Origin of the sequence: Sodalis sp. RH15 (assembly GCF_047324255.1) — a bacterium.
Lineage (GTDB): Bacteria > Pseudomonadota > Gammaproteobacteria > Enterobacterales > Enterobacteriaceae > Acerihabitans > Acerihabitans ligni.
The window spans coordinates 4604275-4661945 of the sequence record NZ_CP178738.1; the positions used below are offsets into that span (position 1 = coordinate 4604275).

Annotated in this window: 52 protein-coding genes (1 of these 52 running past the window's edge); 25 read left to right on the forward strand and 27 right to left on the reverse strand. The window is 57.0% G+C overall.

What is annotated here, in order from left to right; translation table 11 throughout:
• Positions 1-509: the 5' portion of an NAD(P)H-dependent oxidoreductase gene (locus ACL2XO_RS20910; RefSeq protein ID WP_413725292.1), read on the reverse strand. Its footprint begins 274 nt before the window's first position; the window shows 509 of its 783 coding nt (coding positions 1-509); its start codon is at positions 507-509; its stop codon lies off the left edge, out of view.
• Positions 510-614: 105 nt separating this feature from the next.
• Here ACL2XO_RS20910 and ACL2XO_RS20915 point away from each other — a divergent pair, with 105 nt between their 5' ends.
• From ACL2XO_RS20915 to ACL2XO_RS20950, 8 genes are all read left to right on the forward strand, one after another.
• A complete protein-coding gene (locus tag ACL2XO_RS20915) occupies positions 615-1529 on the forward strand; it encodes a LysR family transcriptional regulator (RefSeq protein WP_413741428.1) in 915 nt (304 codons plus the stop codon).
• Between the two features lie 225 nt (positions 1530-1754).
• Positions 1755-3494 (forward strand): acetolactate synthase catalytic subunit, encoded by a 1740-nt coding sequence (locus tag ACL2XO_RS20920; RefSeq protein ID WP_413741429.1) that lies wholly within the window; start codon positions 1755-1757, stop codon positions 3492-3494.
• 17 nt (positions 3495-3511) lie between these two features.
• Positions 3512-4513 (forward strand): dihydroxyacetone kinase subunit DhaK, encoded by a 1002-nt coding sequence (locus ACL2XO_RS20925; RefSeq protein WP_413741430.1) that lies wholly within the window; start codon positions 3512-3514, stop codon positions 4511-4513.
• Complete coding sequence (locus ACL2XO_RS20930; RefSeq protein ID WP_413741431.1) at positions 4513-5142, forward strand: DAK2 domain-containing protein; 630 nt, start codon at positions 4513-4515, stop codon at positions 5140-5142. Before ACL2XO_RS20925 ends, ACL2XO_RS20930 begins: the two co-directional genes overlap by 1 nt.
• Before the next feature lie 2 nt (positions 5143-5144).
• Positions 5145-6311: a CaiB/BaiF CoA transferase family protein gene (locus ACL2XO_RS20935; protein ID WP_413741432.1), complete on the forward strand. Its 1167-nt coding sequence runs from the start codon at positions 5145-5147 to the stop codon at positions 6309-6311.
• A 23-nt stretch (positions 6312-6334) separates the two neighbouring features.
• The gene (locus ACL2XO_RS20940) at positions 6335-7258 is read left to right on the forward strand and encodes a MaoC family dehydratase (RefSeq protein WP_413741433.1); all 924 of its coding nucleotides are present in this window, start codon (positions 6335-6337) and stop codon (positions 7256-7258) included.
• Positions 7259-7307: 49 nt separating this feature from the next.
• Complete coding sequence (locus ACL2XO_RS20945) at positions 7308-8690, forward strand: MFS transporter (protein ID WP_132926466.1); 1383 nt, start codon at positions 7308-7310, stop codon at positions 8688-8690.
• A gap of 137 nt (positions 8691-8827) precedes the next feature.
• Complete coding sequence (locus tag ACL2XO_RS20950; RefSeq protein ID WP_413725297.1) at positions 8828-9883, forward strand: LacI family DNA-binding transcriptional regulator; 1056 nt, start codon at positions 8828-8830, stop codon at positions 9881-9883.
• 115 nt (positions 9884-9998) lie between these two features.
• On the opposite strand, the gene ACL2XO_RS20955 is transcribed toward ACL2XO_RS20950, so the two are convergent.
• From ACL2XO_RS20955 to ACL2XO_RS20970, 4 genes are read right to left on the reverse strand one after another with little or no spacing between them, the layout of a single operon-like run.
• Positions 9999-10904: a CoA-transferase subunit beta gene (locus ACL2XO_RS20955; protein WP_413741434.1), complete on the reverse strand. Its 906-nt coding sequence runs from the start codon at positions 10902-10904 to the stop codon at positions 9999-10001.
• Complete coding sequence (locus tag ACL2XO_RS20960) at positions 10894-11802, reverse strand: CoA transferase subunit A (RefSeq protein WP_413741435.1); 909 nt, start codon at positions 11800-11802, stop codon at positions 10894-10896. The genes ACL2XO_RS20955 and ACL2XO_RS20960 overlap by 11 nt, the downstream gene beginning before the upstream one ends.
• On the reverse strand, positions 11799-12656 hold the full coding sequence (locus ACL2XO_RS20965) for a hypothetical protein (protein WP_413741436.1): 858 nt from the start codon (positions 12654-12656) through the stop codon (positions 11799-11801). Before ACL2XO_RS20965 ends, ACL2XO_RS20960 begins: the two co-directional genes overlap by 4 nt.
• On the reverse strand, positions 12653-13552 hold the full coding sequence (locus ACL2XO_RS20970) for a CoA transferase subunit A (protein ID WP_165934246.1): 900 nt from the start codon (positions 13550-13552) through the stop codon (positions 12653-12655). Before ACL2XO_RS20970 ends, ACL2XO_RS20965 begins: the two co-directional genes overlap by 4 nt.
• Before the next feature lie 217 nt (positions 13553-13769).
• Between ACL2XO_RS20970 and ACL2XO_RS20975 the strand changes: the two genes are divergently transcribed.
• A complete protein-coding gene (locus ACL2XO_RS20975) occupies positions 13770-14819 on the forward strand; it encodes a LacI family DNA-binding transcriptional regulator (RefSeq protein ID WP_413741437.1) in 1050 nt (349 codons plus the stop codon).
• 2 nt (positions 14820-14821) lie between these two features.
• Here ACL2XO_RS20975 and ACL2XO_RS20980 read toward each other — a convergent pair whose 3' ends face one another.
• The 10 genes from ACL2XO_RS20980 to ACL2XO_RS21025 all read right to left on the reverse strand — a co-directional run bounded on the left by ACL2XO_RS20980 (position 14822) and on the right by ACL2XO_RS21025 (position 25331).
• Positions 14822-15970, reverse strand: coding sequence for an epoxide hydrolase family protein (locus ACL2XO_RS20980; RefSeq protein WP_413741438.1), 1149 nt, complete (start codon positions 15968-15970; stop codon positions 14822-14824).
• 332 nt (positions 15971-16302) lie between these two features.
• Positions 16303-17439, reverse strand: coding sequence for an ROK family protein (locus ACL2XO_RS20985; protein ID WP_413741439.1), 1137 nt, complete (start codon positions 17437-17439; stop codon positions 16303-16305).
• 68 nt (positions 17440-17507) lie between these two features.
• On the reverse strand, positions 17508-18665 hold the full coding sequence (locus ACL2XO_RS20990) for an N-acetylglucosamine-6-phosphate deacetylase (RefSeq protein WP_203524697.1): 1158 nt from the start codon (positions 18663-18665) through the stop codon (positions 17508-17510).
• Positions 18658-19434, reverse strand: a complete 777-nt coding sequence (locus ACL2XO_RS20995) for a 6-phosphogluconolactonase (RefSeq protein WP_413741440.1) — start codon at positions 19432-19434, stop codon at positions 18658-18660. The genes ACL2XO_RS20990 and ACL2XO_RS20995 overlap by 8 nt, the downstream gene beginning before the upstream one ends.
• 25 nt (positions 19435-19459) lie before the next feature.
• On the reverse strand, positions 19460-20974 hold the full coding sequence (locus tag ACL2XO_RS21000) for a sodium:solute symporter family protein (protein ID WP_132926446.1): 1515 nt from the start codon (positions 20972-20974) through the stop codon (positions 19460-19462).
• A gap of 564 nt (positions 20975-21538) precedes the next feature.
• Positions 21539-21760 (reverse strand): hypothetical protein, encoded by a 222-nt coding sequence (locus ACL2XO_RS21005; RefSeq protein WP_413725306.1) that lies wholly within the window; start codon positions 21758-21760, stop codon positions 21539-21541.
• 22 nt (positions 21761-21782) lie between these two features.
• Positions 21783-22547, reverse strand: coding sequence for an SDR family NAD(P)-dependent oxidoreductase (locus tag ACL2XO_RS21010; RefSeq protein ID WP_413725308.1), 765 nt, complete (start codon positions 22545-22547; stop codon positions 21783-21785).
• Positions 22540-23613 (reverse strand): ketopantoate reductase family protein, encoded by a 1074-nt coding sequence (locus tag ACL2XO_RS21015; RefSeq protein ID WP_413725309.1) that lies wholly within the window; start codon positions 23611-23613, stop codon positions 22540-22542. The genes ACL2XO_RS21010 and ACL2XO_RS21015 overlap by 8 nt, the downstream gene beginning before the upstream one ends.
• A 40-nt stretch (positions 23614-23653) precedes the next feature.
• Entirely contained in the window at positions 23654-24349 is a 696-nt protein-coding gene (locus ACL2XO_RS21020) for a creatininase family protein (protein ID WP_413725310.1), read from the reverse strand.
• On the reverse strand, positions 24339-25331 hold the full coding sequence (locus ACL2XO_RS21025) for a GntR family transcriptional regulator (RefSeq protein WP_413725311.1): 993 nt from the start codon (positions 25329-25331) through the stop codon (positions 24339-24341). Before ACL2XO_RS21025 ends, ACL2XO_RS21020 begins: the two co-directional genes overlap by 11 nt.
• Positions 25332-25602: 271 nt before the next feature.
• Between ACL2XO_RS21025 and ACL2XO_RS21030 the strand changes: the two genes are divergently transcribed.
• The 6 genes from ACL2XO_RS21030 to ACL2XO_RS21055 all read left to right on the forward strand — a co-directional run bounded on the left by ACL2XO_RS21030 (position 25603) and on the right by ACL2XO_RS21055 (position 32166).
• Entirely contained in the window at positions 25603-27198 is a 1596-nt protein-coding gene (locus ACL2XO_RS21030) for an ABC transporter substrate-binding protein (protein ID WP_413741441.1), read from the forward strand.
• A 118-nt stretch (positions 27199-27316) separates the two neighbouring features.
• A complete protein-coding gene (locus ACL2XO_RS21035; protein WP_413725313.1) occupies positions 27317-28255 on the forward strand; it encodes an ABC transporter permease in 939 nt (312 codons plus the stop codon).
• Positions 28252-29103, forward strand: a complete 852-nt coding sequence (locus ACL2XO_RS21040) for an ABC transporter permease (RefSeq protein ID WP_413725314.1) — start codon at positions 28252-28254, stop codon at positions 29101-29103. The genes ACL2XO_RS21035 and ACL2XO_RS21040 overlap by 4 nt, the downstream gene beginning before the upstream one ends.
• A gap of 21 nt (positions 29104-29124) precedes the next feature.
• On the forward strand, positions 29125-30147 hold the full coding sequence (locus ACL2XO_RS21045) for an ABC transporter ATP-binding protein (protein ID WP_413741442.1): 1023 nt from the start codon (positions 29125-29127) through the stop codon (positions 30145-30147).
• Position 30148: 1 nt separating this feature from the next.
• Positions 30149-31141, forward strand: coding sequence for an ABC transporter ATP-binding protein (locus ACL2XO_RS21050; protein ID WP_413725316.1), 993 nt, complete (start codon positions 30149-30151; stop codon positions 31139-31141).
• A gap of 62 nt (positions 31142-31203) precedes the next feature.
• Complete coding sequence (locus ACL2XO_RS21055; RefSeq protein ID WP_413725317.1) at positions 31204-32166, forward strand: isoaspartyl peptidase/L-asparaginase family protein; 963 nt, start codon at positions 31204-31206, stop codon at positions 32164-32166.
• A gap of 12 nt (positions 32167-32178) precedes the next feature.
• Here the strand turns inward: ACL2XO_RS21055 and ACL2XO_RS21060 are convergent, their stop codons facing one another.
• Together ACL2XO_RS21060 and ACL2XO_RS21065 are read right to left on the reverse strand one after the other, a co-directional pair.
• A complete protein-coding gene (locus ACL2XO_RS21060; protein WP_413725318.1) occupies positions 32179-33084 on the reverse strand; it encodes an Rpn family recombination-promoting nuclease/putative transposase in 906 nt (301 codons plus the stop codon).
• A gap of 203 nt (positions 33085-33287) precedes the next feature.
• A complete protein-coding gene (locus ACL2XO_RS21065) occupies positions 33288-35114 on the reverse strand; it encodes a methyl-accepting chemotaxis protein (RefSeq protein WP_413741443.1) in 1827 nt (608 codons plus the stop codon).
• A 172-nt stretch (positions 35115-35286) separates the two neighbouring features.
• Between ACL2XO_RS21065 and ACL2XO_RS21070 the strand changes: the two genes are divergently transcribed.
• The 3 genes from ACL2XO_RS21070 (at position 35287) to ACL2XO_RS21080 (ending at position 37980) form a co-directional block, all read left to right on the forward strand.
• Positions 35287-35472, forward strand: a complete 186-nt coding sequence (locus tag ACL2XO_RS21070; protein WP_413725320.1) for a hypothetical protein — start codon at positions 35287-35289, stop codon at positions 35470-35472.
• Between the two features lie 174 nt (positions 35473-35646).
• Positions 35647-37725: a polyphosphate kinase 1 gene (ppk1, locus tag ACL2XO_RS21075; protein ID WP_413726834.1), complete on the forward strand. Its 2079-nt coding sequence runs from the start codon at positions 35647-35649 to the stop codon at positions 37723-37725.
• 129 nt (positions 37726-37854) lie between these two features.
• Positions 37855-37980 carry a hypothetical protein gene (locus ACL2XO_RS21080; protein WP_275956905.1) on the forward strand — a complete coding sequence of 42 codons (126 nt, stop codon included), beginning with the start codon at positions 37855-37857 and terminating at the stop codon, positions 37978-37980.
• 60 nt (positions 37981-38040) lie between these two features.
• On the opposite strand, the gene ACL2XO_RS21085 is transcribed toward ACL2XO_RS21080, so the two are convergent.
• The 3 genes from ACL2XO_RS21085 to ascF form a co-directional block, all read right to left on the reverse strand.
• Positions 38041-39117, reverse strand: a complete 1077-nt coding sequence (locus ACL2XO_RS21085) for a hypothetical protein (protein WP_413741444.1) — start codon at positions 39115-39117, stop codon at positions 38041-38043.
• A 417-nt stretch (positions 39118-39534) separates the two neighbouring features.
• Complete coding sequence (locus ACL2XO_RS21090) at positions 39535-40968, reverse strand: 6-phospho-beta-glucosidase (RefSeq protein ID WP_413741445.1); 1434 nt, start codon at positions 40966-40968, stop codon at positions 39535-39537.
• Positions 40969-41013: 45 nt separating this feature from the next.
• Entirely contained in the window at positions 41014-42480 is a 1467-nt protein-coding gene (gene ascF, locus ACL2XO_RS21095; RefSeq protein ID WP_413741446.1) for a PTS cellobiose/arbutin/salicin transporter subunit IIBC, read from the reverse strand.
• Positions 42481-42841: 361 nt separating this feature from the next.
• Between ascF and ACL2XO_RS21100 the strand changes: the two genes are divergently transcribed.
• Positions 42842-43873 carry a LacI family DNA-binding transcriptional regulator gene (locus ACL2XO_RS21100; protein ID WP_413741447.1) on the forward strand — a complete coding sequence of 344 codons (1032 nt, stop codon included), beginning with the start codon at positions 42842-42844 and terminating at the stop codon, positions 43871-43873.
• A gap of 566 nt (positions 43874-44439) precedes the next feature.
• On the opposite strand, the gene ACL2XO_RS21105 is transcribed toward ACL2XO_RS21100, so the two are convergent.
• The gene (locus tag ACL2XO_RS21105) at positions 44440-45462 is read right to left on the reverse strand and encodes a hypothetical protein (RefSeq protein WP_413725326.1); all 1023 of its coding nucleotides are present in this window, start codon (positions 45460-45462) and stop codon (positions 44440-44442) included.
• A 740-nt stretch (positions 45463-46202) separates the two neighbouring features.
• Between ACL2XO_RS21105 and ACL2XO_RS21110 the strand changes: the two genes are divergently transcribed.
• Positions 46203-46328 carry a YmiA family putative membrane protein gene (locus tag ACL2XO_RS21110; protein ID WP_413725327.1) on the forward strand — a complete coding sequence of 42 codons (126 nt, stop codon included), beginning with the start codon at positions 46203-46205 and terminating at the stop codon, positions 46326-46328.
• Positions 46329-46368: 40 nt separating this feature from the next.
• Here ACL2XO_RS21110 and def read toward each other — a convergent pair whose 3' ends face one another.
• Entirely contained in the window at positions 46369-46875 is a 507-nt protein-coding gene (def, locus tag ACL2XO_RS21115; protein ID WP_132926388.1) for a peptide deformylase, read from the reverse strand.
• Positions 46876-47003: 128 nt separating this feature from the next.
• On the opposite strand from def, the gene ACL2XO_RS21120 reads away from it, so the two are divergent.
• The 4 genes from ACL2XO_RS21120 (at position 47004) to ACL2XO_RS21135 (ending at position 51074) form a co-directional block, all read left to right on the forward strand.
• Positions 47004-47294, forward strand: coding sequence for a CsbD family protein (locus ACL2XO_RS21120; protein ID WP_132926386.1), 291 nt, complete (start codon positions 47004-47006; stop codon positions 47292-47294).
• Between the two features lie 221 nt (positions 47295-47515).
• A complete protein-coding gene (locus tag ACL2XO_RS21125) occupies positions 47516-49126 on the forward strand; it encodes a SulP family inorganic anion transporter (RefSeq protein WP_413741448.1) in 1611 nt (536 codons plus the stop codon).
• 110 nt (positions 49127-49236) lie between these two features.
• The gene (locus ACL2XO_RS21130; RefSeq protein ID WP_413725329.1) at positions 49237-49779 is read left to right on the forward strand and encodes a chorismate mutase; all 543 of its coding nucleotides are present in this window, start codon (positions 49237-49239) and stop codon (positions 49777-49779) included.
• Between the two features lie 128 nt (positions 49780-49907).
• Positions 49908-51074, forward strand: a complete 1167-nt coding sequence (locus ACL2XO_RS21135; RefSeq protein WP_413741449.1) for a metallophosphoesterase — start codon at positions 49908-49910, stop codon at positions 51072-51074.
• A 176-nt stretch (positions 51075-51250) separates the two neighbouring features.
• Here the strand turns inward: ACL2XO_RS21135 and ACL2XO_RS21140 are convergent, their stop codons facing one another.
• The 5 genes from ACL2XO_RS21140 to ACL2XO_RS21160 form a co-directional block, all read right to left on the reverse strand.
• A complete protein-coding gene (locus tag ACL2XO_RS21140; protein WP_413741450.1) occupies positions 51251-52090 on the reverse strand; it encodes an ABC transporter permease in 840 nt (279 codons plus the stop codon).
• A gap of 23 nt (positions 52091-52113) precedes the next feature.
• Positions 52114-53013 (reverse strand): ABC transporter permease, encoded by a 900-nt coding sequence (locus ACL2XO_RS21145; RefSeq protein ID WP_413741451.1) that lies wholly within the window; start codon positions 53011-53013, stop codon positions 52114-52116.
• On the reverse strand, positions 53010-54080 hold the full coding sequence (locus ACL2XO_RS21150) for an ABC transporter ATP-binding protein (protein WP_413741452.1): 1071 nt from the start codon (positions 54078-54080) through the stop codon (positions 53010-53012). The genes ACL2XO_RS21145 and ACL2XO_RS21150 overlap by 4 nt, the downstream gene beginning before the upstream one ends.
• Positions 54081-54154: 74 nt before the next feature.
• A complete protein-coding gene (locus ACL2XO_RS21155; protein ID WP_132926372.1) occupies positions 54155-55333 on the reverse strand; it encodes an extracellular solute-binding protein in 1179 nt (392 codons plus the stop codon).
• A gap of 49 nt (positions 55334-55382) precedes the next feature.
• Positions 55383-56126 (reverse strand): glucosamine-6-phosphate deaminase, encoded by a 744-nt coding sequence (locus tag ACL2XO_RS21160; RefSeq protein WP_413741453.1) that lies wholly within the window; start codon positions 56124-56126, stop codon positions 55383-55385.
• A 389-nt stretch (positions 56127-56515) separates the two neighbouring features.
• Here ACL2XO_RS21160 and ACL2XO_RS21165 point away from each other — a divergent pair, with 389 nt between their 5' ends.
• Positions 56516-57607, forward strand: a complete 1092-nt coding sequence (locus ACL2XO_RS21165; protein WP_413741454.1) for a LacI family DNA-binding transcriptional regulator — start codon at positions 56516-56518, stop codon at positions 57605-57607.
• The last annotated feature ends 64 nt before the right edge of the window (positions 57608-57671 follow it).

The window sequence follows — 57671 nt, forward strand, 5'->3', positions numbered from 1 at the left end:
TCAATGGGGCCGTTAATGCCGCGGGGGCCGTAATGGGACTCCCACCCGCCTGTGGTGACCAGCAGCATCGCCCGCTTTCCCGCCATCGCACCTTCGCCGTAGCGATCGCCCCAATGGTTGTCGGAGTGTTCACCCACCCCGTAAGCGAAGCCATAGGCATAAACGCGCTCCACCCAACCCTTGAGAATGGCCGGCATGGAGAACCACCACAGGGGGAACTGCAGGATAACCGCATCCGCCCACCTGAGTTTTTCCTGCTCAAGGGCGATATCATGGCGCTGGGTACCCGTTTCATAAGCCTCTTTGGACGCCAGGGAGGCGTCAAAGCGCGCATCGGCCGGCCACGCCGTACTGTCTTGCGCGTCGAGGGAGGCCTTCCATTTCATGGCGTACAGGTCAGATACCTGTACATGAAGGCCGGCATCCTCAAGATGCCTGACCGAAAAATCCTTCAGGGAACCATTTAAGGACCGGGGTTCCGGATGGGCATAGACAATCAGGACATTCATGACTGAACCTCTGTAGTTGAAATAAGGCGTAGTTGGAATAAGGGCAGCATAGGAGCTTGTCAGGTATAGTGGAAATGAATTTCCAATATTACAGGTATTAATAATATGAATAGCCTGCGCCGCCTTGACCTTAATCTGCTGATCACGCTGGACGTACTGCTGGCGGAACACAACGTCACCCGTGCGGCGGAGCGCCTGAATTTTTCCCAACCGTCGGTAAGCGTACATCTGGCCAAACTCAGAGAAATTTTCGGCGATCCGCTGTTATTGCCCGGACCACGGGGGATGCGGCCCACCGCCAGGGCCGATGCTCTGCGCGAGCCTTTGCGGCAGGCGCTGGAGGCTCTTGAATCCGCGGTATCCCCCGCCAGCCCCTTTGATCCCGCCGCGTCGCAACATACCTGGCGCGTCGCCGCGTCCGATTATGGCGAATCCACTATTCTGCTGCCGGCGCTGGCGGGATTGCGCAGCGCCGCGCCCGGCGCCCGGCTGGCCTTTATTGAATCCGTTCCGTCCGGCCTTGCCAGACAGGCGGAACAGGGTGAAATCGATCTGGCCCTTCATACCAGCGAAGGGGCGCCTTCCGGCCTGCATCGCCGGGCGCTGTTTACCGAGCGCTATATCCTGGCCGGCCGGGCCGGTCATCCCCGCTTGAAAAAACCGCCGACCCTGGCGCAGTTCTGCGAGCTCGATCATGTGATGGTATCGCCGGACGGCGGCGGGTTTTACGGCGTAACGGATACCGCTCTCGCCCGGTTGGGTCTGACGCGCCGGGTGGTGCTTTCCGTTCCCCATTTCCTGTTGCTCAGATCGGTGCTGGCCGCCACCGACCTGGTGGCGATAATGCCCTTGCGACTGGTGGACGGCCTGCCGGCGCTGCAGGTCGTCGAACCGCCCGTTGCCGTGCCGGGCTTCGAAATGTCCATGCTCTGGCATGAACGGGTTCACCGCGATCCCGCCCATCAATGGCTGCGGGAATACATCGCGGCTTCCTGTGATTCCCCGATGGCGGGGCAATGATTTAAGCGCGTAGCGGCGTCAGGTCACGTCGTCCCGTGCCGCCGGCGCGCTGCTTTTCCTCTGTGACAAATTCTGTGATCCCACGCGGCAAAAACAATAAAAACGTTTTTATTAAAAACGTTTTTATGCAATGCTCAAACTACGTTACGGATAAGTTGCCACCTTGTTAACATCAACCTAATACGAGGTGACGGCTACGAAATGAGCGATGATCAGGAGTTATTCATGAACCTTGAACGGCCGCAACCTCTCAGCGATGCACAGCGCAGGACGGGAGCGCATATTTTTGCCGCCGCGCTGCGGCGCCATGGTGTCGACGTCATCTTCGGACAAAGCATTCCAGCCGCGTTATTTCTCGCCATCCCCCATTACGGTATCCGCCAGATAGGCTATCGCGCTGAAAACGCCGGCGCCTATATGGCGGATGCCTATGCCCGATTGTCCCATAAGGTGGCCGTGGTCACCGCGCAAAACGGGCCGGCCGCCACGCTGCTGGTGGCGGGTTTGGCTGAGTGCTACAAAGCCTCGGTGCCGGTGGTTGCCGTGGTCCAGGACGTTCACCGCAAAATGGCCGATAAAAACGCCTTCCAGGAGCTCGATCACCTGGATCTGTTCAAGGGGGTCGCCAAATGGACGCGCCGGGTCACGGAAATAGAGCGGCTGGATGACTATATCGATATGGCCTTTACCGCCGCGGCGTCCGGCCGTCCCGGCCCGGCGATCATCATCGTGCCCATCGACCTGTTCAACGACGCCGCGCCGGACATCCAGCGCGCTCACGCCTCTTCCCTCGGACATTATCCGCTGGATCGCACGGTAGCGGATCCGGCGGCCGTTGAAGAGGCCGCCAGCCTGCTGGCTTCGGCACGTGCCCCGCTCATTATTGCCGGCGGCGGCGTGCATATTTCCGACGCCGCGGGGGAACTGGCGGCGCTGCAAGAGACAGCCAGCCTGCCGGTGGCCACCACGGCCATGGGCAAGGGCGCGGTGGATGAAGGCCATGAACTGTCGTTGGGCGTGGTGGGATATTTTATGGGGACGCGCGGCCGTACCCGCCATTTGCGCGAGATGGTCACCCAGGCAGACGTGATCTTGCTGGTGGGCAACCGCACCAACCAGAACGGCACCGACAGCTGGAACCTCTATCCCCGCGATGCCCGCTATATTCATTTGGATATCGACAGCGCCGAAGTGGGACGAAACTATGACGCTCTGCGCCTGGTGGGGGATGCCAGGCTCACCCTGGCGGCGCTGTCGGCGGCGCTGGCACGCCGCGATCTCGGTACGCGGCGAAGCGCGCGGGCCTCCGTGGCGGCGAAGATTGCCGCCGGCCATGAAAGCTGGCTGGCTGAGGTCAACAACACCCTTGATTTAGACGCCCGTCCCATCCGGCCCGAACGGGTGATGCGGGAGGTGGACAGCCTCCTCACTCCGGAAACGGTGGTGGTTTCCGACGCCAGCTATTCATCAATCTGGGTGGCGAATTTCCTTAAGGCGCGCGCTGCCGGCGCCCGCTTCATCACCCCTCGCGGCCTTGCCGGCCTGGGGTGGGGATTTCCTTATGCCATCGGCGCGAAAGTCGCCCGGCCGGATGCGCCGGTGTTCGCCCTGGTGGGGGACGGAGGCTTCGCGCACGTCTGGTCGGAGCTTGAAACCGCGCACCGCATGGGCGTCCATGTGGTCCTGGTGGTGCTCAATAATCAAATACTCGGTTACGAAAAACACGCCGAGAAAGCCTTGTTTGGCGATTATTCCGACGCCTGCGATTTCAGTCCCGTGGACCATGCGGCTATCGCCAGGGCCTGCGGTTGCGAAGGGGTTCGGGTTGAAAATCCGCCGGATCTGCTGCCCGCCCTGAAAGAGGCCTTCGGTAGAGGCAACACCACCGTCATTGATGTCATCACCGAACAGCGCGCCTATCCCCCGGTGACGGCATTCGAAGGCCAGGACAACCTCGATTACTGACAAGGGAGAAGGACGAGATGAAAAAAATACTGAATTCCCCCGCCGATTATGCGGATGAGGCCCTAGAGGGAATGTGCCTGGCCTATCCCCGCAGTTATGGCCGGACCGGCGAAAACGGCCGGGTCATCGTGCGCCTCGGCGGCGGCAAAGGAAAAGTCGGGATCGTTTCCGGCGGGGGCAGCGGCCATTTACCCACCTTTGCCGGCTATGTGGGCGAAGGCCTGCTGGATGCCTGCGCGGTGGGCAACGTGTTTGCCGGCCCCGCGGTCATGGACTGCATGGACGCCATACGCTCGGCGGACGGCGGCCACGGCGTACTCCTGCTGTTCGGTAATTACGGTGGCGACAAAATGAACTTTGCCATGGCAAGCGAAATGTTGGAGGCGGAGGGTATCGCCACGGCGACGGTGCTGGCCGCCGACGATGTGGGCAGCGCCTCCCGTGAGGAGCGGGATAAACGCCGCGGGGTGGCGGGCCTTGTCTACGCTTACAAGATTGCCGGCGCAAAGGCCGGTCAAGCGGATGCTACCCTTGAATCGGTAGCCGCCGTCGCCCGGCGCGCCGTGGACAATACGGTAACCATCGGCGTGGCGCTTTCGCCCTGCACCGTGCCGGAAGCGGGAAAACCCACCTTTACCCTGGCGGAAAACGAAATGGAATACGGCATGGGCATTCACGGCGAGCCCGGCATCCGCCGCGGCCCGATAATCGCGGCGGACGACATGGCGGATATGATGTTGCAAACCTTGCTGGACGATGCCGGCATCGCCACGGGAGATCGGGTATCGGTAATGGTGAACTCCCTGGGCGCCACGCCGCTGGAGGAGCTGTTTATTCTTTATCGCCGCGTCGCCGGCCGGCTGCGGGAAAAAGGGATAGAGGTGGCGTTTCCCTTGGTGGGCCGTTATGCCACCTCTATGGAAATGTCCGGCGCCTCTTTGTCGCTCATCACCCTTGATGAAGAATTGGAGGCCTTGTTGCTTGCGCCCGCCGATTGTCCTTACTGGAGTAATCTTTGATGGCAATGACCCCACGAGAACTTGTCGCGCTGTTGAGCCGCTGTACGGCAAAGATCCGTCAGGTGTCCCCTGAGCTCAATGAACTGGACGGCCGTTTGGGGGACGGCGATTTAGGCGCCACCCTGGAAAAATGCGCCCGGCTGATGGATGAGGGGCTCGATGCGTCCGCCCCGGATATTCCATCGGTTTTCAACGCCGCATCCATGACCTGCGTCCGGGCGTCGGGCTCCAGTTTCGGTACCTTGCTGGGGGTGGCGTTCTTCACCGCCGCGAAAAAAAGCGCCGGCAAAACCACGCTGGAAAACGGCGACATTCCGCCCTTGCTGGACGATATCCTGGCGGCACTGATGGCCCGCGGCGGCGCCTCCCTGGGCGACAAAACCGTGCTGGATCCCCTGGACGCCGTGCGGCGCGCCCTATCCGAAACCCCGCCTGGGCAAGATTTCTTCCCGGTTGCCCGTCGGGCGGTGAAGGACACGCTGGCGGAATTTCGCCGTAAACCCAACAAAATCGGCCGCGCCCGTATGTTCGCCGAACGATCGGTGGGATTGGACGATCCCGGGATGGTGGCGTTTTCTTACCTGGTTGACGCCGCGGCCGGTCTTGCAATAAACCAACAGGAGGTGTAGCCATGCCCGGATCTTTGGAAGGACTCAAGGTCCTCGATCTGTCGCGTTTTATTGCCGGTCCGCTGTGCGCCATGCAATTGGCCGATTTGGGTGCGGACGTGGTGAAGATTGAACGTAAAGGCAAAGGGGAAGACACGCGGCAAAACAAGCCGCAGCTCAATGGCGAGAGCCTCTATTTCCTGTCGTTCAATCGCAATAAACGCAGCCTGGCCCTGGATTTTCGCGATGCCGAGGACCAGGCGCTGCTGCGCCGGCTTATCGCCAAGGCCGATGTGCTGATTGAAAATTTCCGCCCCGGCACCATGGAAAAAATGGGTTGCGGCTGGGACGATGTTAAAAAGCTCAATCCGCGCCTGATCATGGTGCGCGTTTCCGGCTTCGGCCAATCCGGTCCCCTGTCCCAGCGTCCCTGCTTCGATGCCATTGCCCAGGCCATGAGCGGCCTGATGAGCATCTCCGGCCAGCCGGACGGCCCACCCACCATGGCGGGCACCTTTATGGTGGATTATGCCTCCGCCCTGTACGCCGCCATCGGCACGCTGGCCGCCCTGAATGCCCGCCACAGCACCGGACGCGGCCAACTGGTGGAAGCCACCCTGCTGGAAAGCGCCGTCAGCATGCTCATATCGGCTATTCCGGAACAGGCGCAGCTCGGCAGCACCATGACGCGCATCGGCAATATCGATCGGTACTCAGCGCCGGTGAACAGCTATCAGACGCGGGACGGCGACTGGGTGTATGTGTCGGCGGGTACCGATACCCTGTTTCCCCGGCTGGCGGCCGCGATGGAACGTACCGATCTGCTGGCGGATGCCCGCTTCAACACCTATCACGCCCGGCTGGAAAACAATCGTGCCATTGATAAAGAGGTGGCCGCCTGGGTGAAAGCCCGGACGGCGCAAGACGTGGTTGACGCAATGGATCGGGCCGGCGTGCCCTGCGCGAAGGTGGCCACCATTGATGAGGTGCTGGAAAACCCGCAGTTGAAAGCACGAAATCAACTGGTGGATATCGAGCATCCCGCCGCCGGGACCTATACCACCCACGGTGTCACCGTGAGCCTGTCGGACACGCCGGGCACCATTCGCCGTCCGCCGCCGCTGGTGGGACAGCACACCGATGAGATTCTGGCGGAATGGTGCGGCATCGCGCCGGCCGGCCGGCCATAACATTATGCGACGAGGGAAACATCATGGCCCGTATACATCCTGAACTTCGGGAGCCGACCTATGACAATGTGGTGCTGAATGAACGCATCGGCCCGGTGAGCGTCATTGCCGATGAAGCCTATCGCCGCCGGGCCTGCTTCGCACTGGACGATTACAGCCCGCAGTATCGCGACGCCGGGCCCTATGTCCCGGCGTCCATGGTGGGCCGCGATCTGGTGGCGCTGTTCTGCTCGGTCTATGACCCCAGCCGGACGGTGGGCCTGCATCAAAAAGAGGAGATCTGGTTTCTTAACCCGATTCCGCTGAATGCAAAGCTGAGCTACAGCGGAAAATACACCGATAAATACATGAAACGCGGCAAGGGCTATACCGTCTTCGAGGCCGAAGCGCGCGACGCCGGGGACGGCAAACCCTACGTCCGTCAGATAAGCACCGAGATCATGCGTATTCCCCGGGATATCCAACTGGGCACCGGCGGTTCAGGGAGCGCCCCTTCGGCGGATCATGTCGTGCCGGACTGGCCTGAGCATGCCGCCCCCGTTGAAATCGCCGAAGGGACGCCGCGGCCGGGCACGCCGGTAAAACCGCTGATAAAACGTCCCGAACAGGGACAAATGTCGGTTTTTTCCGGCGGCAACAGCCAGTGGTACAACATCCATACCGATATTGAGGTGGCATTGAAGGCCGGTTTTCGCGACACCCTGGCCCAGGGAATGATGGAAACCTGCTGGATTGCCGAAATGCTGGCCCGCTTTATCGGACCGGCCTGGCATACCTCCGGCTGGATAAAAATGGCTTATGTCAAACCCGTCTATCGCGCCGACCGAATTACCTGCAAAGCCGTGGTGCGGGAAGTCGAGGGAAGCCTGGTGAAATTTCATGTCTGGGCTGAGAACCAGGACGGCGACATTACCGCCGTAGGCTGGGCCAGCGCACATAAACCCTGAGAACAAGCTTACGCATACCCTACTTTAAAGCGCTCCCTCCGGAGGTGATATGAATAACGCGACAACCGAAGCCATACAAAATACCGATCAGGATAAAGTCATACGAAAAGAATTATCACGCGTGGCCTTCGCCAGCTTAATAGGAACGCTTATCGAGTTTTATGATTATTTCATTTACGGCGCGGCGGCGTCACTGGTTTTCCCACATCTGTTTTTCAGCAATATGCCGCCGACGGTGGCGACCTTCGTCTCTTTCGTCACCCTGGGCGTAGCGTTTCTCACCCGTCCCATCGGCGCGGTCATTTTCGGCCATTTCGGCGATACCATCGGCAGGAAAGCGATGCTGATAGCCTCCATTACCATTATGGGGTTCGCCACCATCGTTATCGGCCTGTTGCCCACCTACGCCATGATCGGCATTGCCGCCCCCATACTGCTGGTGATCACGCGTCTGATCCAGGGCCTGGCGGTGGGCGGTGAATGGGGCGGCGCCACCACCATGATGATCGAATACGCGCCGGTGAATAAACGAGGCTTTTACGGCACCTTTGTCCAGTTGGGCAATGCCATCGGCGTATTGATTTCCACCGGCGCGTTCGCTCTGGCCTCCGCGCTGCCGGCGCCGGCGTTTTTAAGCTGGGGCTGGCGGATCCCTTTTCTTGCCAGCGTTATCCTGATGCTTATCGGTATTTTCATCCGGCTGAAAATCAAGGAACCGCCTATTTTTCAAAAAATGGCCGCCGAGCGGGCAAAAAACAGGCTGCCCATCGTCGCGGTATTCAAAAAATTCCCGAAACAGATCTTTTTATCCGCCGGGCTGCGGGTAAGTGAAAGCGTGGTGGGTTATTTGATCATCAGCTACGTTCTGCAATATTGCACTACCCGCTTTCACATGCGCGGCGATACGGTATTACTGGGCGTAGTGCTCGGCGCCGCCTCGGGGGTTATTTCATTCCCGCTGTGGGGAATATTATCCGATAAAATCGGCCGCCGTACCGTGTTTTTGATCGGCTCCCTGGGTTCCTGCGTGCTGGCTTATCCCTTTTATTGGCTCATTGATACCGGCAATATCATTGCCGTTTATGTCGCGCTGATTGGAGGCTACAGTTTTATCATCGGCTCTATGTACAGCATCGAGCCCTGTTATCTGTCTGAACTTTTTTCCACGGAGGTCCGCTATACCGGCGTTTCGGTGGGCTCGCAGCTGGCCGGCATTTTCGGCGGATTCACCCCCGCCGTGGCAACCGCCCTGGTGGCCTGGGCCGGCGGCGATTTCTGGCCCATCGCCGTTATGATCGTCGTTTCCGGCCTGATTACCGCCCTGTGCGCCCTGGGTACGGGGGAAACGCGCGGCCGCGATCTCAACAGCGACATGATGCCGGTCAAGCCGCAAAAAAAGGGGTCTAGCGCTTACCTGTGGAAAGCCCGCTAGCCGGACTCTTTTATCCAGCGGCGGGAGAATTTACCCGCCGCGAATAAAAACGTTTTTTTGGAGGCTCATGGCTGTGCGATAATCGTTTTGCGGCTCTACTTCCAACATAGCGATCCGGTTTGCAAGGTTTGATCTTAATGGCAAAAAAGGCGACGCAAAACAAGTTAACGCCACATAACGGCAAAGTCTCCATCCATGATGTGGCCCGCGAAGCGGGCGTGGCGCTGTCAACGGTATCAAACGCGCTGAGCGGCAAAGACTATGTCCGGGAAACCACCCGGCTGAAGGTGCGGGAAGCGGCGGAAAAGCTGGGTTACCGGGTCTCGGTGGTGGCCCGTTCGCTGCGGATGAAACGCACGTTTACGCTGGGTGTGCTGCTGGCCGATGTGGCGAACCCCTCCTCTCCGGATTTTTTACGGGGTATAGAAGATATTGCCGATCAAGAGCAGTGCGTCCTGCTGGTGTGCAATACCGACGGTCAACTGGAAAAGCAGCTGACGCAGATGCGGGTGTTGCTGGATCGCCGGGTGGACGGGCTGGTGCTGCTATCGCAGCATTGCCAGCAGCCGGCCGTCCGGGCGTTGCTGGAGGACGGCACGCCTTTTGTCATGCTACAGCGCCGTTCGCTGCAGCATGAGGATACCTATGTCGGCGCCAATAACGATGAAGGCATCGGCGCCGCCATCAAGCATCTGGCGGGGCTTGGGCATAAGCGCATCGGGCTGATTCGCGGGCCGCGCGATTCCTCCACCGCGGATGAACGTTATGACGCCTATATCGAGGGGCTTAAAGCGCACCGGCTGGAAATCAATCCCCAGTGGGTTATTCAGGGCGATTACCATGTGAAGGGCGGCTATGACGCCGGTAAGCGTTTTTTTGCCCTGGACCGGTGCCCCACCGCCATACTGGCCGCCAATGACATGAGCGCCATAGGGGTCATGAACGCCGCCCATGAAGCCGGTTTGAAAATACCGGCGGATTTCTCGCTGATAGGTCTTGATGATATCGAAATGGCGTCGTTCTCACCCATTAATCTCACCACCATCGCCCTGCAGCGCCGGGAGATGGGCGCGGCGGCCACCTCCCTGCTGATGAAAATGATCCGCCAGAAAAGCACGCCTAAACCGAAGAAAAAAATCTTCCCGATGAAACTCATCGTTCGCGGCTCCACCGGTCCGGCCAAGGCGGACTGAACCGGCCGGCTGCCTGCTCAGCATAGCCGGAACGGCGCTTCTCCATGCTTATTTCCGCCGGGATAGCGGAGGATGCCGCCACATGGTGATGGCGCATGAAGCGGCGCGATCCGTATCATGCCGATAGCCGTTTCGCCTGGAACAGCATGCCGTGGGGATCGATAACCTCGCGGATCAGGCGCACCTCTTCGGCGGTGGGAAGCGCGGTTTCCTTCATCGGTCCGTCTACCACCGGCTCAAACCCCATGGCGGCCAGCACGTCGTCAAGGGTGATGCCCGGATGGACCGAGCGTAGCCGCATTTTTTTCGATAGCGGATGGAAATCGAATATGGCTTTGTCGGTAACGCACAGGCTGGGGCCCGGCCCAGGCAGGCCAAGAGCGCGCCGGCTGTCTTCCCCTCGGTAATAACCCACGCTGGTAATAAAATCCACCGCCGGCACAAAGGCGCGCCGGCTCAGATCGGTGACGATAATCGGCCGTTTGATAAAGGCAAGGTGCTCCGTTTGCGCCAGGCAGCCCACCAGCCGGGTTTTCGGCGGGCTTGAGCCGCCAAGCTCGGTGATGTTGAGATTGCCGTATTGATCCACCTGTGGGGCGGATTCAAACGACACATCAAAGCGGCCGCGGGTGACCATATCGATCTTGTAGCCCACATCCGCCGGTGAGGCCGCCGCGGGCCAATGGGTATAGGCATCCTGCAGCAGGGCATCGGGAATGACATCCAGCGCCGGGGTCAGCAGGTTGCCCCAGTAAATGGAGAAACCCGGCGCATGGCCGAGCTGGGCCAGGCGGGCCGCCGCAATGGGAATGCCCACCGCAAGGGTAAAAGCGCGGGCCGCGGTTCCAAGGCCGACAAAACCCAATTCATCGTCCTTAAGCTCCCGGGCGATGGCGGCGATCATCAGCTCTTCGATGGTATAGTCGGTGGCGGCTCTCGCGGCATTATTGATGGCAACGTTCGCGGCATTATCCGTGGCAACGTTCTGTGTCACATTGTTTGTAGCGCGTTCAGAGGACATGAGCCTGGCTCTCCCGTTCGACATCAAAGGCATGAAGGGCTGACAGGGTGCCGAATTTGGCCAGGTAGCCGTCTCGGTCCCGGGTATTTAGAATATATTCGCGAATATAGGCCGCCGTTCCTCCCGGCTGTTTCGCCGCGGCCAGATAGGCTTTCAGCGCGGCTTCATCTTCGTTATAAAAACCGTCGGTGGCGGTGGGATGCGCGCCATAAGGCATTTCCACCACCGCTTCCACCAGGGTATGGGGAATGTAGGTCAGCGTCGGGCGCCGGCGTACCTGTTCATGGGGAATAATTTTTTCCACCGTCACGATAAGCCGCCTGGAGGCGGACGCCATCATCTGGTCGATATCATCACTGTCGCGCACCACCGGCCATTGAACGTTGCCATATTCATCGGCGGTATAGCCGTGCAGCAGGGTAAAATCCGCTTCCGCCGCCTTCAGCGCCAGATAGGTATCGCCGGTAAAAGGACAGGTAATGGGTTTCACCTCGTCCGGGCTTTTACCCGGCATGCCGGTACCCAGCAACGCCTTGGACGGTAGAAAGCTCAGCCCCATTCCCGCGGCGCGGAAACGGGCGACGAAAGCGGATTCGGAGTAATCGTGCGTCTCAATCCGGCCCGATTCCACCCCGCGGCGAAAATTCGGCGCCAGGCCGTGCCGGAAGAAACCGGCGTAAATCCCCTCCCAGCGCCGGATCGAGCCGGCGGCGGCCAGCATATCGGTGGCAAGCGTCGTGGCCCAGGTAAGCAAGGTCAGATCGGTGATGCGCTGACGAATGATTTCATGCACGATGCCCATGGGCTGCCGGCGCAGCAACGAGCCGCCCAGGGCGATGGTGGAGCCCGAGGGGATACGGGCAATCGCATCCGGAAGGGCAAGGCGTTTGGCTTTCATAGAGTTCCTCTTGTTGCAGGGGCCGGCGGAGCATCTCCGCCATGGGGGATAAGCACGCTGTTGGGGTCTACCTTGCGGCGCAGCAGGTCAAGTTCCTGCGGGTCGGGCAACGCCGTAACCGGCACACCGTCCGTTGAAACGGCAAAGCCGGTGGAGCGGATGACATCTTCGGGATCGACGCCGCGATGAATGCTGAGCAAACGCGCCGTGCCGGACCCGGGCTCAAATTCAAAAATACACTTCGGCGTCACGATCCATTCCGGGCCGCCGCGGGTCAGCCCCAGGCGCCGCCGTCCCCCCTCGCCGCCGGGATATCCCACACCCGAAACGTAATCCACCTGCTCCACGAAGCTGCGCGCCTCGTGGTGCGGCATCATCAGGTACTCGCGGCCGAAGCAGGCCATATGTTCCGGCAGCAGAATTGAGCCCACCAGCCGCACCTTGGGCCGGCGATAATCGCCGATACAGGTGCTGTTGATGTTTCCCCGGCGGTCCACCTGCACGCCGGAGCCGAAACCGAAATCCACATCCCCACGCCGGACGGCGTACTGCCCAGGGTAGCCCTGCATTTGCGCTTCGCAGGGCAGGTTCTGGAGTTTGCCGTCGAATTCCGCCGCGGGCAGTTCCCGCAGCGCTGAAAAATCCGGATTAATGCACCAGCCCGCAAGCAGAATGGTTAAATCGGGGGCGTGGGTTAGCCGGGCGAACTCCATCGCCGCCAAGGGAATGCCGGTGATATAGAGCGCCGCCGCCCCGCCGGTGGCCAGGCCGGTGAACCCCGTTTCGCCGTTCCGAAAACGCTTGGACAGGGCCACGGCGAGCATCTCTTCCACGGTGCAATAGAACCCGTTCATGCCGGAGTCTCCCTGTTGCCCGGCGAGGGCGGGCGTACCATGCCGAAACGCTCAGGCCAGGCCGCCGGACCTGCCGGCGCTTTTACCGTTTGCGCCAGCCAGGCGGCAAAATGGCCGGCGGATGCCGACGCTTTTGCATAGTCAGCGAAGGCGGCATCGTCGCAATCATAGAGACCGGCCATGGCGGTGGGATAGGCGCCAAATGGCGCCTCGACGATGTGGGTGGTGCGAAAGGCGGGAATTTCGACCAAATGCGGCCGCTGTTTTATTTCCCGGGCAGTAACAATTTTCTCCACGGTAACGATAACGGTATCGCAGGCGCGGGTTAAGGTTATATCCACACTTTGCGGCAGCATCCTGGGGTGATTGAAGGCCACATTGCCGTATTCGTCTCCCATGGGCGCATGAACGATCACCACGTCCGGCGCGGCCGGCGGCACCGCCCACAGCATCGCTGACGTGACCGGACAGGTGAAGGGGATAATGTCCGGATTGTATTTCACCACGCCGCTGCCGCCCAAAAAGGCGCAGGGCCAAAACGGCAATCCCTCCTGCGAGGCGCGGAACCTGTCCCAGGCCAGCAGTTCCGGGTAATCAACCGCTTCAAGAACGCCGTTTTCCACAGCGCGACGAAAATTCCGCGCCTGGCCGTATTTTTCCAGCCCGACATAGGAGGTCTCAATGCGGGAAACCGCCCCCGCGCCAATAAGCAGATCCGCTTCAATGGAATTAACGACGCCCACCAGCGTCAGTTTGCGCCGGCCCTGGCGAACCAGTTCGCACGCAAAGGCCATGGGACGCTGATAAACGGCAAATCCCCCCAGGGCAATGCGCTGCCCGTCGCTCACCATTTTTGCCGCGACGTTAAGGGATGTGAGTTTACTGGTACGGCCCATGTATCCTCCGGTGGTTATTCCCTGATGCCGCCTCCCGGACGGCCGGGGAGAAATGGTATATGAGATCGATCTCACTTTATGAACACAAAATTGCTTCTTCATAAACCTACCAAGCAATGCGGAAAGCGTTTGTGAGATCGATCTCATTTCTTTTGCCTGTTCCATCGGGTATAACTCTTCCTATAAACTGAGATGAAACAGGCCGGGAAACAACGCAATGAGCCAACCACGGGACAATACGACGATAAAGCGTCCCACCATGACGGATATCGCCCGTGAATGCGGCCTCTCCCGCGCCACGGTCGCCCGCGCGCTGTCGGGCAAGGGGTATGTCAATCCGGAACGCAAGGCCCTGATCCACCAGGCCGCCGCCAGGATGGGTTACCGGGCCTCTACCATCGCGCGGGCCCTGAGGACCCAAAGAACATCCTCCATAGGCGTGCTGATTGCCGATATCACCAATCCGATATTTCCGGAAATTGTCAAGGGTGTTGATGAAGTGGTTTCCGCCGGGGATTACACGATTTTTCTTTGCAATACTGATGAAGATGCCCGCAAGCAGCTGGCGATTATCCGGTCGCTGCTCGATCGTCAGGTGGACGGTATCATTCTGGTGTCGCAGACGGTCAGCGATGAGTCGCAAGCGCTGTTGGAGAACGGACCGCCCTATGTGCTCGTCAATCGCCGGCCGGCGCGACACGCCGGTGATTATGTCGGTCCGGATAACGCCATGGCGGTCAGGCAACTGCTGGAACATCTTTATGGCCTGGGACACCGCCGCATCGCCTATATCACCGGCCCGGCGCAATCCTCCACCGCCCGCGAGCGTCGGGACAGCTTTACCGCGGAAATGGCGCGGCTCGGCTGTAGTATTCCGCCGGGGTATCTGGTTGAAGGGAACTACCAGGCTGAAAGCGGGCGCCGCGCCGCCGAAGCTTTATTAGCCTGTACCCCGCGCCCCACAGCCATACTGGCGGCTAACGATTTTGTCGCGCTGGAAGTTATCTCCTTTTTACATGAGCACGGTCTGCAGGTTCCGGAAGATATGTCGGTGACCGGTTTTGACGACGCCTTCAAGATGCGCTTCAGCGGCCGCTATCCCCTGCCGGCGCAGGGGCTGACCACCGTTGATCAGCCCAAAAGAGAACTCGGCCGTTCGGCGGGCAACGCATTGCTGGCGCGCATGGCCCGTCCCGATGCCCCGGTGCGCACCATTATCCTGCCGACCACGCTGAATATCCGGGATACCACGGCGCCGGCGGGATAGCGTCAGCGCAATGTATTAAAAAAACGCTGTATGTCAGCCGCCAGCTCTTGCGGGCATTCCAACGCGGCAAAATGGCCGCCGTGAGACATGCTGCTCCAGCGCTGCAGATTGTAGCCCCTGCGCACCCAGCTTTGCGGCGGCATTGGGAGCTCTTTGGGAAAATGCGCCACCGCCAGCGGCGGACTGATGCGTTCACCGGCAGATAACAGCAGAGGATTCCGGCGCCCCTCGACATACATACGGAAGGAGGAGCCGATGGTGCGGGTAAACCAGTAAAGGGAAATATTGGTTAACAGAACATCCAGCGATATGGCCTTTTCCAGATCTCCGTCACAGTCGCTCCAGGCCCGGAATTTTTCCGCGATCCATGCGGCAAGCCCCACCGGCGAATCGTTAAGGGCAAACGCCAGGCTTTGCGGACGCGTACCCTGCACATGCCCGTAAGCCCCTTGCTCATTGGCCCATGCGGCGCTTTGGCCTGCAAAATCCTGTTCTTCCTCGGTTAGCGGCTGCTTGTCATCTATATAAGGTCGATACGAGCCCGGAATAAAATTCAGATGCAGGCCAATCACTCTGGCCGGATAAAGCCTTGCCAGCCAGCTTGATACTCCCGCCCCCAAATCGCCGCCCTGCAGGGCGAACCTGCCGTAACCCAGCTTCCCCATCAAGGCGGCCCATAGGTGCGCGGTTTGGCCGGCGCCCACGCCGGGTACCGTCGGCGCGGACGAGAAACCATAACCGGGCAATGAAGGCACTATAACATCGAAAGCATCGGATTCACTGCCGCCGAAACGGGCCGGATCCGTCAGGTAGGGGATAATATCAAGCATCTCCACAAAGGAACCGGGCCAGCCGTGAGTCAGGATCAGCGGCATGGGAGAAGGCCCTTTGCCGCGCTGATGGATAAAATGGATCCGCTGACCGTCAACCCCGGCGATAAAATGGGGAAAAGCATTAAGCCGGGCTTCCTGCGCCCGCCAGTCAAACCTGTCCCGCCAGTAGTCAACAAGATGCCGCATAAAATTCAACGAGGTTCCCTCACGCCAGCTGTCGTCGTCTATGGACTCAATCCATCGGGTGGCTGCCAGGCGTAATTTCAAATCGCTTAACTCGGATTGCGCAATCCGTAACGTAAAAGGTTGTATGGCCATAGTGAGAGAACTCGACGCTTATTGGATTAGCCCAGTATAGGGGGACGTGGAACGTTCATGAAGGAACCAAACGGAAAATTAACGTAACTCATAAAGTTAAGGGGAAAGTAAATTTTTGCGAAGACGATTCCAAGCACATGTTTTCAATTTGCATTGCTTGCAGCGATTATCTAATCTTCGTCACATAAAAATAAGTCTGCATGTCTTCATTTTTGGGCCTACCCTGGCCCATTTTTTTGTCAATTAAAGGTAGAGGTTAAGGAACCATTTAATCTGGACCATAGCGCTGCTATACCATTCGGGCATCCTTTGCCGGCAGCCGCGGACAATGGCTAGAGTTCAATGTGTTCATGACGCAGTATCATCGCCAGGGCCAATCCCTGTGCCGGGTCGTAGCTATCAGGCAGGAAGCGGATATGGGTATGGCCATAGGCAAAAGGGAGGGTACGATGCCGCGCCACGGTTAATACCCGTTCGGTAAAGAGCGGCGACACGTTGTAGACGCAATCGATAAGCAAGGTCTTGGGGTTCACCAGATGAATGATCTGGCTAAGGGCATTGCCCAGCAACTCTCCTGCCCGGGCGATCGCTTTATCCACCAGCGCCGGAGCCTGCGTTCGATCGGCCCACCGCAAGCCCGGCTGTAGCTGGCTTAGCTGCGCGTTGATGGCGGATAATCCAATGAGCGATTCCAGGCAACCCCGCTGCCCGCAGGTACAGACAGGGCCGTCGGATGCCACGTTAAGGTGGCCCACTTCACCGGCGGTCCAACTGCCGCCGTAATAAACGCCGTGCCGGGTAATCAACGTGCCGCCGATACCTTCGGCAATCCGCAGGTAAAAAGCGGGTTCATCGGCGGGAGCGGTGGTTCCATGCTGGCGCGAGACCAGCGCCGCCGCCTTGACGATATTCATTACCCCCACCGGCAAAGGCACGCTGCGGCGTAGCGCCGCCAAGATGTCCACCTGCTGCCAGCCCAGATGGGATGAGACATGCATATAGCCGTTCTGCGGATCGATAATACCGGGAAAGCCGACGCCGATACCGATAAGCTCAGGATAACGACGGTGCATCCAAGCGCAGAGGCGGGCAATTTCCCCTACCACGCTGTCGGCGTCGGCGGTATCAATAACCGATGTCTTTTGCTCCAACAGCTCGGAAAAATAATCATATACCGCCCAGTGCAGATGCTGACGCTCCACCATAATTCCGGCGGATTTCATTTTTTCCGGCCTAAGGGCGATATGAATTTTGGGGCGGCCGCTGGAGCTGGACTGGGCAACGCCGATTTCAGCAACCAAACCCGCGGCGATAAAATCGTCGATGATAAGGGAAATGGTATTTTTACTTAATGAAAGCGCGCGGGCAATATCAAGACGTGAACTGATCCGCTGTTGGCGTAAATAAGACAGCACATGCATTTCATTATATTGACGCAGCAGCGCGGGGCCCTTTCCTGGCTCTTTCATTGTTGGTTTACCCTGGCAATCGGCGGGAAATAAGCCGGCATTATGGCATAACCCGGTCAGGGTAAACACTATTGCTCCCGCCAAACGCACTCGCCCTGCGCATAGGTGGATAACACCTTCAACTCCCCTGTACCGTTTTCGCCAAGCAGCGCCGCATCCAGCGGGGAGCCCACCGCCAAGCCCCCCTTCGCCGGTAAATCAAGCATGGCCGCGGGACGTACCGATGCCATATCCCACGCCTCATGCCGGCTGGCCATACCCGCTGTTATCAGGGCATTGACACCGTACAGCAGCGAACGCGCCGACCCCGCCAGCAAGCCGGGATTATCGGCCAGCGACAGACGGCCCTGCTCGCTCAGGACCACATCGCCGCCAATGTGCAATTGATAGCGTCCGGGAGGCATCCCGGCCAGGCTGGTGGTATCGCTCACCAAAAAGGCCCGCTGTCGCTTCACACGCATAAATACTTTCAGCACCGACATTGGCAAATGCTCGCCGTCGCCAATCATGGCGCACCATAATTTATCCTGCGCCAACTGTTCCCAAATGTAATTGGGATGTCTGGGCAGCAACAGGTGCGCCCCATTGCCAAGATGGGTTGACATCGATGCGCCCGCCTCCACCGCCACGGCAATTTGAGCGGCATCAGCGCCGGTATGGCCGAGGGAGACCGTCACGCCCTCCTGCACGCAGTTCCGGATAAACGCCGCGCTGCCGGGCCACTCCGGCGCCAGGGTCAGCAAGCGGATATCTCCCCTCGCCGCCTTCTGCCAGCGCTGAAACAAGGACCAATCCGGCGCCTTGACCAAAGTCCGGTCATGGGCGCCGCGCGGTCCGTCTTCGGCGGAGATAAAGGGGCCCTCCAGATGTATGCCGGCCACGCCGTAACCGACCGCGGCAAACCGGCGGCGGGCGTTGGCTATCCCCCGGACCATCTGCTCGGTGTCATCATCGTTATTGGTGATAACCGTGGGCAGAAATGTTGTTACGCCCTCCTGCCATAGACGCCGGGTCACCGCCAACACCGATTCCTCATTGATAGGGTAATGATTGAAATCCACCCCCGCGAAGCCGTTTATCTGCAAATCCACCAACCCCGGCGCAATAATCGGCAGCGCGTCATCCTGAGGCAGCGGCCTGATTTGGCAGATCACGCCGTGCTCCGCATGGATCTCCACCGCGGCCAAATCCCGATAATCCCTGCCCCGCAGGCAAACCTTATCCATGGGGATTTTCTCCAAAGGCATCCCGGTCGGTAAACAGCCGGCAGTGGGCATGGGTACGCAGGATGGTGGCCGGACAGCCGGTGGAAACCGGCTCTCGCAGCATGGCCGTTATCGCCGCCCGCTTTTGTGCTCCCGGCACCATGCAAAACAGCCGCCCGGCGGCCATCAAGGTGGGAACGGTCAGGGTCACCGCATGGGTGGGCACCGCGTCCAGGGTGGCGAAGCAGCCGTCGTTCACCTGCTGCTGGCGGCACACCGGATCCAGCGCTACCGTTTTCATCACGGCAGGATCCCGGAAGTCCGCCACCGGCGGATCGTTAAAGGCCAGGTGTCCGTTCTCCCCGATGCCCAGGCAGACCATATCAATGGGCGCCTGCCGGATCAGATCGGCGTAATGGCGGCAGATCCGGTCCGCATCCTCCCAGGCCGGGATCAGGTGTACGGTGCCCGGATGGACAACCTCGAACAAATGGCTATTGAGGTAGTGGCTAAAACGCTGCTCCGAATCCGGCGGCAGGCCGATATATTCATCCATATGAAACGCCGTCACCCGCGACCAGTCAATGCCCTCGGCTGTCCCCAGGGCCGCCAGGAATTCATTCTGCGACGGCGCGGCGGCGAAAATAATCCGCACGTTCGCCTGCCTGGCCAGGCATTGGCGCAACGCGTCGGCCGCAGCCGCGCCGGCCGAGTTACCCAAGGCTATGCGGTCGGCAAATACCTCGACGGCAAGCTGTTCATACCGGCCGGCCAACAGTGGCAATGACATATAAAACTCCTTTAGCTGAATCTGTTTATGACTTGCGCAGGGCAACGGCAGGACGGCCGGCGGATAACGCCGCCTGATCCTGATTCAGCGCGGCCAGCAGAGTATCCACCTGCGGGCTGACCGGGCTTCGCCGGCACAGGCCGGCCAGCGCATAGACGATTAACGACGAGAGTACGGGAATGGCAACGACTTCCGTCGTGCTCATGCCCGGAATCGCAAATTTCACCACGAAGAACGCTACGATCCCCACGGCCCAGGATCCGATGGCGGCAAGGGGGCCGCATTTTCTGAACCAGGGCAGCAGGCCCAGCAGCATAGGAATGGAGATAGGTCCCACCAGCCCGCCGAACCAGATAATCAACAAGGTCAGCACGCCGCCGAACCGGCCGGCGTTAACCGCAATCAGCAGCGTGGTGACGATAAAGGCCACCACCGTCACCCGGGCCACCACCAGCGAGGACTGGCCGTTGCCAAAGCGCCGCGGAAACAGCACCGGCAGGATATCCCGCGTGACCACGGCGGTAATGGCATTGGAGTCGGAGGAAGTCATGGACAGGGTATGGGCAAACATGGCCACCAGCACCAGGCCAATCAGGCCGTTGGGCAATAAGTGCATCGCCATGACCGAATAAGACTGGGACGGATCGGCGATGCCGGGGAACAGCACCGGCGCGGCCCACATGGGATAAAACAGCACCAGCGGCCACACCAGGTACAACACCGCCGACAGCAGCGCGGCTTTATGGGCATCCCTGCCGCGCGGCGAAGCGATAAAGCGCTGCGCCAGGTTCCAGGTGCCGCCGTTATAGCTGAGGGTGTAAATCACGAAATAGGCCAGCATAAAGCCCAGCGTATAGGGCTCGCGAATGATCTGCGTGTGGGCTGGAGGCAGCCGGTCCCACACGGTGAGCAATCCATGCAGGCCCCCCAGATGGGCGGCAACCGCGGCCACCATCACAATGGCCGCGATAAATTGCACCACAAACTGGCCGAAGTCGTTACAGGCATCCGCCCATAGACCGCCCATCACGGTGTAAAACAGGCACAATATACCGGAGATAGCGATGCCGTAAACGGTATCCAGGCCGGTGAAAACGTTGATGATAATGGCGATGGCCGCCCACTTGGCCCCGACATCGAAGGTCTTCAGCAATACGCCGCTCCAGGCCAGTAATTGCTGGGTCGGGACGTTATAGCGAGTGGCGAGATACTCCATCGGCGATTCAATATGCATATGGATACGCAGCCGCGCCCAGCGCGGCGCAAAGATAAACGAGCCGAGAAATACCGCGATGGAGATGGGCAGCGCCCACCAGAAATAGATCGTGATGCCGTAACTGTAGGCAACGCCGGCATAGGCCACGAACACCGCGGCGCTGTAGCCCGACATATGATGTGAAATGCCCGACAGCCACCATGGCATTTTACCGCCGGCGGCAAAAAAATCCTTGGTGCTGCCCACCTTACGCATCGCCCACAGGGTAATGATCACAATCATCAGGGCATACAGCGCCATGACCACATAGTCTATCCCGTTCATTTTACGCTCCGGTAGTTAATCGCGATTCTCGCCGCCCCATGGGGGACGGGCAATTTGTCTGCGCCTGGTATTCACATACATCCTAAGTTAGGACCAATTGGTTCTGACTTAACTGTATGACCATACATAGAGCAATTGTTTAGTCCTATATGAGGATTAATTAAAGCTAACACAGCGCCATTGCCATGTACGAGAGTTATATCACAGTTAATCGGCAACACAGCGGACGGGCCATAGGGCTTTTTTATGACCCGGTTTGGCAAGGTATCATCAGCAATCGGCAATGTTTACAGGGATCGCCGTACCGTCTCATCCATCCCGGTGAACGTCATTTATCGCTTATCGAAGCGCAGCGTATTTTCTCTCTGGTAGTGAAAACCGCAGCCAGGGTTTATTTTACGCCAGTGAATTCACAAGGCTATCGAGCTCATGATTATCCATTCCGGTAGCGCGTTCAATCGCATCGCGGTCCAGGCCCATAGCCAGCAAATTACGGGCGATCTCTCTCGCTTGCTGGCTGCGTCCCTCATTTATTCCTCGGTTCAGTCCTTCTTGCAGACCAATCTAGCGTCCCATCTGTTTTAGATGTTCTGCGACAGTCATCATATCTTCCCTGTAACGTGGTGTATTTTCGATAAGAATACGTAACAAAGCCTCCCAGTCAAGGAGATCGGCCTCCTGCGTCAAATAGCGTATCAGACACTCCGCCTGCGCTTTACCGAGCTGCGCCAGACCCATCAGCAAGGCAATATCCAGCAGCCGGATATGGTTGTTTTTGACTAACACAGCCTATGCTGCGCACAGGGCCTTATCTCCCCCCATCCACGCTCAACACCTGACCGGTCACCCAGTTTGCCCAAGGAGAGGCGAAAAACAGCACCGCATGCGCAATGTCCTCCGGTGCGCCGAGCCGCTTTAGGGCAATGCGATCAATGAGCTGCGCCTGGCCCTCTTTACCCATGGCCTGCCACTGTTTCTCAGTGGAGGGATTACTGCGGATAAAACCCGGGGCAACATTATTAACGGTGATATTCCACGGACCCAGCTCATGGGCCAACTGACGCGTCAGGCCAATCTGCCCCGCTTTGGCGCCGGCATAGGCCTGGATGCCGGTAAGGCTGACATCCAGCCCGGCACGGCTGGAGATATTGACGATACGGCCGAATTTTTGCTGCTTCATGGCGGGCGCGGCGGCCTGTGACATCAGAAAGGCGCCGGTAAGGTTAACGTCCACTATCGCCTGCCATTGCGCCAGCGTAACCTGCTCAATGGGCAGGCCGGTTTGTCCCGCCACGCCGCCGGCATTATTCACCAGGGTATCCACGGGGCCGTGTTTTTCAATCAGTTCGTCAAACAGCGCCGTAACGCTTTGGCTATCAGCTACATTCAGGGTAAAGGCATGGCAGGAGGGGCCGCACAGCCGGGCGGTCTCTTCAACCCCGCCGGACTGGATGTCACAGGCGAAAACCGTCGCGCCCCGGCTGGTGAATGCCTGGCATATGGCGCGGCCGAAACCTTGCGCCGCGCCGGTGACCACCACGCGGCGAGCGGAAAAATCAAAGGTATCAGGCATCGCGTTTTTCTCCCAGCAGTGCAAGCGTGGCCTGCGTTTGCGGCAATTCACCTTTTTCTATGCGATGAATCAGTTCCACCAGCCGGGCGGTTAACGGCATCTCAATGCCGCACCCGGCGCCGATGGGGATAACCGGCGCGATTTGCGCATCGACTTCCGTTTGCCGTTTCCGTACCGCCAGGTCGCGCCAGATGCCGGAATGGGATTTTGCCGAGCGGCGGTTATGGGCCACCATGTCGTTAAAGGATCGGGCGGTTGTTTCAGGGGTTGCATCAGGCATAAAAGCCAACGGGTCAAAACCGTCGAAGGGCAGCAGGACTATGCCTTTGGCGGCGGCCACGGCGCCAATTTCCCTGGCGAGCGCGGTGAGTACCGGCCGGTATTCCTCCATGGCCAGCACATCGGCAATACTGTCGTCGGTAAGCGCGGTGGCAAACAGCAGCGCGCCGTAGATTATTTTCGACCAGAGATAGCCCCAGATATTCGCGGTAAGGACGGCATTGGGTTCGAATTTTTGCAGCAGCCGGAATAACGTTTCCGTGCGCGGCAACGTCACCCCATCCAGTTCCCCGATCACCACCGCCCCGCGGCCGCCAAGGTGAATTACCCCGGGCTCAAGAAAATCCGCGCCAAAATTGAGAAAAGCGCCGACGGTGCGCTGTTTGCCGATAAATTCGGCTATCACCGTCTCATTAAGACCGTTTTGCAAAGAAACGACATAACCCTGGGACGTTAATAACGGCGCGATGGTTTCCATGGCGCCGCGGGTATGATGGGATTTTACCGCCAGCAAAACGGCGCCCAGCTTGCCGGGAAATTGCCGCGACATCTCTTCGGGCAGATAGGCCGGGGCGCGAACGCATCGATCCCCCAACGGTCCTGTAATGCGAAGCCCGTCGCGATTAATCGCCGCCACATGCTCAGCCACGCTGTCGACAAAAATCACCTTTTCGCCGGCATCGGCAAAGGCGGCGCCTATTGCGCCGCCGATGGCGCCGGCGCCCCAAATCACCCAGGGCGCCTGTTGATGTTCATTTATTGAAAGGGTAGAGAGCGGTGCCGACATACTGGAGACCTCCTGGCATAAAAGGGCTGTTTGAGCTTGTTTATAGTGATTCGATAATCTGGCGCAGCTCATCAATGGCGGTTTGCCAGATAGCCAGCATCTCATGGTCCGGCCGCTGGTAATAACCACCGTAGTTGCCGTCCCCCAGATAACTGCGGGCCTGGGTCGGATTCATCTTGCGCAATTGAGCCAGGTTCACCATGGGCTTTTGGCTATCCGGCTGCGCCACGCCGGCCAGCCGCGTCCAGGGGAAATTTTCCATCCATGAGGCATGAGACGCCACGGGATCGATGGCGGTGACTTTGGCCCATGCCAAAGGAGCGTTCCACCAGTTATGCAGTTGTACCGTCACCTCCGGATTATGCACCATCCATTCGCTGATGATGTTCTGCGCCGGAGAATTGCCCCCGTGGCCGTTTACCAGCAGGATGCGCCGGAACCCCTGGCGTTTGAGGCTGTTGAGAATGTCGTAGAGCAGAGCGGTATAGGTACGCATGCTCAGGCTGATGGTGCCCGGATAATCGCTGAACGCCGGCGTCATGCCAAAGGGCAGAACGGGAAAAACGGGTATACCGTAGGCTTCGGCGGCATCCGTCGAGATCTTTTCCGCCAGGATGGAATCCACCGACAGGCTAAGAAAGGCATGCTGTTCAGTGCTGCCTAACGGTACGATGGCGCGATCGTCTGTGGACAGGTAGCTTTCCACCTGCTGCCAATTCATGTCACTAATTTTCATTGAATTCCTTACTATCAAGTGCATTGCCGAAATCACGTTGCAAGAGCGGCAGGACCACCCGCTGTATATCCCCCGTATCGGGAACGTGGCGATATTCAAAGGCCTGCTGGCCCGGCTTGAGCCCGGCGGCGAGCTCCTCGGCGCCGGTGGCGTAGACCACCGTATCCGCCTGCGGCAACTGTGCCGCAAGGGAAGGATCGTCACGCTGGATCACGGTAATATGGTCAACATGGGGCGCAAACCGCTTAACCCCCTCGCTCATCAAGGCGGTGAACTCGGGAAAAATCGACACCACCAGCACGCGGGTCAGCGGATCCAGGGAAGCCAGGGCGCGGCGCGTATTCTCCGAGGGGATAAGATTGATATTCATCACCCGTGCACCCGGCAACAGCTGGCTGACTTCGCGACGGCGATGGGCAAACGTCAGCAGCAAATCCGCCGCCGCCGCCCGCCGCCGCAGGAGTTCGTCGCTCTTGAGGTCGGTGACCGTCGTGGCTTCGACTAATGCGCTGTTTCCCAGCGTTTCGGCAACGCTCGCAGCATAGTCACGGGCGGACGCAATGAAATTCCCCACCAGAAAAACGCGTTTTTGACTGAAATTCCGCTGCCGGTCGTTGAACCGGCCGATGACCAATTGCCCCAGTTCCTGGACGGTATGACCCATACCGATGCCGCACTCAAGCAGGTCGTCTATCCGCTGATACAGCAGGCCGCTGTCCGGCATACCCGAGGGAAGCGACTGTTTGGCGTCGGCGATAAATGTGCCGGAGCCGGGCTTACTGAATACCAGCTCCGCTTCTTTCAATTCACTGTAAACCTGCGCGACCGTCATGGGCGCCACTCCGGCCATTTCCGCCATAACCCGGACGGAAGGCAGTTTCTCGCCCGCTTTCAGCGCGCCGAAAGTGATTGCATATTCAATCAGCCCGCGCAGCTGTACCCCGAGGGGAAGCGGTGAACTGCGATCCAAATGAAAATCCATAATGAGCCTTCAGGTGTAATAGCGCACTAATACAGTAATATTGATTTTTACTGAAATGCAAGCCGGATTTGCCTATAGGAGAGTTAAAGAACTGTTTTAGCTCACTATAGGAAAATAATATCTCGCTTTTTTAAGACAGATTATTGACATTGTGTGACAGATGACTCAAATATTGTACCAGTACACTAGAACAGATCGGCAACAGCACCATCATTCCGCAGCCTGATGCTGCGTAACGATCACATTTTTCGACGATCAAAGGGGCGTGGCAATGACGGCATTATCTAAAATAACCCTGATAGCATTACTGACGGCAAGCGCTCTGGGCCTCTCGGCCGCCCAGGCCGCCGACGCCGTGCAACGCGGCGGGACGCTGGTTTACGGGCGCTATGCCGACAGCACGTTTCTAGAGCCGGTGTTTAACGACAGCAATAACGACATCTGGATTCTTTCGAATCTGTACGACACGTTGCTTGAGCCTACCCGCGACGGCAAAGGCGTCGAGCCTGGCCTGGCCACCGCCTGGCAAGTGGCCGGCGACGGCAAGAGCGTGACCCTGACGCTGCGCCCCGGCACCCGTTTTTCAGACGGCTCGCCGATTACCGCCCAAGACGTGAAGTGGTCCCTTGAACGCGCCAGCAAACCCGGTAACGGAATTTGGCAGTTTATGGTCAGCGCAATCGATAGTGTCACCATCAAGGATCCGCAGACCGTGGTCATCAACCTGTCCCATCCCGACCCGGCCATTCTCACCGCCCTGACGGTCTTCAACACGTCCATCATGCCGGAGAAAGCCTTCGAGGCCGCGCCGGGCAGCACCGATCGCGAAAAAGCCACCGCCTTCGCCGAGCATCCGGTGGGTTCCGGACCCTTTGTGCTGAAAGCCTGGCAGCATAACTCCACCATGACGCTTACGCGCAATCCCTATTATTGGCGCAAGGGCGAGGATGGCAAAGCGCTGCCTTATCTCGACAACATCACATTTGAAATCGTGCCTGACGATGCGACCCGTATCCTGAAGCTGCAGTCCGGCGAACTGGACGGCGCCGAATTCATTCCCTACTCCCGGGTCAATGAATTAAAGGGCCAGCCGTCGCTGAACATGGTGCTGTATCCTTCCACCCGCGTGGAATACGCCAGTATGAACGTGCGGCCGCAAATCGACGGCAAACCCAACCCGCTGGCGCAGCCCAAGGTACGCCAGGCGCTGAACTACGCCACCGACAAAGAGGGCGTGATCCAGTTGGTAACCTACGGCATCGGCAAGCCGATGACCTCCTTTATGTCCACCTCCACCCCCTTGAATTCCGGCACGGCCCCCCTCTATCCGGTGGACGTGGCGAAAGCCAAAACCCTGATGAAGGAAGCGGGCTATCCGTCAGGCTTTAGCACCAGCCTGATGATCCTGGCCGGCAACGAAGACGACATCAGCATCGCCACCGCACTGCAGCAAATGTGGTCGCAGATTGGCGTTACCGTCACCATCAGCCAGGTGGATAACGCCACCCGTACCGAGCGTTACCGTAAAGGGGATTTCAACATGCGCCTGTCCCCCTGGACCGACGATATTGCCGATCCCAATGAAATCGCCTCCTACTTCGCCTATTCAAAGAATATCGATGCGCTGCATTCCGGCTGGAAAAACGACCAGGTAGACCAGCTGTTTGAAGCCTCGCAAAAGGAGATGGACCCGGTTAAACGGGCGGCGGATTACAAGCAGATCCAGGACATCTACAACAGCACCGGTCCGACGGTTCCGCTGTATGAAAGCTCCTATCCGGTGGCGCTGAAAAAGAGCGTGCATGATTTTGTGCAGATCCCCCTGGGGAACAATATCTTCACCGCCACCTGGCTGAGCAAGAAATAACTTTTGGCATCGTCCATCGCAGATAGCGCAGCCAACGCGGCTGCAACGCGAAAGATTACTGGTATGCCCAGCAAGGCGGCAAGGCCGCCTGCTTTGTACCTAGTCACTGGAGGGCCGGGTGCCTGAACTGACCTACATTCTCAAACGCATTCTGCTGATTATCCCGACGCTGCTGGTTATTCTGGTGGTGACGTTTACCATCGTCCGCCTGCTGCCGGGGGACCCGGCCAGCGCCATGATAGGGGATCGCAGCACCAATGCCGATGTGGCGCGCATCAATAGCGAACTGGGCCTCGACAAGCCTTTGCCGGTGCAGTTTTTCCTGTTTGTCCGCCAGGTGGCAACGGGGAATCTGGGTAACTCGTTCGCCTTGCATGCGCCGGTCACCACCGTGCTTGTCGATCGTCTGCCGGTGACGCTGCTGCTCACCGCCATGGCGGGATTTTTTGCCCTGCTCATGGCCATCCCGCTGGCTTTTTACTCCGCCCTGCGGCGCAACAGCGCGGGTGACATGGCCATCCGCGGCTCCTTCCAGGTCACGCTTTCCATGCCGCCTTTCTATATCGGCCTGGTCTTGTTGACCCTCTTTTCAGCCCACCTGCATTTGTTTCCGGTGGGCGGCTATGGCGATACGTTCATTGACAAAGTGTGGCACCTTTTTCTGCCGTCCATGACCCTGGCCCTGAGTCTCACCGCAGTACTGATGAACAGCCTGCGGGCATCCATCATCGCCGTACTGGATGCGGAATATGTCACCTTTGCCCGGGCCAAGGGGCTGAGCAACCGCGTTGTCCTGCTACGCCATGTTTTGCGCAACTCGCTTATTCCCATGCTTTCCCTGTTTGCCCTTAACATCGGCACCATTATCGGCAGCGCGGTGATTACCGAAACCGTTTTTGCCGTACCGGGTATCTGCCGGCTGATGGTGGACAGCATCTTCAGCCGTGACTACCCCATGGTTCAGGGACTGGTTATTGTCCTGGCGGTGCTGGTTTCGCTGATCTTTTTAGCCACCGATATCGTTCAGGTGATGCTCGACCCCAGGAGGGCAAGATGACAACCCTGCCGCTGCGACGCTCTTTGACCCGTACATGGCGTAACCACCTGCCCTGGCCTTCCCTGCTCAGCCTGTTGATTTTGGCCTTCGGTTTGGCGGCCTCGTTTTTCCCCGGTTGGATAGCGCCGTTTGATCCGCTGCAGTTCGACTATCGGGCCATCCTCAAAGGCCCTTCCGCCCAGCATTTGTTCGGTACCGATAATTTCGGCCGTGATGTGTTTAGCCGGGTGATTTATGCCTGGCGCATCGATCTGGAGATAGCCCTGTTCACCACGCTGTTTCCCATGATATTCGGTACCCTAATGGGACTTCTGGTGGGCTTTTACGGCGGTATCGTGGAAACCCTGTTCCAGCGCGTGGTGGACGCGGTGATTACCTTCCCGCTGCTGGTGCTGGTGATTGCCATCGTGGCCATTCTGGGCCCGGGGCTGAACAGTATGTATATCGCGGTGGGCATCATCTACTGGGTATTTTACGCCCGCCTGATTGCCGGCGAGGTCAGCGTGCAAAAACGGCTGGATTATATCGCCGCCGGCAGGGTTATGGGATACAGCCACCTGCGCATCATCTTCCGCCATTTATTGCCTAACGTGGTCACCACTACGCTTGTGTACTGGATGACCGACATGGCGCTGGCGATATTGCTCGGCTCCAGCCTGGGCTATCTCGGGCTGGGGGCGCAGCCGCCCACGGCGGAATGGGGAGTGTTGATCGCCTCGGGCAAAAACTTCATGGATACCGCCTGGTGGATCACGATATTCCCCGGCGTTGCCATTGTGATTACCGGCCTGGGCTTCAGCCTGCTCGGCGATACCCTGGCGGAACTTTTACGTCCCGGCAGCCGTTAACCCAACCGCGGAGTGACATTGATGAATACGCCATTAAGCGGACGCGAACCCGCGCTGTTAGAGGTCACCAACCTCAATACCCGCATTCATACCGCCCGCGGCGAATTGCCCGCCATACAAGACGTCAGCCTGACGCTGCGGCAGGGGGAAATTCTGGGACTGGTGGGAGAATCCGGCTCGGGTAAAAGCGTGACGCTACGATCCCTGTTAAAGCTGATGCCCGCCTCGGCACGGGTGACGGGGTCGGTAAAATGGCAAGGGCGCGAACTGGCCGAACTGGATGCCGCCGCCATGCGCGCGGTGCGCGGTGGGGAAATCGCCATGATTTTCCAGGAGCCGATGATAGCCCTCAACCCGGTGCTCACCGTGTGGCGGCAGATTGAAGAAAGCCTGCACGCCCATACCAAACTGAACCGGAAGGCCAGGCGGCAGCGCGCCATCGAGTTACTGAACCAGGTGGGCATTCCCGCGCCGGAAAGCCGCCTTGACGATTATCCGCACCAGTTCTCCGGCGGGATGCGCCAGCGCGTGATGATAGCCATCGCCCTGGCGGGAAGTCCCAGGCTGTTGCTGGCGGACGAACCCACCACCGCGCTGGATGTGACCATTCAGGAACAAATCCTCAAGCTGATGCTCACTTTGCGTGATCAGCTCAGCATGGGAATTATTTTCGTCACCCACGATCTCGGCGTAGTGGCGCAGCTCTGCGACCGCGTTGCCGTGATGTATGCCGGGCGCATCGTGGAAACCGCACCGGTGGCGGACTTACTGCAACGTCCCCGCCATCCATATACCCAGGGACTTATCGCGTCGGTTCCCCAGTCCGGCGATGCGCGCACCGCGCTGCGTTCAATCGAAGGCACTCCCCCTTCGCTGCTGGATCTGCCCCTGGGGTGCAGCTTTAACCCCCGCTGCCCCTACAGCACTGATTTATGCCGGCTGCAGGTGCCGACCCTGGACCGGCTGTCGGAAAACAGGCAGGTGGCCTGCCATCACCATCAGCGTATTCAGACATACCTGGCTGAGCAGTTGGAGAGAGCATGAAATGAGCAATCCCTCTCGCGAGATCCCCATTATCAGCGTGGAAGACGCCATGGTGCATTTCCCGGTTAAGCAATCCCTCTCGCAATATATAAAGGGTGAGCCGAAAAAATTCATCCAGGCGCTTAACGGCGTGCGACTGGAGATTACACGCGGCGAGACGCTGGGCATTGTCGGCGAATCCGGCTGTGGAAAGTCCACCCTGGCACGCACCCTGGTGGGGCTGGAAACGGCCACCGACGGGCGCGTGCGTTTCAAGGGACAGGATATCGCCGAACTGCGAGGTCATCAGCGGCGCAGCTTCAACCGTCAGGTACAGATGATTTTCCAGGATCCCTACGGCTCGCTGAATCCGAGAATGACCGTTGGCCAAATGCTTAAGGAAGCCCTTTCGGTGCACCATGTCCTGCCGAAGAAAGGGATCCCGGCCCGGATCCGGGAATTGATGACGCTGGTGCGCCTGCCCGCGGATGCCATCGACAAATATCCCCATGAATTTTCCGGCGGACAGCGCCAGCGCATCGGCATCAGCCGGGCTCTGGCGGTGGAACCGGAAGTGCTGGTGGCGGATGAACTGGTCTCGGCGCTGGATGTTTCCGTCCAGGCGCAGGTGGTGAACCTACTGCTGGATTTACAGCAAAAGCTGTCGTTGACGGTGCTGTTTGTCGCCCACGATTTGCGGCTGGTACGCCATATTTCACACCGGGTGGCGGTAATGTACCTTGGAGAAGTGGTGGAGGTAGGCGATACCGAGACTTTATATGAGACGCCTCTTCATCCCTACACCCAGGCGCTGCTGCGCGCCGCCCCTACCCTTGATCCCGCCGACCGGGGAAAAAACGTCAGCCTCACAGGCGAGCTGCCCAGCCCGCTGGCTCCGCCGTCGGGCTGCCGGTTCCATACCCGTTGTCCCAAGGCCACCGATCTCTGCCGGGTCGAACGCCCGATATTGGCGGTGAAATCATCGGGACTGAAGGTCGCCTGCCACTGGGCGTAAAGCATGATGAATTCGCCCATTTCCGGGCATAATGCAATTGAAGCAATAATAAGGTAAACAGCATGATTGAGACTGTCTCCCCGATAGCATTGGCGCTCCACGGCGGCTGCGGCGTGATGGCGGAACACGAGATGACAGCGGACGAGTGGCATGCCGCCCGCGAGGCGCTCAGACAGGCGCTGGCGGCCGGCTGGCGCGTGCTGCACGCCCGGGGATCCGCGCTGGATGCCGTACAGGCCGCGGTGCTGGTGATGGAAGACTCGCCCTGGTTCAACGCCGGCTACGGCGCGGCCCTGAATGCCGACGGGGAGCATGAACTGGACGCGGCCATTATGTATGGCGCCACGCTGGCCGCCGGGGCGATATGCGGGGCCAGGCATATCCGCAATCCCATTTTAGCGGCCCGCCATCTGCTCGATGCCGGCGACAGCGTGTTATTGGGCGGCGCCGGCGCGGACAATTACGCCCTGGCCCACGGTCTGGCCTGCGTTGATGCCGATTATTTTACCACTCCCCGCCGCGTCGAAGCCCTCGCGGCCATGCGCCGCCATCAGACGGCAGGCACCTATAAAGCAGCGAAAGAAGCGGAAAAGCACGGCACCGTTGGCGCGGTGGCCCTTGACGGCCAGGGACATCTTGCCGCCGCCACCTCCACGGGGGGATACAATAACAAGCCCGCCGGGCGCATCGGCGACAGCCCGTTGATCGGCGCGGGCACCTACGCCCGGGACGGCATCTGTGCGATATCGGGCACCGGCCAGGGGGAGTATTTCATCCGCCACGTGCTGGCCCACGATATCGCCAGCCGGATAGTCTACGCCGGAGAAAACATCGAGGAGGCGACTGCGCACCTTATCCTTGGAGAGTTTAAACAGCAGGGCGTTGGCGCCGGCGCCGTGGCCATTGATGCAAAAGGCAATATCACCGCCCCATTCAACACGCTGGGCATGTTCAGGGGCTGGGTATTGCCTGACGGACGAGCATATGTCGCCAGCCATGCCGAACTCTATCCGGTGGATTTATGATAGGTTTTTAACCTAGACCGTAGAATCCATTAGCCCATCGAGTTCAGCATGGCTCAATCCGGTGGCACGCGCAATTGCGGCACGTTCAAGGCCCATGAACAGCAAATTACGGGCGATTACTCTCGCTTGCTCGCTGCGTCCCTTTTGTAATCCCTTCTGTAATCCCTTCTGTTCCAATTGATCCGCAATAGTCATCAGTTCCTTCCTGTAACGTGGCGTATTTTTTGCCAGAATACTGAAAAAGACTTTATAGTCAAGGGCATTTCCCTCCTGCGCCAGATAGCGTAGCAGCGATTTCATCTGTTCTTTGCTGGGCTGTGCCCGCTTCAGCAAAAAGACAATATCCATTAGCCGAGTGTTAATGTTCCTTTCCCTAATATGTTTTTGCACATACTCCAGCAATGCCGCTTTTCGGTGGGTTTTGATTTCATCATCCGAAATAACCGTCACATCCACCAAGGGAAATGGCTGACAATATAGCGTTTGCGCTATGGCTGGGTTGTGAAAGCAATCCAGCCAACGAGTGCTGTAGGGGTAGGGACTCTGGGTTCCGTGATAAAACAGCAGGGGTATGACCAGCGGCAATTTTTTATTCCCCTGCTCAAGGTGACGATGCATGGCAGCAATACTGTAACGTAGCAGACGAAACGCCATCATCTCGTCCGCGCTGGACTGGTGCTCAATGAGACAATAAAGATAAGCGGCACCCTCCGACGTTTGCATACTGTAAATCATATCGGAGTACTGGGTACACAGGTCATCTTCGACAAAAGAGCCGGAGGTCATAGTCAGCGTGCTAAAATCGCACATGTCTTGCAGCGCCGTCGGCAGATGTATTTGCAGGAAATCGGTGACAACATCGACATCGCCAAAAAATTTCCTGAATAACGAATCATGGGGTGTGGGGAAAGTTTTCATCGGCGCACTGTAGCGGTGTGAATATCTACAGAATATAAACACCATTTCGAGAAGCTAAAGCGCAATATAAATTTTCGAGATATTTCGCATTTTAATGAAGGGCTTCAGGTCCGGACAGGGATTTATCCGCGGGATTTTCCAAATCAGCCAGGCGTGTATCGTTTCGCCCGACCGATGTTAATCTAAGTTCATACAGGCAGCCGCTATAAAATAAAGCTGGCCACCAGTTTTTCCAGTACCGCCGATTGATCCTCGAGCGTGCCTGCGGCAATTGAGGATTCGGTCACCAGGGCGGCATTCTGCTGTGTTGTGGTGTCCAGTTCGCCGATGGCGCGGGCGATTTGTTCTATTCCCTGGCTCTGCTCTTCCGAGGCGGAAGAAATTTCCCCCATAATATCATTCACCCGCATGACCGAGGCGACTATTTGTTGCATAGTATCACCGGCCTGCGCCACCAGTGCGGAACCCGCGTCAATGCGCGAAACGGACTCGCCGATAAGCATGGCGATTTCTTTCGCCGCCTGTGAGCTGCGCTGCGACAAACTGCGCACTTCGCTGGCCACCACCGCGAATCCGCGGCCCTGTTCACCGGCGCGCGCCGCTTCCACCGCCGCGTTAAGCGCCAGAATATTGGTCTGGAAAGCAATGCTGTTGATGACGGCGGTAATATCGGAGATTTTCTTTGAACTGGATGAAATGGCGTCCATGGTCGTGACGACATTTTTCATCACTTCACCGCCCTGCTGGGCATTTTGAGTGGCTTCGCCGGCGATCAGGCTGGCATGTTTAGCGTTTTCCGCATTGTTTTTCACCGTCGAGGTGAGCTGCTCCATGCTGGCGGCGGTTTCCACCACGGCGGTGGTTTGCTGCTCGGTGCGTGAGGAAAGATCTGTGTTGCCCATGGCGATTTTAGCCGCCGACGACGCCACGGTGCCGACGCAGTCGCGCACATCGGAAATAATCGTACGCAGCTTGGCATTCATGCGCGCCATGGACGCGGTAAGCTGCCCCAGTTCATCATTACGATCGGAGGTTATCGACCCGCTGAGATCGCCATCCGCGATACGCTCGGCAACCGCCAGGTTGTTCAGCACCGGCCGGGTAATTTGCCGGGTGATATACCAGGAAACCAAAACGCCGAAAATCACTGCGATAAAGCCTATAATAATGGTAATGCCTGCCGACCCATAGGCCAATGCATCATTTTTTTTCTGCACGGCATTGATAATGACTTTAACCGCGGCACTGCTCTTATCCCCGGCGGCCTTGACGTTGTTTTCGGCCGCGTTTAAATTCTTGTAGTTTGTATAATAGGTCTCGCTGAGATTCTTATATCGGCCAAAATAACCCCACAAAGTATCGAGCTGCAATTTTTGTTCCGGAGTCAGGATGGCGGCCAAGTCCTGGTATTTTTTCTCATCATCCGCATAATTTTTTTGCAACAGGGCCAGGGCATCATCGTTGCCTTTCAACTGCAGATTGTAGGCGTTTTCTTTGATTTCACTAAAAGATAAGGCAAATCCATTGAGTTTATTCTCCAAATCCGCACCCAGTGTCTGGGTAAGCAAGGCGGTTTTGAAGGCGTCGATGGCATTCTCACTATACAGGTCATGCAATTGCGATTTAATCTCAACCATTTTCTTGGCGTAAGCGCTCATATTCTCTAACGATTTATTAAAATCGCCGAGATACAGGGCAATACCATCAAGATTATCGCGGGAGGTTTTATCCCAGGGCAACGCCTGTGCTTCTTGCGTCAGCAAGGTGGCGTGATCGATAAACCCGGCCATCACCTTGCGTACGCCGTCATCAAGGGAATACAGATATTTAACGCGATTGACTTTAACCTGGAAGACATCGATATTGATATTATAGATTAAATTGGTTTTTTCATAAATATCGCGTATGGACTTAAACCGTTGGACACTCAATCCTGAGGAAATAACCACCAATAATAAAATAATGCCAAATCCCAAGTAGAGCTTATGGGATACTTTAAAGCTGTTTATTTTACTTTTTAAATTAATCATAATAGCTTTCCATATAAATTAACCTATCCAGACGACTAATACATAATAAAATGTTCAACCATGCTATCGGCCATTTCGTCCCGTTCTTTAGGCTATTTTGTGCCGACTGTACATGCGCCTATGATTATTATGGCAATTGCCTAATAATGGCGTTTTAGCTATTTTCGAGTTAATGCAGGGGATTATTTTTAATAAACCCAGCGGATATTTCCAAGACAGCGCGCCGGCACGGCGGAAAACCGCCGGAATCGCCCAGGATAACCATCCCCATGTTGTGCAGTGGTACGACCGTCTGGGCCGCCGGCTGGCGGTCCGCTGCGCCATTGAACGACTCAATGCGCTGATTGCCCCAGCCTGAACCGGCTTTGCGCCCGGCTTGGGTGCGCTGACCGGGTATCCGGTCGGCACATGACGAGATTAAAATATTTTTATGAATCTGAGGCCAGACACGAATAATTGTCATCAACGACTCCCATAATAACTCTCATCATTGTCTGTTATACAAGGAGTTGCCGTGCCCCATAACATTCATATGGACAAGGAATTGAGTTGGCTCGCCTTCAACGAACGGGTATTGCAGGAAGCGGAAGATCCCCGCAACCCTCTGGTGGAGCGTATCCGCTTCCTGGGCATCTACTCCAGCAACCGCGATGAGTTTTATAAGGTCCGCTTTGCCGATTTGCGGCGGCGGCGACTCATCAGCGAGGCCCTGGAAACGGATACCGACATATGGCTACTGAACGAGGTACAACAGCGCATCAGGCAAAGCAACGATAAATTCGACGCTTTATATAATGACCTGCTCCGTGAACTGGCGCGCAACCAGATATTTCTGCTGAATGAAAACCAGATTTCCGAAGCGCAGCGTCAATGGCTGAAAAATTATTTTCGCCAGTCGCTGCGAACGCTGCTTTTTCCGATATTGATTGAACCCGATACCAGCCTGGTCACCTTCCTGCGTGATGAATACACCTATCTGGTGGTGGAAATGATCCAGGGCGCGTCGGCGCGCTATGCCATGCTGGAGATTCCTTCCGACAAGACATCGCGTTTTATTTCCCTGCCCGCCGACGCCGGATCGCGGCGCCGCAGGCCGCTGATCCTGCTGGATAACGTGATGCGTCTTTGCCTGGATGACATTTTCGGCGTGTTCTTCGATTATGATACCATCCAGGCCTATTCGATGAAAATGACCCGCGATGCGGAATTCGACCTGACCATGGAGACCGATACCAGCCTGCCCGAAATGATGTCTTCCGGACTCAGACAGCGGCTGAAAGCGGAGCCGGTGCGCCTGACGTATCAGCGTGATATGCCGGCGGATATGCTGACCATGCTGTATGACAAACTGGGCATTGAAGATCACGACTCGGTGATCGCCGGGGGACGCTATCATAATTTCCGCGACTTCATCCGCTTTCCCGATATGGGCAAGCGACGGCTGGTGAACGAGCCCCTACCCGCGCTGCAACACCCGCATTTCACCGGTTACCGCAATATGTTCGACGCCATCAGCGTACGGGATATCCTGCTCTATTACCCCTACCATACCTTTGAACATACGCTTGAAATCCTGCGTCATGCCTCCTTCGATCCCAGCGTGGTCACCATCAGGATCAATATTTATCGGGTCGCGCGGCATTCCCGGGTAATGGACGCCATGATTCATGCCGCCAGCAACGGTAAAAAGGTGACGGTAGTGGTGGAGCTCCAGGCCCGCTTTGATGAAGCAGCCAATCTGGAATGGTCGCGCCGGCTGAAAAGCGCCGGCGTGCAGGTCGTTTTTTCGGTGCCGGGGCTCAAAATACATTCCAAGCTGTTTCTCATCAGCCGCCTCGAAGACGGTAAGCTGGTGCGCTATGCCCATCTGGGCACCGGCAATTTCAACGAAAGCACCGCCCGGCTGTACACGGATTACGCTCTGTTGACCAAAGATGAACGCATCACCAACGAAGTGCGGCAGGTGTTCAGTTTTATCGAGAATCCCTACCGTCGGGTAAAATTCAACTGGCTTATTGTGTCCCCGCTGAATGCCCGCATCCGGCTGTACCGGTTAATCGATGCCGAAATAGCCGCCGCCGCCGCCGGTCTGCCGTCGGGGATCAGGCTCAAGGTCAATAACCTGGTGGATACGGGATTGATAGAGCGGCTGTATGCCGCCTCCGCCGCCGGCGTGCCCGTTCGCCTGCTGGTACGCGGCATGTGCACGCTAGCCCCGGGTGTGCCGGGCGTCAGCGAGAATATCCAGGTTATCAGCATCCTCGATCGTTTCCTTGAACACGACCGGGTCTATCAGTTCCATAATAAAGGTGTCCCCCGGCTGTTTCTTTCTTCCGCCGACTGGATGACCCGCAATATTGATAACCGTATCGAAGTGGGCGTGGAACTGCTCAGCGATGAATTGCGCAATCAGGTAAACGATATTCTTGACCTGCTGTTCAGCGACACGGTAAAAGCGCGCATCCTCGATCAGGGGATGAGTAACCACTATGTCCAGCGCGGACGGCGGCGCAAAGTGCGCGGGCAGTATGCGGTCTATCATTACCTGCAAAACCCCGAGCAGTCTGATGACACACAGGCCGCTGTCCTCGATAAATGCGCTGTTGAATGAAGAACATGCCGGGCGTCCGAGCGATTCGTTCGCCGGCGGGCACATTGCAATTCTTTAATAAACAGGCTGGCCGCATTGATTAATTCTCTTTATGGATAATACTTGAACTACCTTTAAAAGGAGTTAACTATGCGACGTTTTCTGATGTGTATCGGTATTATTGCAATCACCGTGTCCCTAAATGGCTGTCCTTGGTGGCATGGTCACGGCGGCCACGGCGGCCGTGGCGATGCCATGGTGTCTGTACTTAAATAATTTTGAACCGACGCCCTTACCGGCCGCATTGCAACAGTGAAAGGGGGGAAGTCAGGTCAATCAAGGCGCGGACGACTGCTCATTCACAGACTGGCCCAAAGCCAAAATATCCTGAAAGGATGTTTTGGCTAACTTTTCTCTAAAAGATGTTGTTGTCAAGACCAGCTCTGCCACACTATTACGGATATAGTCAAGATCTGATGCTATGACGCTGATATATCCCCTATTATCACCTCTAGAGTAACCGTTTATACGCGAGTCCCGACCCTTTGCTAACGAGGCTCTATACGGTGATATCAAAAACCTCAGCATTTCTTTGCGATTTAAAATCTGTTTGACATCCACATTTTCTTTTGAAAAGTGAAATAATAAAATAAAATCGAGAACCAGCTCTTGCAGCATAAAATCACCAGGGCCGAAATCATTTTTATTAAATAAAAGCTCAATGCATTGCTTTATGGACAGAGATATTTTCTCCAATTTGTCCCGATTTTCGGTATTTCTGGAGTTAGAAAAAATTGATTTTCTATTTAAAGGATCCGTTTTTAATAGGATGCCAAACGTTTTTTTAATCTTCTCAAATCCACGAACTCCCTCTGGAGATACATCAGCATGCCGTTTGATATATTCAGTTATAATGAAATTCACTACCGCATAATCTTTGAAATCATGCAAAATATCCCGGCCGTAATTTTGTTCAAAGCGCTGCTTGACGGCGCTGGCATGGCTGCCCGCCAAGTCAAACATACTGTCCTGGCAGCGCTGGGTAAAATCTTTTATAAAGCTGTCTGGCTGAATACCCCCGGTAGCCAGAATATTGACGTTGCCCACCCTTCGGCTACCGATAATGTCTTCACATGATCCGAACGCCCTGGCCGCCGAAGGCTGGAAGCGCTCCGCCGGCTGGGCAGTCGTACTGGCCACGGTCCGGTTCGGTATCGTCCCAACCGCCGTCAAGAAACGTTCGCCTGGCTGAGTTGTTACAGGACCTTCAGCGGAAGCGGCGGGGGGGAAGGCGGTATTCGCTGCCCCCTGAACGTGAATACCCCAATCTTGGGAAGTATTGGGTTCCCTTGTGTTTGATAATGAGCAACAGGGAAAACAACTCCAAGTCCTTGGCGTATTGATTTCATTCATGGTGAGTCCTTTCTGAGATGGATTAAAACAATAAGTCATGCTTGCTATCAATATATCAATAGCATAAACATCAAACCTTTAAGCTAACATTCTTATCGGGTCTTAAGCATTTTGAAACACTATAAGGCCTACCTTGGTTATAGGCAAATAGTTTATTCCAGCGCGTCGCTTTACAGACAAGCCTATAATAATTAACCAGACAATATAGGGTATAGTTCTAAAATATACTTTCCCAGTTATCCCGATAATTTTGATAAGTCGGCTGATTTATAAACTTGCAAGTGTTATTAGCAAAGCATTAAAAAAATTAGGCAGGTCAATAAAAAGCATTTCACATGGACACTTAATGCATCATTCAGTTAAGAGTTTCATAACGTGGACCGGCGCACCCATGCGCCGGGTAAACACGGATCGGCATTAGGCCAGGTCGCCGCCATTGGACGCGATGACTTTTTTATACCAGTAAAAGGATTTTTTCCGGCTGCGGGACAGGGTGCCTTTGCCGTTATCGTCCCGGTCCACATACACCAAGCCATAGCGCTTGCTCATCTCGCCGGTAGACGCGGATACCAGGTCAATGCATCCCCACATGATATAACCCATCACCGGGACGCCGTCTTTGATGGCATCAGCCAGGGCGCCGATATGCTCACGCAGATAGCCGATACGGTAGTCGTCGATGATTTCCCCGTTTTCATTGATTTCATCCCGCGCGCCCAGGCCGTTTTCAACCAGGAACAGCGGCTTCTGATAACGGTCGTACATCATGTTCATGGTGATACGCAGTCCCAGGGGATCAATTCCCCACCCCCATTCGCTGGCGGCAATATGCGGATTTTTCAATGATTTTACAACGTTGGCGGCGCTGGTGTTGTGTTCATCCATGTCCGCGGCGGCGCAGCGGGACGCGTAATAGCTGAAAGAGACAAAATCCACGCTGTGCCGGCGTAAAATCGCCGCATCCCCTTCCTCCATAACGATGCTGACGCCTTTTTCCCGGAACACGCGCGCAGCATAAGCCGGATAGGCGCCCCGCGCCTGCACGTCAATAAAGAACAGGTTTTCACGATCTTTTTCCAGCGCTGCCCAGACGTCTTCCGGTTTACAGGTATAGGGATAGAAATTGCCCCCCGCCAGCATGCACCCCACCTGATTTCCAGGATTGACTTCGTGGGCGATTTTGGTCGCCAGGGCGCTGGCCACCAGCTCATGATGGGCCGCCTGGTATTTTATCTGCTCGGGGTTCTCACCCGCTTCAAACACCAACCCGGCCCCGGAGAAAGGACTGTGCAGCAGAATATTGATTTCATTAAAGGTCAGCCAATACTTCACCAGCCCGTTGAACGCCTCAAAACAGGTGCGGGCATAACGGGTAAAAAACGTCACCATGCGCCGGTCGCGCCAGGATCCATATTCAATGACCAGATGCATCGGCACATCAAAGTGACTCAAGGTCACCAGCGGCTCGATGCCGTATTTGCGGCACTCCAGGAACAAATCGCGATAAAAGTCGATGCCCGCCTGATTTGGGGCCGTCTCGTCCCCTTTAGGGTAAATGCGGCTCCAGGCGATAGAAGTGCGAAAGACGGTGAACCCCATCTCCGCCATCAGGGCAATGTCTTCCCGGTAACGATGATAAAAATCGATGGCGTCGTGGCTTGGGTAAAACTCATCCCCGCGCAATGTATAACGCTTTTCCAGACCCAGCTTCACCGGCATGCGGTGGGGGCCGTGGGGAAGCATATCCACCGTCGCCAGGCCTTTTCCTCCTTCGCGATACGCGCCTTCGCACTGGTTCGCCGCAAGCGCGCCGCCCCATAAAAAACCCGCCGGAAACCTGCTGTCGGACATGTAATACCTCTTTTTTCTAAATTGTCATGGTTTGCAAAAGCCGGTTCAGGAGGTCTGGCCTTTCAGCGCGCTCACTTCGGGCTCCGCCCGTGGCGCATTGCCGGAAACCGCCGGCGGCTCGCTCTGCGGAAGATCGTCAAAGCCCAGAATCAGCGTGGTGATAAACGAGACAACCACCGCCAGAATCATCACACCCACCACCCAGACCATGCTCATGGGGTGGGCCGGATCAAAAAACTGTACGCTGGTGAACAGGCTCGGCGCCGCCATGGAATGGCTTGCCAGCCCGCCGATGCCGGCCACCGCGCCGCAGATAAATCCGCTGATGAGACAGGCGATCAGCGGCCGCTTCAGACGCACCGCCACCCCGTACAGCGCCGGTTCGGAAATGCCGGCGATAATCGCCGACGCGGCCGCCGCCAGCGCGGTCTGGCGCAGCTCCCGGTTTTTGGTGCGAAAGGCCACCGCCAGGGAAGAACCGCCCAAGGAGAGGTTGGAGCCGATCTCCGACGGCATCACCATCCCTTCCCGGCCGGTTTCCGCAATGGTCTGGATGATGGTCGGGGTAAAAACGCGGTGCATGCCGGTCATTACCAGCAGCGGCCACAGCCCCCCCATAATGGCCACCGACAGCCAGCCCAGATAGCTGTGGACGGTATACACCACCGCGGAGATACCGCTGCCGATCCAAATACCCAGCGGTCCGATGATGACAATGGCGATGGGGGTGGCCACCAGCACAATCAGCATCGGTTTGAGGAAATTCTTGGTCACCGCCGGCGTAATTCGGTCAATGCCTTTTTCGATATAAGACAGTATCCAGGTCATGCACAGGGCCGGGATCACCGTATAGGTGTATTTCACCGCGGTTACCGGGATATAGGCGAATTCCACCGGCTGCCCCTGCGCCGCCTTGGCCATCAGATCGATAAACGCCGGATGAACCAGTACGCCGGCAATGGCTATCGCCAGCGACAGGTTGGTTTTAAATTTCACCGCCGCGGACGCGGCCACCATGATGGGCAGGAAGAAAAACGCGCCGTCCCCCATGACGTTAAGAATGGCCAGCGTATACGAACCCTTGTCGAATACCCCGGCCATATCCAGGATCATCGCCAGCAGTTTCACCATCGAGCCGCCGATAATCGCGGGAATCAACGGCGACATGGTGCCGATCAGGGCGTCAAGAATGCCGGCGCCGATGCCTCTGAGGGTTATTCGGCTTTTTTTCTCCGGTCCGGCCACCGGCCCGGTTCCCCCGGGCTGGCCAAGCTTGAGCACTTCGGCGTAGGCCAGCGCGACGTTATTGCCGATAATCACCTGGCACTGCCTTTCGTTATGCACCACGCCCATCACGCCATCAATGGCCTTCAGGGCCGCGGTATCCACCTGATTTGTATGTTTAACCACAAAACGCAGGCGCGTCATACAGTGGGTTAAAGCCTCGATATTGCTGAAACCGCCGATGGCTTCGACAATGGATTTTGCGGTTGCCGCGTAGTTCTTCGCCATTTAATTTTTATCTCGCAGTAGCGGGAAATACGGAGATTTCTCAATGAAAAATTCAAGAAGAAGTGATTGACATAAGAAACCGGTTTCACAAAAGAATGATTAATTTATATAGATTTGGCAATAGATAAAATTTACAAAATATTAAATTTGTGAACATTGTCACTAAATTGACCGTCTACACAGTGGATTGTATTTTTACTTTTAAAAACAGTACTATAAAAAAATAGCGCTGAGTTCTGGCCAAGGGCCGACATGACGGGATTGCTGAAACGCCGGCATAAATCACATAAACTGAGCCGCGAGCTTTTGTTGGCAAAAGAGACGATATGACGACAATACGTGAAGTGGTAGAAGAGACGATATGACGACAATGCTCGAAGTGGCGCACAAGGCGGGCGTCTCCAAAGCGACGGTTTCGCGGGTATTGTCAGGCAACGGTTATGTCAGCCCTGCCACCAAGGAGCGCGTCTTCAAGGCCATCAAAGAGAGCGGTTATCGCCCCAACCTGCTGGCGCGCAACCTTGCCACCAGCAAATCGCAAAGCATCGGCCTGGTGGTGACCAACACGCTTTACCATGGCACCTATTTCAGCGAACTGCTGTTCCAGGTGGCGCGAATGACGGAAGATCACGGCCGCCAGCTTATTCTGGCGGACGGCAAGCACAGCGCCGAAGAGGAGCGGGCGGCGATCCAGTTCTTATTGGATCTGCGCTGCGATGCCATTATTATCTATCCGCGGTTTATCAGTATTGATGCCCTTGATGAAATCATTCATCAGCACAAACAGCCCATTATGGTTATCAACCGCAAGCTGCTCAAAAATGACAGCTACTGCATATATACCGATCACCGGGAATCCAGCTTCCGCGCGGTGAATTTTCTGTTTGAGCAGGGCCACCGGGAGATCGCATTTATTACCGGCTCGCTGGATTCCCCCACCGGCCTGCAGCGCCTGGCCGGTTATAAAGCGGCCCTCGAGGGGCGCCGGATCCCGTTAAACAATGATCGCATCTACCAGGGCAAATGGACTCCCGCCAGCGGCGCCGCGGCGGTGCACAGCCTGCTCGACAAACGGGTGTCCTTCAGCGCAATGGTGGCCAGCAACGATGATATGGCCATCGGTGCGCTAAAAGCGCTGAGCGATGCCGGTATCGACGTACCCCGCCAGGTCTCCCTGCTGGGCTTTGACGATATCCCCATGGCGCCCTACTGCCGGCCGTCGCTTTCAAGCGTACGGATTCCGGTATCCGAAATGATCGCGGCCATCGTTGATAAACTTGTCGACATACTGGATGGCGGGGAGATCAACAAACGCCAAACCTTCATCGCGGAGTTGATAATTCGTGATTCCGTGGCGAAAGGGCCCTGGGCGGACAGTGATATGACCCCATGAGATCACCTTTGTAATGGAGCTAACGTGCAATACAGCGCAAGAAAGTTCACTCTTACACGCAATGCAGGTAACTAGAGCCACGTAAAACGGGAGGCGCATATGATTTATGAACTCTGCCGAATCAGCGCGACGGCACTTAGCTTGAAACAAACGGCGGACCGATGCATCCAGTCCGCCCGCGACAATAGCAGGGAAAGTCAGTTACTGGGGGCATGGAGGACGGAAATAGGCGATCTTTTTCAGGTCATCCTGTTACGGCCTCCCCGCGGCGGGCCTGAACAGATAGATCACGCCACAAACAGCATCCTATTGCCTATCATTCACAACTAAAATCATTATGGGGAGGTATATTTATCTCCCCGAGTTTGTCGACAAAGTGCCTGATCGGGACAGGCTGCCAGATCGTAAACACGCCGTGAATCCATCCCTGGAGGCTCGATCCGCGCCATCCAGGGCGCGGACGGTTTACTCTTCTGGCAGCCTATCTCTCCCTATTAACTTCGAGTACTTTGTCAGCAGTCTGAGGGGGAAATATTCATCTCTCCCTTTGACGTAGCTCCGCAGACTTACAGCGGACGCTGCTGAGCCACCACCGGGCGGGGCTGGGTACGACGGCCCACCATTCCCATCACGCCGGCCAGAACGGCTTCCACCAGCAGCATGAAGAAGGTGAACCAGCTGGCCTTGGCCGTCGCGGCAGCCGCTTTATCACTGGCTTCCCGCGCCTTTTGTTCCGCCTGCTGTTTTAGCTGTTCATATTGCGCACGGGCCTGCTGATAGCTTTTTTCAATTTGATCGACGGTCTGGTCGGCTTCCTGATCGCTCTTGCCGGTGCGCGCCTTGATGATATTTTTCAACGCATCGCGATCGGCGGCCTGGAAAGTATCCTGATTACGCTGGATCAGGCCTTGAATAAAATTAGCCACATCGGTATCCGCGGTCTGGGGATGATTGGCAGTATCAGATGCCTGATTTTGAGCATTGCTGGCTTCGCCCTGCGCTTTATTTTGCAGATTCTCCGGTTGCAGTTCCGGTTTACCCGTCTGACGTAAAGTGGTTTCAATTTCATTCTGTAAACTGTCGAGATTAATATTATTTTCTCCCAGTTTATCTTTAACCATTTGAGTGACCGGCGGCGCGGCGGCGGAAATACCTTTGCCGACGATTTGCAGCCCCGATCCCACCACACTCATTGCGCCGCTCATGGCGCTATTGACCACCACAATCAGGAACCAGGCGCAAATCAAGGTATTCACGCCGAACATTAACAGCCCGTGGAGCGCCCCTTCGCGCTGAGCCAGGCGTCCGCTGAAGTAAGCACCCGCGGCTATGGCGATCAGCATACTGGCGCCGGTCCAAATGGCGGCGCCGGTTCCTAAGCCCTCAAGGGGATTCTGTTCTTTCAACGGATCAATGGTGCTGGCACCGACGGCGGTACCCAATATAGCCAACAGTAAATAGACCACCATTGAAATAATGACACCAGCGAAAACGGCGCTCCACGAAATACGCTTGAGCGGAACGCCATTTACCGGCTCAACCAATGTATCGTTGTAATGTCCAGGTGCAGTGGTTGAATTTTCGATCATGTTGAAATCTCCATTTATCGCCAGACTTGTTATTGTCGGATCGCAGTTGCGTGAAGGTAAATTTCTGCGACTCATGGCTAACGACAGCATTTAATCAATCCATAACATTAGCCATATTAATATTAGTCATAGAACGGAAAATGTACCAAAAAATCTTTAATGGGCATCATTGCGATAAAAAAGAGGATAAAAAGTAATATTAATCATTGTCATTGATGAGAAAGTGAATCCGCCGCGGCTCTCGCCAACACCTCGGCATTCAGGTAATAACTCTATTCATATTAGCCCTGCTGATGATCCTGGCATGTTGGCACGCCGGTCATAGAAACACGGCGGTCCGGGTTGATTTTTTCGCCTGCCGCGAATGTATTAAATAATTATATATTTAGTTTTTATACGATTAAGCTAGCTTTTTCATCTAGCCTTTTCATCTAGCCTTAAAAGTACCGTCAGGAGCAAATATCCTGATACGGTGACCCTTTGTATCATCTCGTTAACGTGACGAACCGCTGCGGCGGTTTTTTATATTTGCCGGATAACTTGTTACATTCGAAATTATATCTATACTAATTATATAGCGCTTGAGGTTGGCTCTGAGAGTGCTATTTCTACAAACTCCGTCCGAGCTCCTACCTTGGGCGGTTTTTTCTGCCTGACTCGGCGCAATCGTCTTTACATTAAAGGATAGTTGGAAAACAACCGATAAATCAGTATGACCTGCTGACTTACCGGGTAATTGAATGGACAACAAAACCGACCATGAGCTCAAGCGCAAAGCTTGGCTTGCCGTGTTCTTGATTTCTGCCGCATTTTGGCTTGCCGTCGGGCTTGTCCTCTTTCGATTGCTGGCTAAGCATAACGCGTAAGGAATAGCGACGTCCGGGTGGGAAATTTTTTTATTAGGGATCAGGACGCGGGGCGAACGAAGGTCTCAACCTGGTCAGTGCGATCGGTATATAATATGCCGTCCAGATGATCAACTTCATGCTGAATAATTCGTGCATGAAAGTCGCTTGCACGCCCTTGCACTGCCCGCCCATTGATATCCTGCGCCGTATAGGTAATGTGGCGCCAGCGCTCGACGTAGCCGCGTTGTCCTGGAATGCTCAGGCAACCCTCCCAGCCTTCGGCTTTATCATTGCCTACCGGAGTGATCTGCGGATTAATCAGCGCCGTCAAGGGGACCGGCTCAATGAGCTCACCGTCGCGTTCCAGAGCCTGCGCCACTTCCAACACAATCACGCGCTGCGATATGCCCAGCTGCGGCGCCGCCAATCCGACGCCTTTTTCCTCTCGCATGACCCGCGCCATATTATCCACAAGCTCCCGCAGCTCCGCCCCGAAGGTAGAGACAGGCTGTGATTTAGCCCGCAGCGCGGGGTCCGGCACATAAATCAAAGTATATTCAGTCACTTATTTTTCCTTCTACAATAGGCCGCCCCGTTTTTTTATCCTTCCATGGCCTGGATTTATTGTCAATTAGTACAATTGGCAAATATTAACTATCCTTATTCTTGTGAATAATAAAAAGAGGAATAGTTATGTCAGATATTACAAAACCAAATGATGAAGCATTCGATGATTTGGCTAACTCTGCGAAGAACAAAGCTGAAGGTCTCGCCGGCGCCGCCCAGAAAAAATTCGGCGAAGCGGTGGATTCTCCTGACCAACAAGCAAAAGGTGCGGCACGGCAGGCTACGGCTAAGGTCTCGGAAGTCTTTAACGATGCGGTCACAGGGGCCCGTGACCAGGTCCGTGAATATCCGCTCGTAGGGCTTGCTGCAATCGGTACCATCGGTCTCCTGCTGGGTTTTATACTGGGCCGGAAATAACTTCTCGGGGCGTTTGCCCGCCCCTTTCCCCCTCTTTACCTCCTTATCGCATCGATTGTCGGATGGCGCCATTCACCCCAATGTGGTACACACTGTTGAAAGCTCAAGCCTGCCGCCTGCTCCGATGGCGATAGGGAGACGACAATGCGGGATCCCATCGTTTTTGGCGAGTGCTGCATCAAAAACGCATATACAACGAATTCACTTTTGGCCGTCTCAGAATGAAACAAGAAGTATTGGCGGGGATATCAGTGGCCGGCCTCTTGCTGCCCTCGGCCATCGCTTATGCGGCTATTGCCGGCCTGTCGCCGGACCACGCGATCGTCGCCACCATTGTCGGTCTTGGCATCTATGCCCTGCTGGGACGAAGCCGGTTCGCCATGGTCGCGCCCACCTCATCATCGGCGGCCATTCTGGCAGCGCTGATCATTTCAATGCAACGGCAGGTGCCCCAGGGCGCTCTGGTGGCCGATGCGGCAATCCTCGGGGCCGGATTATGCTTTCTGGTTGCCGGCGCCTTGCGTGCCGGCGCCTTGGCGAGTTTTATCTCGCGCCCGGTGCTGAGCGGCTTTTCTTTTGGGATTGCATTGACCATTACCATCAAGCAGATCCCCGCCATCGCCGGCGTTACGCTGCCACCAAACGGAGACAGCGGCATCCTGCCGTTGATCTGGCATTTAACCGAAGCCTTGCCGCAATTCCATATCGCGTCGGTGGCGCTGGGGGTTTCGGCGCTGCTCAGTCTGGCGGTTTTGCGGCGATGGCGTGGCTTCCCGGCTTCGGCGCTGGTGCTTGCCGCCGGCGTGCTGCTATCGGCGCTGGTGGACCTGCCGGCATACCATGTGGGGTTGGTGGGGGCCATCGCCATCGCGATGCCCGGACTCTCCTGGCCCGCCCTTTCCCTTGATGACTGGTCACGAATTATTGAACTCTCGGTGCCGCTGTTTCTGATTCTTTTCGCCGAGTCCTGGGGGTCAATCCGCGGCCTTGCGCTGCTGCACGGCGACAAAGTCGTCGCCAACCGCGAGCTGGTTGCACTGGGCTTCGCCAACGCTGTCGCCGGGCTGCTGCACGGCATGCCGGTAGGGGCGGGTTTTTCCGCATCTTCCGCGGCGGAATCCGCCGGGGCGCGGACACGCTATGCCGGCCTCGCAGCCATGATAGTATTGATCATTCTCAGCCTGTGGGGCCGCTCTCTGGTGGCGCTGGTGCCGGCGCCCGTGCTGGCATCCGTCGTTATCGCATCCTTGTTTCACGTGCTCAATCCGGGGCCTGTCCTGCGGCTTTGGCACATTCGGCGCGACGAAATCGTGGCGACGGCCGCCGCCCTGGCCGTGATTGGGTTTGGCGTGCTCGACGGCATGATGATTGCGGTTGGCTTATCCTTACTGGCCCTGCTGCAACGGTTCTCCGCCGCACGGATTGCCCGCCTTGGGAGAATTCCCGGCACCCATGATTTTGTCGATTTGGCCAGAAACCAGAAAACCGAGACAGACCCGAGGATTTTGATGGTGCGGCCCATGGAGCCGCTGTTCTTTGCCAACGCGGAACGGGTGCTGGCGGTGGTGGCCGATTTGGCCGAGGCGGATTCGGCCATCCGGGTGGTCATTCTTTCACTTGAAGAAAGTCCGGATTTTGACAGCACGGCAATGGATGCCTTGCTTGAATGCCAGGTGCGTTTGGCGAAAACCGGGCGCACGCTTCTGCTGGCGCGGGTAAAGGATGATCTTCGCGACCTGTTTCGCGTAGCCGGCCCCCATTGGCTGGCGAGCGACGATTGCTGTTTCTGGAGCGTGTCGGATGCGTTTAAAGCGGCGTTAAAGAGACCGTAGTACAGAAAGTATTGACTAATCTGGGGTTGTCCAAAAACGGCAAGTCATGTAACAATTCAGCAATATCCTGATTATACTCTCTCTTTTTGTGAACCGTCGTTGAGGAAGTGATGCGTCGTATCGTATTGTTATTGTCATCTTTGTTTCTAGCCGGCGCGGTTTTTGCCGGCCCGGTCTTGGCTAATCCAATTTTACCTCTATCGTCGGCCTTGAATGAGCGCATGCTCATAATGAAAGATGTAGCAGGTTACAAGGCAGAACACCATTTACCGGTTGAAGATTTAGTCAGGGAACAAAAAGTTGTCGCTTTGGCACAGGAAGAAGCGAGGGACACAGGTCTGGATCCACAGTCTGTGGTGCCGTTTATACAGGCACAGATGGATGTTGCAAAGGCTATTCAATACCGTTACCTTGCTGATTGGTTATCCAGCCCTGAGCAGAACTGGCGACCTAAAAACCTTGATGATGTCAGGAAGGCGATTTCTGACCAAGACAAGGTGATACTGAATTCCATCGGCCAGCGATTACTTGTCGGTCGTTTTAGCGAACAGGATAAGTCGGAAATTTCTGGCTTATTGAATGCGCCTAATTTAAGCGATGCAGACAAGTCTCACCTGGTTAACGCATTGTCCCTGATCAAGCGTAGAACATAGAAAACACTGCCTTTCCATCCAGCAATGTGCCCACCGGTGCGCGGCCACAACAAGGGAGTGTCCGTGATTCCAGGGACAGTCAGGGCACATAAACTCTTACCAGGATATCTTTTAAGGTTAAATCACCTATGCTTCGCTCCGCATTTTTCATTCGCCTTATCAGCATCATTACTCTTTTGCATGTGTATATCGGCGTGCGGCTCATTTCTGACCTGCCGGTGGGCGCCCCGTACAAATGGCTGGGAGGACTGCTGCTGGTTGTGTCCGTTTTTCTGATCCCGCTGGGCATGGCCGCGCGCACTATCAAAAAACAGCCGCTGTCGGACCTGCTGGCTTGGATAGGCTATCTCGCCATAGGCTTGTTCTCGTCGCTGCTGGTGCTGACCGTATTGCGCGATATCCTGCTGCTGCTGCTTTACGTCGTGAACCGCCTGCGGGGCATAGCGTCAACCCCTTACGATTTCATCTCCGTGAGCGCGCTCTGCGTGCCGGCGTTGGCCGTACTGCTCACGTTGCTGGGCGTCTATTACGCGCGCCGCAATGCGCCGGTGAAGATTATCGATGTCCCTATCCCGGGACTGGCGGCGGCGCTGCATGGCTTCAAGATTGTGCAAATCACCGACATCCATATCGGCCCCACCATCAAACGCGGCTATGTGGAGAAAATCGTCGCCACGGTGAATGGGCTCAAGGCGGATCTGATTGCCGTCACCGGCGATGTGGTCGACGGCACGGTGCCCCGGCTGGCGGCTGATGCGCAGCCCCTCGGCGCGTTATCGGCCAGGCACGGCACCTTTTTCGTCACCGGAAATCATGAGTACTATTCCGGCGCGGATGAATGGATCGTTGAGTTTCGCCGGCTGGGCTTCCGGGTGTTGATGAACGAGCATGTGGTGGTGAACCACGACGGCGCGCATGCTGTCGTTGCCGGCGTAACGGATTTTAACGCGGGCAACGTAGACCCGGCGCACATGAGCTCCCCGGAGAAAGCCATACAAGGCGCCCCAAGGGACATCCCGTTCCGGCTGCTGCTGGCCCATCAGCCGCGCAGCGCGGCCGCCGCATCGGAGGCAGGCTTTACGCTGCAATTATCCGGCCACACCCACGGCGGCCAGTTCCTGCCGTGGATGTTCTTCATTCGGTTTCAGCAGCCGTTTGTGCACGGGCTGGGCAAACTCAACGATCTTTGGGTATACACCAGCCGCGGCACGGGCTACTGGGGGCCGCCGATACGGCTGGCCGCGCCGTCTGAAGTCACGCTTTTGCGTCTGGTGGCGGATCAACCCGCGGTTTAACCGCAATGGCCGCAACGCCGGACGTTGCGCTTTTTGACAAAGTGCCCTGCCGGGGCAAGCTGCCAGATCGACTCCGAGTACGTTTGTCAGCAGTCTGAACGTCCGGCGACGCCGGCCGTTCGCCATACCCCACGGCCGCGTCGTGTCACAAGCAGCCTGTCGATATATTCATGCCTTTACAGAGTCGGGCTCTTGCGCGCCCGCGCCACGATCTGCGTCGGGTTGACGAAGCGCAGCGCCACAATCAGCCAGATAAGCGAACTCACGGTGTAGATAACGGCCATGGCGTCAATGGATTGTCCGGCCCTCACCCCGGCGGCGAAAACGGAATAATAAAGTGATACCACCAGCGTCTGGCTGCTGGGGCCGGCGGTGAGGAAGGTCAGTTCAAACATGGAGATAGTCCTCACCAGGGACAGCAGGGTTGCCGCCAGGATGCCGGGCAACAGCATGGGAATCAGCACATGCATGAACAGCTTGCCCGTATTGGCGCCGAAGACATGGGCCGCCGCCTCAATGCGCGGATCGATCTGCTCGATAAACGGTATCATCAGCACCACGACAAAAGGCACGGTGGGCACGAGATTGGCCAGGATAACGCCGTTCATGGTGCCCGCCAGACCCAGGCGATAGAGTAAGGTGGCGAGGGGAATGCCGAAGGTGATGGGGGGCACCAGCAGCGGCAACAGGAACAGCGCCATCACCAGCGATTTGCCGGGGAAGTTCCGCCGTGCCAGCCCGTAGGCGGCAGGCACGCCGATCAGCGCCGACAGCACAACCACCGTGCCGACGATCTGGAACGTCGTCACCAGCACGTCCCCCAGCTGAAACTCCCGCCAGGCGGAAAAGTACCAGCGGAACGTGAAGCCGGCCGGGAGCCAGGTGCCGAACCAACGGGTGCCGAATGAGTTCACCACTACGGTGGCAATCAGCGCCAGCAGATTAAGGATGAAAAAGGCCACAAAGGCCCAGATGGCAATCTTCCACAGCCTGTCCAGGGTAGTTTCCAGGTTCATAGCAGCTTTTCCAGGTTCATGGTTTATCCCTTGCCCCCACCCGCGGGCCCTTTATAAAACAGGCTGCGCGCCGTGAGAATGATGCCGACGATAACAAATTGGACGACAGCCATGATCATGGCGATAGCCGATGCGAAGGAGTAGTCGTACTGCTCGAACGCCGCCTGCGCGGCCGCAATGGAGATCACCCGCGTCTCCCCCGCCGGCGCCCCCAAGATAACGGCGGAGGGGAAGACCGAAAATGCATCCACAAAAGACAGGCAGAAGATAACCGCCAGGCCGGGCAGGATAAGCGGCAGGATCACATGCCGGAAACGCTGGCGCGCCCGGGCGCCGAGGGTGGCGGCCGCCTGCTCCAGGCCCGGGTCGATACCGGAAATCATCGACAGGGCCAGCAGGAAGGTGAAGGGGAAGCCGGTGATGATCAGGGACAGGAAGACACCGGTATAGTTGTGGACCAGGCGCACCGGATGATCGATAAGTCCCACGGTGACCAGCACCCGGTTAAACCAGCCCTGCGGCCCAAGGTAGTTCAGCAGGCCGTCGGCCACCAGTACGGTGCCGAGGGTGATGGGAATCACCAGAATGGTGGTCAGCACCCGCTGATGGCGCATCAGCCGCACCCGCATGGCGATGGGCACCGACAGCGCCACGTTCACCAGCGTGACGGGGAATGCGAGCTGCAGAGTCAGCCAAATCGTCTGATAAATATAGGGATCGGAAAAAAATTTGGCGTAGTTGGCATACCATTGCCCGCTCTTGGGCATAAAGGAATGCACCAGTCCATAGAGAAACGGATAGATAAAAAGCAGCAGCAGGAACAGCGCCGCCGGCAAAATCAGCAGCGTCACGCCGTCAAAACCATAGTCCGCCAGCCTGCGGCTTCGCTGGGTGTACAGGGTTTCAGCGCCGGCCGGCTTCATTGCACGTTCTCCCGTGGGTAAACCAGCACACGATCGGCGGGCGCCCCCAAGCGCACCGTCGCACCCGGGGCCATAGCGTCCCGCGCCCGGAAAAAGACCTCGTATCCGTCAGCGGTCCGGCCGGATCCGAGAAAATTTTCGCCGGAATACTCCATTCCGGTCACGGTCGCGCCGATAGCACCCTCCGGCATCGGAACCAGGTCGGAAGGACGAATGGCGGCCACCACCTCTCCCGCGTCCGTGGCGTCCATCCCCCGGCCCCATAGGGTTGCGCCCGAGAGTGACATTTCTACGTCATCCCCCTGCTTGCGCAGGATCCGCGCGGGCAGCGCGTTGCGAAATCCCATAAACTCCGCCACATCAAGATGGGCCGGCCGATTGTAGAGATCGTGCGGCGTACCGATCTGGCGCACGCCGCCATCGCGCAGCACGACGATCCGGTCGGCGAGGGACAGGGCCTCGTCCTGATCGTGCGTCACGTAAATGGTGGCGGACCCCAGCAAACGGTGTATACGGCGGATTTCGCCGCGCATTTCGAGCCGCAGCTTGGCATCCAGGTTTGAAAGGGGTTCATCCATAAGCACCAGCGGCGGCTCCACCGCGATGGCGCGCGCAATGGCCACGCGCTGCTGCTGCCCGCCGGAGAGCTGGGCCGGCAATTTATCGGCCTGCTGCGCCAGCCTGACCACGTTCAGGGATTCCTCCACCTTAAGATCCATTTTGGCTTTCGCCACTCCCTGCATTTGCAGGCCGAAGCCCACGTTGCGCCGGACAGTCATGTGCGGGAACAGCGCATAGTTCTGAAACACCATGCCAAAGCCGCGGTCCTCCGGCTTGAGCATGTCGATACGGCGATCATCGAGCCAAATGCCGCCCCCGCTCAGGGACAACAGGCCCGCCAGACAATTCAGGGCGGTGGATTTACCGCAGCCCGACGGACCGAGCAGCGCAATGAACTCCCCGCGTTTTACCGTCAGCGTCACGTCCCGCAGCGCATTATGGCTGCCGAAGGCGCGGCTGATATGCTCCAGGCGCAGTTCGCGAAAATCCCGTGATGTAATTGCCATTGTTCACTGCCTCAGCCTGAGTTCGGTATCTAAAGAGCGGGCCGCAGCCAGGCCCGCCATCTTCCGCCTATTCCCTATTTCTGCATCTTTGCCGCGCCGATGTCGCGATCCCACTTATCGAACATGGCCACCAGTTGCTTGGCGTCCAGGGGCGGCTCGGTGGGGTTGTTGGCGATAAGCCCGGCGTATTCAGGCCGCCCGAAGGTCTTGATCGTCTCCTGGCTGTCGGCCGGAGCCATATCCAGGGTGACGCCCTTGATGGACGGACCAGGATACATATAGCCGTGATCGTACATAAAGGCCTGTTGTTCGGGTTTCAGGATAAAGGCCATTAATTGCAGCACTACATCTAGTTTTTCTTTCGCGATCCCCTTGGGTATGGCCATGTAATTGGCATCTCCCACCCAATGGAATCCCTTCAGGGTGCCGACCTTATACTCCGCCGGCACGATGCCCAAATAGCGGGGATTGATGTCCCAACCTCCCGTGGAGGCGATGATATCGCGGGTGCCCTCGGCCAGCTCCTTCATGGTTGCCGTGGTGCCGCCGGGGTAGTATTCAATGCAGCCGTCAAGCTGCTTGAGATAGGCCCAGGTCTTGTCCCAGCCGTGGACCGGATCCAGAGGGTCCTTGTCTTTGAGCAAATAGGGCAGACCCATCACAAAGGTCCTGCCCGGGCCGGAATTGGACGGCCGGGCATACATGAATTTGCCGGGATTGGCCTTGCACCAGGACAGCAGTTTTTCCGCCGTGTCCGGCATATTCTTCACCCGATCCGGCGCGTACTCAAGCAGCGGGCCGGACGGCGTCCAATCCACCACAAACGCTTGTCCCCGGGCCATTTTCTGCATCAGGTAGGCACCAGGGAGATAGAGCTGCTCCATGTTCGGAAACATGCTCTGGTATTGTGGCAGAATTTGCATCCACAACCCTTGCCCCATCCCGGCGGCAAGGGCATCGTTGCCGGTAAGGACAAAGTCGATGTCCACCCGTCCGGCATCCTGCTGCGCCTTCAGCTTGCCGGCCAGTTCGGGAGCCGTGGCCTGCGTGAAGACAAAGTTCTTCACCAGTTCGGGATGCTCGGCCTTGAATTTATCGAACGCGGGCTGGCTTATCTGCAGGTCGCCGGCCACATCGATAACGTTAATGGTAACGGGTTCCGCGAAAGCCTGAAACGAACCGGCGAGAGACGAGAGAACCACGGTAGCCGCCAGTGCGGCCAGACGGCAAAGGGCAATGCTGCTTTTTTTCACGACTCCACTCCTTTAATCAGTGTTAACTCAGGTTCTTCGTTTCCCAGGGTTAGCGGGTCAGCCGGCTTGCCGCGGGACCATCAAGGAACAGTTGACAATTATCATGCTGCTGCAAAATGGATGCGGGACATGCATTGGTCACCGGCCCCTCCACAACGCCGCGCACCGCCTCGGCCTTGCGTTCGTCCGGCACCGTGAGGATCACCGCCTTGCTGGCCATAATGCGTTGCACCGTCATGGAGATGGCCCGCAGGGGAACCTCCTCAAGGGTGGCGAACCAGCCCTCGCCAAACTGCTGCCGGCGACAGCGTTCATCCAGATCCACCACCTTATAAGCCACCGTGGAGGTAAAATCAGCCGGCGGGTCGTTGAAGGCGAGATGGCCGTTCTCGCCGATGCCGGCGAACATGACATCGATAGGATGTTTATCCAGCAGGCCGCCGATGCGTTGCAGTTCTTCCTCCACATCCGCCGCGTCGCCCCGGATAAAGTGAAAAGCCCCAAGCGTCGGCAGCCTGGAGACAAAACGCTCCTGGAGATAGCGGCGAAAGCTGGCGGGATGCGTTTGCGGCATACCGATATATTCATCAAGATGGAAGGCGGTGACCCGGGACCAGTCAATCTCCTCGTGCCCGATAAGCGCCTCGATCATTTCAAATTGACTGGCGCCGGTGGCTAAGACAATGTTCGCCCTGCCGCTTTTCCCGATGGCCGCGACGATTGCCGCCGCTCCGGCCGATGCAGCCGCGCCGGCGGTTTGTACCTTGGCGGCAAATTTATGAATTTTAATCATTCGCTCCTCTTCGGGCAGGACTGGCTGTATGAATTTTAAACCAAGGTACAATCGAGGAGAAAAAGCGTCAATGGTAAAATTACTCGTTATAGATACATTTTTCTTATCATAGCCAGTAAATTTACATGCAGTTGTGTATAACCTTCTTATGCTATAGCGATCTTAAATTTCATTAACGGTCTGAGGGTTAACGGGAGAATACCGGCGTATCAATGGGATGACCGATTATAACGCTCACTGTGCAGTACAGCTTTACTGCAATGGAGGGAATAACTTTAGCTTAAGTTTGCGTTTGCAATTTACTTTCACGCTAAGTAATCTTTCTCAAAACGCAATCTTCCCGCATATCATCACCTATCGGGAAAAACGGCAATACAGGACCCAGAGCCATGACAAAAACGCGTAAGTCTAAACACGGCGGTCCCGGCCTTCGTGAAATCGCTGCCGAGGCAAACGTCAGTATCGCCACGGTGTCACGGGTATTGAACGGCAATGCCCGCGTCGACCCGGCTATGCGCAAACAGGTTTTGGACGCGGCCGACCGGCTCAATATCGACACCCCACAGCCGTCCAAGTCCGGCGCCCTGGTCTTTCTTCTCAGTAACCGGACGATGCTGCCGCCTTTTCACGCCTGCATCCTGGCGGGCGCCGAATCCTATTGCGCCGCCCATGGCTGGGATCTGTTTTTTGTTTCCCTGTCCTATCCCCCCAATGCCACCTCGCGGGAGCTGCATCTGCCCAAGCTGTTACAGCGCCGGGAGATGGTGCGCGGCGTCATCCTGGCGGGAAATCCCTCGCCGAATCTCATCGAATTGCTGGAGCAAAAGAACATCAGCTATGTGGTGCTCGGCAGCAATATCCTCGGGGAATTTCCCACCCTGAAGAACGACGTGGTTTTCTCCGATGAGATGCGCGGCGGCGAAGACGTGACCCGCTATCTTATCAGCCTGGGCCATCGGGATATCTGGTTTGTGGGCAATACCCGCCTGCCCTGGTTTGCCCGCTATCACGAGGGATATTGCCGGGTCATGGAAGAGGCGTCGCTCACCCCCAGGCTGAGCAGTATCGATTCGGAAGATGACACCGAAATCGGCTATCTGGGCACCAAATATCTGCTCTCCACCGGCGAACCCGTATCTGCCATCTTCGCCGGCAACGACTCCAGCGCCTGTGGCGTCTATAAGGGGCTGCGGGAACAGGGCCTGCGCATCCCGGAAAACATCAGCGTAGTGGGCTGCAACGATACGGTGGGGGATTTGCTCTACCCCAGCCTGACCACCATCCGGGAGTTCCCCGAGCAAATGGGACGGCATATGGCGGAACTGCTGTTGGAGCGCATCGCCAATCCCGAACTGGAATCCCGCCGGCTGATGATGCCGACCCAGTTTATCCGGCGGGATTCATGCGCTCCGGTGGCGGAGGGGGAAGCCCACAGCGCTGAAGACGGGGATTCGGCATTCAACGCCGTCCCGCAGCAGTAACACCGGCGGCAAAATGGGTACGTCCGGTTTACCGGACGCTTATCTTATATAAATTTCAGCGGCA

Excerpts from the sequence above, each read along its gene's own strand:
- ACL2XO_RS21135 (WP_413741449.1), top strand. The coding sequence starts at position 49,908 with ATGCTTCGCTCCGCATTTTTCATTCGCCTTATCAGCATCATTACTCTT.
- ACL2XO_RS20995 (WP_413741440.1), bottom strand. The coding sequence starts at position 19,434 with ATGTCATTGCCACTGTTGGCCGGCCGGTATGAACAGCTTGCCGTCGAG.
- ACL2XO_RS20990 (WP_203524697.1), bottom strand. The coding sequence starts at position 18,665 with ATGGATAAGGTTTGCCTGCGGGGCAGGGATTATCGGGATTTGGCCGCG.
- ACL2XO_RS20940 (WP_413741433.1), top strand. The coding sequence starts at position 6,335 with ATGGCCCGTATACATCCTGAACTTCGGGAGCCGACCTATGACAATGTG.
- ACL2XO_RS20955 (WP_413741434.1), bottom strand. The coding sequence starts at position 10,904 with ATGTCCTCTGAACGCGCTACAAACAATGTGACACAGAACGTTGCCACG.
- ACL2XO_RS21080 (WP_275956905.1), top strand. The coding sequence starts at position 37,855 with ATGCGACGTTTTCTGATGTGTATCGGTATTATTGCAATCACCGTGTCC.
- ACL2XO_RS20965 (WP_413741436.1), bottom strand. The coding sequence starts at position 12,656 with ATGAACGGGTTCTATTGCACCGTGGAAGAGATGCTCGCCGTGGCCCTG.
- ACL2XO_RS20925 (WP_413741430.1), top strand. The coding sequence starts at position 3,512 with ATGAAAAAAATACTGAATTCCCCCGCCGATTATGCGGATGAGGCCCTA.
- ACL2XO_RS21050 (WP_413725316.1), top strand. The coding sequence starts at position 30,149 with ATGAGCAATCCCTCTCGCGAGATCCCCATTATCAGCGTGGAAGACGCC.
- ACL2XO_RS20980 (WP_413741438.1), bottom strand. The coding sequence starts at position 15,970 with ATGGCCATACAACCTTTTACGTTACGGATTGCGCAATCCGAGTTAAGC.
- ACL2XO_RS21090 (WP_413741445.1), bottom strand. The coding sequence starts at position 40,968 with ATGTCCGACAGCAGGTTTCCGGCGGGTTTTTTATGGGGCGGCGCGCTT.
- ACL2XO_RS21065 (WP_413741443.1), bottom strand. The coding sequence starts at position 35,114 with ATGATTAATTTAAAAAGTAAAATAAACAGCTTTAAAGTATCCCATAAG.
- ACL2XO_RS21110 (WP_413725327.1), top strand. The coding sequence starts at position 46,203 with ATGGACAACAAAACCGACCATGAGCTCAAGCGCAAAGCTTGGCTTGCC.
- ppk1 (WP_413726834.1), top strand. The coding sequence starts at position 35,647 with ATGGACAAGGAATTGAGTTGGCTCGCCTTCAACGAACGGGTATTGCAG.
- ACL2XO_RS21040 (WP_413725314.1), top strand. The coding sequence starts at position 28,252 with ATGACAACCCTGCCGCTGCGACGCTCTTTGACCCGTACATGGCGTAAC.
- ACL2XO_RS21100 (WP_413741447.1), top strand. The coding sequence starts at position 42,842 with ATGACGACAATGCTCGAAGTGGCGCACAAGGCGGGCGTCTCCAAAGCG.
- ACL2XO_RS21045 (WP_413741442.1), top strand. The coding sequence starts at position 29,125 with ATGAATACGCCATTAAGCGGACGCGAACCCGCGCTGTTAGAGGTCACC.
- ACL2XO_RS21150 (WP_413741452.1), bottom strand. The coding sequence starts at position 54,080 with ATGGCAATTACATCACGGGATTTTCGCGAACTGCGCCTGGAGCATATC.
- ACL2XO_RS21070 (WP_413725320.1), top strand. The coding sequence starts at position 35,287 with ATGCAGGGGATTATTTTTAATAAACCCAGCGGATATTTCCAAGACAGC.
- ACL2XO_RS21025 (WP_413725311.1), bottom strand. The coding sequence starts at position 25,331 with ATGGATTTTCATTTGGATCGCAGTTCACCGCTTCCCCTCGGGGTACAG.
- ACL2XO_RS21145 (WP_413741451.1), bottom strand. The coding sequence starts at position 53,013 with ATGAAGCCGGCCGGCGCTGAAACCCTGTACACCCAGCGAAGCCGCAGG.
- ACL2XO_RS21030 (WP_413741441.1), top strand. The coding sequence starts at position 25,603 with ATGACGGCATTATCTAAAATAACCCTGATAGCATTACTGACGGCAAGC.
- ACL2XO_RS21060 (WP_413725318.1), bottom strand. The coding sequence starts at position 33,084 with ATGAAAACTTTCCCCACACCCCATGATTCGTTATTCAGGAAATTTTTT.
- ACL2XO_RS21010 (WP_413725308.1), bottom strand. The coding sequence starts at position 22,547 with ATGCCTGATACCTTTGATTTTTCCGCTCGCCGCGTGGTGGTCACCGGC.
- ACL2XO_RS20920 (WP_413741429.1), top strand. The coding sequence starts at position 1,755 with ATGAACCTTGAACGGCCGCAACCTCTCAGCGATGCACAGCGCAGGACG.
- ascF (WP_413741446.1), bottom strand. The coding sequence starts at position 42,480 with ATGGCGAAGAACTACGCGGCAACCGCAAAATCCATTGTCGAAGCCATC.
- ACL2XO_RS20985 (WP_413741439.1), bottom strand. The coding sequence starts at position 17,439 with ATGAAAGAGCCAGGAAAGGGCCCCGCGCTGCTGCGTCAATATAATGAA.
- ACL2XO_RS20915 (WP_413741428.1), top strand. The coding sequence starts at position 615 with ATGAATAGCCTGCGCCGCCTTGACCTTAATCTGCTGATCACGCTGGAC.
- ACL2XO_RS20960 (WP_413741435.1), bottom strand. The coding sequence starts at position 11,802 with ATGAAAGCCAAACGCCTTGCCCTTCCGGATGCGATTGCCCGTATCCCC.
- ACL2XO_RS21020 (WP_413725310.1), bottom strand. The coding sequence starts at position 24,349 with ATGAAAATTAGTGACATGAATTGGCAGCAGGTGGAAAGCTACCTGTCC.
- ACL2XO_RS21120 (WP_132926386.1), top strand. The coding sequence starts at position 47,004 with ATGTCAGATATTACAAAACCAAATGATGAAGCATTCGATGATTTGGCT.
- ACL2XO_RS21130 (WP_413725329.1), top strand. The coding sequence starts at position 49,237 with ATGCGTCGTATCGTATTGTTATTGTCATCTTTGTTTCTAGCCGGCGCG.
- ACL2XO_RS21105 (WP_413725326.1), bottom strand. The coding sequence starts at position 45,462 with ATGATCGAAAATTCAACCACTGCACCTGGACATTACAACGATACATTG.
- ACL2XO_RS20975 (WP_413741437.1), top strand. The coding sequence starts at position 13,770 with ATGAGCCAACCACGGGACAATACGACGATAAAGCGTCCCACCATGACG.
- ACL2XO_RS21140 (WP_413741450.1), bottom strand. The coding sequence starts at position 52,090 with ATGAACCTGGAAACTACCCTGGACAGGCTGTGGAAGATTGCCATCTGG.
- ACL2XO_RS21165 (WP_413741454.1), top strand. The coding sequence starts at position 56,516 with ATGACAAAAACGCGTAAGTCTAAACACGGCGGTCCCGGCCTTCGTGAA.
- ACL2XO_RS21000 (WP_132926446.1), bottom strand. The coding sequence starts at position 20,974 with ATGAACGGGATAGACTATGTGGTCATGGCGCTGTATGCCCTGATGATT.
- ACL2XO_RS21055 (WP_413725317.1), top strand. The coding sequence starts at position 31,204 with ATGATTGAGACTGTCTCCCCGATAGCATTGGCGCTCCACGGCGGCTGC.
- ACL2XO_RS20950 (WP_413725297.1), top strand. The coding sequence starts at position 8,828 with ATGGCAAAAAAGGCGACGCAAAACAAGTTAACGCCACATAACGGCAAA.
- ACL2XO_RS20970 (WP_165934246.1), bottom strand. The coding sequence starts at position 13,552 with ATGGGCCGTACCAGTAAACTCACATCCCTTAACGTCGCGGCAAAAATG.
- ACL2XO_RS21085 (WP_413741444.1), bottom strand. The coding sequence starts at position 39,117 with ATGAATGAAATCAATACGCCAAGGACTTGGAGTTGTTTTCCCTGTTGC.
- ACL2XO_RS20945 (WP_132926466.1), top strand. The coding sequence starts at position 7,308 with ATGAATAACGCGACAACCGAAGCCATACAAAATACCGATCAGGATAAA.
- ACL2XO_RS21125 (WP_413741448.1), top strand. The coding sequence starts at position 47,516 with ATGAAACAAGAAGTATTGGCGGGGATATCAGTGGCCGGCCTCTTGCTG.
- ACL2XO_RS21015 (WP_413725309.1), bottom strand. The coding sequence starts at position 23,613 with ATGTCGGCACCGCTCTCTACCCTTTCAATAAATGAACATCAACAGGCG.
- ACL2XO_RS20935 (WP_413741432.1), top strand. The coding sequence starts at position 5,145 with ATGCCCGGATCTTTGGAAGGACTCAAGGTCCTCGATCTGTCGCGTTTT.
- ACL2XO_RS20930 (WP_413741431.1), top strand. The coding sequence starts at position 4,513 with ATGGCAATGACCCCACGAGAACTTGTCGCGCTGTTGAGCCGCTGTACG.
- ACL2XO_RS21160 (WP_413741453.1), bottom strand. The coding sequence starts at position 56,126 with ATGATTAAAATTCATAAATTTGCCGCCAAGGTACAAACCGCCGGCGCG.